The organism is Thalassospira sp. MIT1004, from assembly GCF_001858545.1.
Taxonomy (GTDB): Bacteria; Pseudomonadota; Alphaproteobacteria; order Rhodospirillales; family Thalassospiraceae; genus Thalassospira; species Thalassospira xiamenensis.
Genome location: NZ_MCAO01000022.1, coordinates 115,343 through 173,013 on the forward strand (window position 1 = coordinate 115,343; position 57,671 = coordinate 173,013).

At 55.7% G+C, this 57,671-nt stretch carries 53 protein-coding genes (2 of these 53 running past the window's edge); 44 read left to right on the forward strand and 9 right to left on the reverse strand.

Going from position 1 to position 57,671, the window contains the following annotated elements; genetic code table 11:
• From BC440_RS09110 to BC440_RS09295, 37 genes are all read left to right on the forward strand, one after another.
• On the forward strand, positions 1 to 339 hold the end of the coding sequence (locus tag BC440_RS09110; RefSeq protein WP_007089409.1) for an NADH-quinone oxidoreductase subunit D. 840 nt of this gene lie to the left of the window's left edge; the window shows 339 of its 1,179 coding nt (coding positions 841-1,179); its start codon lies off the left edge, out of view; the stop codon is at positions 337 to 339.
• The gene (gene nuoE / locus BC440_RS09115) at positions 336 to 998 is read left to right on the forward strand and encodes an NADH-quinone oxidoreductase subunit NuoE (protein WP_071239926.1); all 663 of its coding nucleotides are present in this window, start codon (positions 336 to 338) and stop codon (positions 996 to 998) included. The genes BC440_RS09110 and nuoE overlap by 4 nt, the downstream gene beginning before the upstream one ends.
• A gap of 1 nt (position 999) precedes the next feature.
• Positions 1,000 to 2,280: an NADH-quinone oxidoreductase subunit NuoF gene (nuoF, locus tag BC440_RS09120; RefSeq protein WP_037991319.1), complete on the forward strand. Its 1,281-nt coding sequence runs from the start codon at positions 1,000 to 1,002 to the stop codon at positions 2,278 to 2,280.
• Positions 2,281 to 2,307: 27 nt separating this feature from the next.
• Entirely contained in the window at positions 2,308 to 4,368 is a 2,061-nt protein-coding gene (nuoG, locus tag BC440_RS09125) for an NADH-quinone oxidoreductase subunit NuoG (protein ID WP_071239927.1), read from the forward strand.
• Between the two features lie 87 nt (positions 4,369 to 4,455).
• A complete protein-coding gene (nuoH, locus tag BC440_RS09130; protein ID WP_007089413.1) occupies positions 4,456 to 5,469 on the forward strand; it encodes an NADH-quinone oxidoreductase subunit NuoH in 1,014 nt (337 codons plus the stop codon).
• 31 nt (positions 5,470 to 5,500) lie between these two features.
• Complete coding sequence (gene nuoI / locus BC440_RS09135) at positions 5,501 to 5,989, forward strand: NADH-quinone oxidoreductase subunit NuoI (RefSeq protein ID WP_007089414.1); 489 nt, start codon at positions 5,501 to 5,503, stop codon at positions 5,987 to 5,989.
• Between the two features lie 81 nt (positions 5,990 to 6,070).
• The gene (locus tag BC440_RS09140) at positions 6,071 to 6,679 is read left to right on the forward strand and encodes an NADH-quinone oxidoreductase subunit J (RefSeq protein ID WP_071239928.1); all 609 of its coding nucleotides are present in this window, start codon (positions 6,071 to 6,073) and stop codon (positions 6,677 to 6,679) included.
• Positions 6,679 to 6,987 carry an NADH-quinone oxidoreductase subunit NuoK gene (gene nuoK, locus BC440_RS09145; RefSeq protein WP_007089416.1) on the forward strand — a complete coding sequence of 103 codons (309 nt, stop codon included), beginning with the start codon at positions 6,679 to 6,681 and terminating at the stop codon, positions 6,985 to 6,987. The genes BC440_RS09140 and nuoK overlap by 1 nt, the downstream gene beginning before the upstream one ends.
• Positions 6,988 to 6,994: 7 nt before the next feature.
• Positions 6,995 to 8,992, forward strand: coding sequence for an NADH-quinone oxidoreductase subunit L (gene nuoL, locus BC440_RS09150; protein WP_083379332.1), 1,998 nt, complete (start codon positions 6,995 to 6,997; stop codon positions 8,990 to 8,992).
• Positions 8,993 to 8,998: 6 nt separating this feature from the next.
• Positions 8,999 to 10,516 (forward strand): NADH-quinone oxidoreductase subunit M, encoded by a 1,518-nt coding sequence (locus BC440_RS09155; RefSeq protein ID WP_007089418.1) that lies wholly within the window; start codon positions 8,999 to 9,001, stop codon positions 10,514 to 10,516.
• An 11-nt stretch (positions 10,517 to 10,527) separates the two neighbouring features.
• On the forward strand, positions 10,528 to 11,967 hold the full coding sequence (gene nuoN / locus BC440_RS09160; protein ID WP_071239929.1) for an NADH-quinone oxidoreductase subunit NuoN: 1,440 nt from the start codon (positions 10,528 to 10,530) through the stop codon (positions 11,965 to 11,967).
• Positions 11,968 to 11,969: 2 nt separating this feature from the next.
• A complete protein-coding gene (locus BC440_RS09165; protein WP_071239930.1) occupies positions 11,970 to 12,728 on the forward strand; it encodes a biotin--[acetyl-CoA-carboxylase] ligase in 759 nt (252 codons plus the stop codon).
• Between the two features lie 34 nt (positions 12,729 to 12,762).
• Entirely contained in the window at positions 12,763 to 13,545 is a 783-nt protein-coding gene (locus tag BC440_RS09170) for a type III pantothenate kinase (RefSeq protein WP_037991305.1), read from the forward strand.
• 76 nt (positions 13,546 to 13,621) lie between these two features.
• On the forward strand, positions 13,622 to 15,298 hold the full coding sequence (locus BC440_RS09175) for a ribonuclease J (protein ID WP_175484476.1): 1,677 nt from the start codon (positions 13,622 to 13,624) through the stop codon (positions 15,296 to 15,298).
• Positions 15,299 to 15,401: 103 nt separating this feature from the next.
• On the forward strand, positions 15,402 to 15,806 hold the full coding sequence (mce, locus tag BC440_RS09180; RefSeq protein WP_071239931.1) for a methylmalonyl-CoA epimerase: 405 nt from the start codon (positions 15,402 to 15,404) through the stop codon (positions 15,804 to 15,806).
• Positions 15,807 to 15,860: 54 nt separating this feature from the next.
• Positions 15,861 to 16,100, forward strand: coding sequence for a DUF1467 family protein (locus BC440_RS09185; RefSeq protein ID WP_007089424.1), 240 nt, complete (start codon positions 15,861 to 15,863; stop codon positions 16,098 to 16,100).
• 492 nt (positions 16,101 to 16,592) lie between these two features.
• The gene (locus BC440_RS09190; protein WP_247643568.1) at positions 16,593 to 17,087 is read left to right on the forward strand and encodes a hypothetical protein; all 495 of its coding nucleotides are present in this window, start codon (positions 16,593 to 16,595) and stop codon (positions 17,085 to 17,087) included.
• 176 nt (positions 17,088 to 17,263) lie between these two features.
• Positions 17,264 to 18,583, forward strand: a complete 1,320-nt coding sequence (gene proS, locus BC440_RS09195; RefSeq protein WP_007089426.1) for a proline--tRNA ligase — start codon at positions 17,264 to 17,266, stop codon at positions 18,581 to 18,583.
• An 88-nt stretch (positions 18,584 to 18,671) separates the two neighbouring features.
• Entirely contained in the window at positions 18,672 to 19,922 is a 1,251-nt protein-coding gene (locus tag BC440_RS09200; protein ID WP_007089427.1) for a lipoprotein-releasing ABC transporter permease subunit, read from the forward strand.
• Positions 19,915 to 20,649: an ABC transporter ATP-binding protein gene (locus tag BC440_RS09205; RefSeq protein WP_037991295.1), complete on the forward strand. Its 735-nt coding sequence runs from the start codon at positions 19,915 to 19,917 to the stop codon at positions 20,647 to 20,649. The genes BC440_RS09200 and BC440_RS09205 overlap by 8 nt, the downstream gene beginning before the upstream one ends.
• A 99-nt stretch (positions 20,650 to 20,748) precedes the next feature.
• Positions 20,749 to 24,234: a DNA polymerase III subunit alpha gene (gene dnaE / locus BC440_RS09210; protein ID WP_071239933.1), complete on the forward strand. Its 3,486-nt coding sequence runs from the start codon at positions 20,749 to 20,751 to the stop codon at positions 24,232 to 24,234.
• A 235-nt stretch (positions 24,235 to 24,469) separates the two neighbouring features.
• Positions 24,470 to 25,252, forward strand: coding sequence for a 30S ribosomal protein S2 (gene rpsB / locus BC440_RS09220; RefSeq protein ID WP_007089431.1), 783 nt, complete (start codon positions 24,470 to 24,472; stop codon positions 25,250 to 25,252).
• Between the two features lie 85 nt (positions 25,253 to 25,337).
• Positions 25,338 to 26,261: a translation elongation factor Ts gene (tsf, locus tag BC440_RS09225; protein WP_007089432.1), complete on the forward strand. Its 924-nt coding sequence runs from the start codon at positions 25,338 to 25,340 to the stop codon at positions 26,259 to 26,261.
• 166 nt (positions 26,262 to 26,427) lie between these two features.
• On the forward strand, positions 26,428 to 27,159 hold the full coding sequence (gene pyrH / locus BC440_RS09230; RefSeq protein WP_037991293.1) for a UMP kinase: 732 nt from the start codon (positions 26,428 to 26,430) through the stop codon (positions 27,157 to 27,159).
• A gap of 44 nt (positions 27,160 to 27,203) precedes the next feature.
• A complete protein-coding gene (gene frr, locus BC440_RS09235; protein WP_215905855.1) occupies positions 27,204 to 27,725 on the forward strand; it encodes a ribosome recycling factor in 522 nt (173 codons plus the stop codon).
• Positions 27,726 to 27,727: 2 nt separating this feature from the next.
• Complete coding sequence (locus BC440_RS09240; RefSeq protein ID WP_071239934.1) at positions 27,728 to 28,468, forward strand: isoprenyl transferase; 741 nt, start codon at positions 27,728 to 27,730, stop codon at positions 28,466 to 28,468.
• On the forward strand, positions 28,455 to 29,273 hold the full coding sequence (locus BC440_RS09245) for a phosphatidate cytidylyltransferase (protein WP_247643550.1): 819 nt from the start codon (positions 28,455 to 28,457) through the stop codon (positions 29,271 to 29,273). Before BC440_RS09240 ends, BC440_RS09245 begins: the two co-directional genes overlap by 14 nt.
• 42 nt (positions 29,274 to 29,315) lie before the next feature.
• Complete coding sequence (locus BC440_RS09250) at positions 29,316 to 30,479, forward strand: 1-deoxy-D-xylulose-5-phosphate reductoisomerase (RefSeq protein ID WP_037991289.1); 1,164 nt, start codon at positions 29,316 to 29,318, stop codon at positions 30,477 to 30,479.
• Positions 30,480 to 30,522: 43 nt separating this feature from the next.
• On the forward strand, positions 30,523 to 31,626 hold the full coding sequence (rseP, locus tag BC440_RS09255) for an RIP metalloprotease RseP (protein ID WP_071239936.1): 1,104 nt from the start codon (positions 30,523 to 30,525) through the stop codon (positions 31,624 to 31,626).
• 26 nt (positions 31,627 to 31,652) lie between these two features.
• Positions 31,653 to 33,947 carry an outer membrane protein assembly factor BamA gene (bamA, locus tag BC440_RS09260; protein WP_247643551.1) on the forward strand — a complete coding sequence of 765 codons (2,295 nt, stop codon included), beginning with the start codon at positions 31,653 to 31,655 and terminating at the stop codon, positions 33,945 to 33,947.
• A complete protein-coding gene (locus BC440_RS09265) occupies positions 33,947 to 34,522 on the forward strand; it encodes an OmpH family outer membrane protein (protein WP_007089440.1) in 576 nt (191 codons plus the stop codon). Before bamA ends, BC440_RS09265 begins: the two co-directional genes overlap by 1 nt.
• Positions 34,522 to 35,541 (forward strand): UDP-3-O-(3-hydroxymyristoyl)glucosamine N-acyltransferase, encoded by a 1,020-nt coding sequence (lpxD, locus tag BC440_RS09270; RefSeq protein WP_071239938.1) that lies wholly within the window; start codon positions 34,522 to 34,524, stop codon positions 35,539 to 35,541. Before BC440_RS09265 ends, lpxD begins: the two co-directional genes overlap by 1 nt.
• 11 nt (positions 35,542 to 35,552) lie before the next feature.
• On the forward strand, positions 35,553 to 36,002 hold the full coding sequence (gene fabZ, locus BC440_RS09275) for a 3-hydroxyacyl-ACP dehydratase FabZ (RefSeq protein WP_007089442.1): 450 nt from the start codon (positions 35,553 to 35,555) through the stop codon (positions 36,000 to 36,002).
• Positions 36,003 to 36,004: 2 nt separating this feature from the next.
• The gene (gene lpxA, locus BC440_RS09280) at positions 36,005 to 36,808 is read left to right on the forward strand and encodes an acyl-ACP--UDP-N-acetylglucosamine O-acyltransferase (RefSeq protein ID WP_007089443.1); all 804 of its coding nucleotides are present in this window, start codon (positions 36,005 to 36,007) and stop codon (positions 36,806 to 36,808) included.
• Entirely contained in the window at positions 36,789 to 37,646 is an 858-nt protein-coding gene (gene lpxI / locus BC440_RS09285) for a UDP-2,3-diacylglucosamine diphosphatase LpxI (RefSeq protein WP_071239939.1), read from the forward strand. The genes lpxA and lpxI overlap by 20 nt, the downstream gene beginning before the upstream one ends.
• Positions 37,639 to 38,832 (forward strand): lipid-A-disaccharide synthase, encoded by a 1,194-nt coding sequence (gene lpxB / locus BC440_RS09290; protein ID WP_071239940.1) that lies wholly within the window; start codon positions 37,639 to 37,641, stop codon positions 38,830 to 38,832. The genes lpxI and lpxB overlap by 8 nt, the downstream gene beginning before the upstream one ends.
• 46 nt (positions 38,833 to 38,878) lie before the next feature.
• The gene (locus BC440_RS09295) at positions 38,879 to 39,319 is read left to right on the forward strand and encodes a VOC family protein (protein WP_007089446.1); all 441 of its coding nucleotides are present in this window, start codon (positions 38,879 to 38,881) and stop codon (positions 39,317 to 39,319) included.
• A gap of 75 nt (positions 39,320 to 39,394) precedes the next feature.
• Here BC440_RS09295 and BC440_RS09300 read toward each other — a convergent pair whose 3' ends face one another.
• Together BC440_RS09300 and gltX are read right to left on the reverse strand one after the other, a co-directional pair.
• On the reverse strand, positions 39,395 to 40,702 hold the full coding sequence (locus tag BC440_RS09300) for a citrate synthase (protein ID WP_071239941.1): 1,308 nt from the start codon (positions 40,700 to 40,702) through the stop codon (positions 39,395 to 39,397).
• A 110-nt stretch (positions 40,703 to 40,812) separates the two neighbouring features.
• Positions 40,813 to 42,222: a glutamate--tRNA ligase gene (gene gltX / locus BC440_RS09305; protein WP_007089448.1), complete on the reverse strand. Its 1,410-nt coding sequence runs from the start codon at positions 42,220 to 42,222 to the stop codon at positions 40,813 to 40,815.
• A gap of 321 nt (positions 42,223 to 42,543) precedes the next feature.
• Between gltX and BC440_RS09310 the strand changes: the two genes are divergently transcribed.
• Positions 42,544 to 44,481: a ComEC/Rec2 family competence protein gene (locus tag BC440_RS09310; RefSeq protein ID WP_247643552.1), complete on the forward strand. Its 1,938-nt coding sequence runs from the start codon at positions 42,544 to 42,546 to the stop codon at positions 44,479 to 44,481.
• A 73-nt stretch (positions 44,482 to 44,554) separates the two neighbouring features.
• Here the strand turns inward: BC440_RS09310 and lexA are convergent, their stop codons facing one another.
• The 5 genes from lexA to BC440_RS09335 all read right to left on the reverse strand — a co-directional run bounded on the left by lexA (position 44,555) and on the right by BC440_RS09335 (position 48,344).
• A complete protein-coding gene (lexA, locus tag BC440_RS09315) occupies positions 44,555 to 45,262 on the reverse strand; it encodes a transcriptional repressor LexA (protein ID WP_007089450.1) in 708 nt (235 codons plus the stop codon).
• A gap of 147 nt (positions 45,263 to 45,409) precedes the next feature.
• On the reverse strand, positions 45,410 to 45,889 hold the full coding sequence (moaC, locus tag BC440_RS09320) for a cyclic pyranopterin monophosphate synthase MoaC (protein ID WP_071239943.1): 480 nt from the start codon (positions 45,887 to 45,889) through the stop codon (positions 45,410 to 45,412).
• Between the two features lie 20 nt (positions 45,890 to 45,909).
• Positions 45,910 to 46,707, reverse strand: coding sequence for an indole-3-glycerol phosphate synthase TrpC (gene trpC / locus BC440_RS09325; protein ID WP_063091929.1), 798 nt, complete (start codon positions 46,705 to 46,707; stop codon positions 45,910 to 45,912).
• Complete coding sequence (trpD, locus tag BC440_RS09330) at positions 46,704 to 47,738, reverse strand: anthranilate phosphoribosyltransferase (protein ID WP_071239944.1); 1,035 nt, start codon at positions 47,736 to 47,738, stop codon at positions 46,704 to 46,706. The genes trpC and trpD overlap by 4 nt, the downstream gene beginning before the upstream one ends.
• Before the next feature lie 33 nt (positions 47,739 to 47,771).
• On the reverse strand, positions 47,772 to 48,344 hold the full coding sequence (locus BC440_RS09335; protein WP_071239945.1) for an aminodeoxychorismate/anthranilate synthase component II: 573 nt from the start codon (positions 48,342 to 48,344) through the stop codon (positions 47,772 to 47,774).
• A gap of 229 nt (positions 48,345 to 48,573) precedes the next feature.
• Between BC440_RS09335 and BC440_RS09340 the strand changes: the two genes are divergently transcribed.
• Positions 48,574 to 49,749, forward strand: a complete 1,176-nt coding sequence (locus tag BC440_RS09340) for a divergent polysaccharide deacetylase family protein (RefSeq protein WP_071239946.1) — start codon at positions 48,574 to 48,576, stop codon at positions 49,747 to 49,749.
• Between the two features lie 59 nt (positions 49,750 to 49,808).
• Here BC440_RS09340 and trpE read toward each other — a convergent pair whose 3' ends face one another.
• Together trpE and BC440_RS09350 are read right to left on the reverse strand one after the other, a co-directional pair.
• Entirely contained in the window at positions 49,809 to 51,305 is a 1,497-nt protein-coding gene (gene trpE, locus BC440_RS09345) for an anthranilate synthase component I (protein WP_071239947.1), read from the reverse strand.
• Positions 51,306 to 51,408: 103 nt separating this feature from the next.
• Positions 51,409 to 53,301 (reverse strand): SurA N-terminal domain-containing protein, encoded by a 1,893-nt coding sequence (locus tag BC440_RS09350; protein ID WP_071239948.1) that lies wholly within the window; start codon positions 53,299 to 53,301, stop codon positions 51,409 to 51,411.
• Between the two features lie 327 nt (positions 53,302 to 53,628).
• Between BC440_RS09350 and tpiA the strand changes: the two genes are divergently transcribed.
• The 5 genes from tpiA to eno form a co-directional block, all read left to right on the forward strand.
• Entirely contained in the window at positions 53,629 to 54,384 is a 756-nt protein-coding gene (gene tpiA, locus BC440_RS09355; RefSeq protein WP_037991268.1) for a triose-phosphate isomerase, read from the forward strand.
• Positions 54,385 to 54,483: 99 nt separating this feature from the next.
• Positions 54,484 to 54,819: a preprotein translocase subunit SecG gene (gene secG, locus BC440_RS09360; RefSeq protein ID WP_007089463.1), complete on the forward strand. Its 336-nt coding sequence runs from the start codon at positions 54,484 to 54,486 to the stop codon at positions 54,817 to 54,819.
• Positions 54,820 to 54,943: 124 nt separating this feature from the next.
• The gene (locus BC440_RS09365) at positions 54,944 to 56,572 is read left to right on the forward strand and encodes a CTP synthase (RefSeq protein WP_007089464.1); all 1,629 of its coding nucleotides are present in this window, start codon (positions 54,944 to 54,946) and stop codon (positions 56,570 to 56,572) included.
• A gap of 28 nt (positions 56,573 to 56,600) precedes the next feature.
• A complete protein-coding gene (kdsA, locus tag BC440_RS09370) occupies positions 56,601 to 57,458 on the forward strand; it encodes a 3-deoxy-8-phosphooctulonate synthase (protein ID WP_037991591.1) in 858 nt (285 codons plus the stop codon).
• Between the two features lie 104 nt (positions 57,459 to 57,562).
• On the forward strand, positions 57,563 to 57,671 hold the 5' portion of the coding sequence (gene eno, locus BC440_RS09375) for a phosphopyruvate hydratase (RefSeq protein ID WP_007089466.1). The gene runs 1,163 nt beyond the window's last position; the window shows 109 of its 1,272 coding nt (coding positions 1-109); it begins with the start codon at positions 57,563 to 57,565; its stop codon lies off the right edge, out of view.

The window sequence follows — 57,671 nt, forward strand, 5'->3', positions numbered from 1 at the left end:
CCTGATGGTGCTGTTATCGTTGAAAATAACAAAGTGGCGCCGCCGTCGCGTTCAGAAATGAAACGCTCGATGGAAGCCCTGATCCATCACTTCAAACTCTTTACCGAAGGGTTCCACGTTCCGGCTGGCGAATGCTATGCCGCGGTCGAGGCCCCGAAGGGCGAGTTTGGCGTGTATCTCATTTCGGATGGCTCGAACCGTCCGTATCGCTGCAAAATTCGCGCACCCGGGTTCCCGCACCTTCAGGGCATCGACTTCATGTCCAAAGGCCACATGCTGGCCGACGTCGTTGCCAATATCGGGTCGCTTGATATCGTGTTCGGTGAGATTGACCGATGAGCCATTTGAGAAGACCAGCTCCGAGAGAGCTTCAGCCTGTCAGCTTTGCGTTTTCCCCGGAAAACATGGAGCGGGCAAAAAAGATTATCGCCAAGTATCCGGAAGGCCGCCAGCAGAGCGCGGTCATGCCGCTGCTTGATCTGGCACAGCGTCAGACCGAGGGGAACTGGGTTCCGACTGTTGCAATGGATTACATTGCCGACATGCTCGAAATGCCGGCCATTCGCGTCTATGAGGTGGCGACCTTCTATACGATGTATAACCTTGCCCCGGTGGGCAAGAATTTCATCCAGGTCTGCACCACGACGCCGTGCTGGTTGCGCGGTTCGGCCGATGTTGTCGATACCTGCAAGAAGGAACTGGGCATCGGAATCGGTGAAACCACCGAAGACGGCCAGTTTACCCTGATCGAGGTTGAATGCCTTGGCGCGTGCGTTAACGCACCGATGATGCAGATTAACGACGATTATTACGAAGACCTGACTGCCGATAGCACCAAGTCGATCCTTGATGCCCTGAAAAAGGGTGAAAAGCCGAAAGCCGGTCCGCAGATCGGTCGTCGCGGCTGCGAGCCGATTGGTGGACCCAAGGTTCTGAAGACATTCTGTGGCTGCGGCGCTGCCGATCAGTCTGCTGATGCAAGCGAAGGGGAGGCCTGAGATGTTGCAGGATAAGGATCGTATCTTTACCAACCTGTACGGTTTTCAGGACTTCGGTCTTAAGGCGGCACAGGCACGTGGCAACTGGGACGGCACCAAGGCCCTGATTGAAAAAGGGCGCGACTGGATCATCAACGAGATGAAGGCATCCGGTCTGCGTGGTCGCGGGGGCGCTGGCTTCCCGACCGGCCTGAAATGGTCGTTCATGCCCAAGGAATCTGATGGTCGTCCGAGCTATCTTGTGGTCAATGCCGACGAGGGCGAGCCTGGCACCTGCAAAGACCGCGAGATCATGCGCAATGATCCGCATACCCTGATTGAAGGCTGCCTTCTGGCCAGCTTCGCGATGAATGCCCATGCCGGATATATCTATATCCGTGGGGAATTCTATCACGAGGCATCGAACCTTCAGCGTGCAATCGACGAAGCCTATGAAGCCGGGTTGCTTGGCAAGAATGCCTGCGGTTCGGGCTGGGATTACGACCTTTATCTGCATCTTGGTGCAGGGGCGTATATCTGTGGCGAGGAAACCGCGCTGATCGAAAGCCTTGAGGGCAAAAAAGGCCAGCCGCGTCTGAAGCCGCCGTTCCCGGCCAATGCCGGTCTGTATGGCTGCCCGACGACGGTGAACAATGTCGAATCGATTGCCGTGGTGCCGGAAATCCTGCGCCGTGGCGGTTCATGGTTCACCGGTTTTGGCCGTGAAAACAACCACGGCACCAAGCTGTTTGCGATTTCCGGTCACGTCGAAAAGCCCTGCACGGTCGAAGAAGCCATGAGCATCCCGCTGCGTGAGCTGATCGAAAAGCATTGCGGCGGTGTTCGTGGCGGCTGGGACAATCTTCTGGCGGTCATTCCGGGCGGTTCGTCCGTTCCGCTGATGACCAAAGACATTTGCGACGATGTGCTGATGGATTTCGATGCCCTGCGTGAAGTGGGATCGGGCCTTGGTACGGCAGCGGTGATCGTGATGGATAAGTCCACCGACATCGTTTACGCCATCGCGCGTCTGTCGGAATTCTACCAGCATGAAAGCTGTGGCCAGTGCACGCCGTGCCGTGAAGGTACGGGCTGGATGGCGCGCATCATGGCGCGCATGGTCCGGGGACAGGCCACGCTTGATGAAATTGATCTGTTGTGGGATGTGACCAAACAGGTCGAAGGCCACACCATTTGTGCGCTTGGCGATGCAGCTGCATGGCCGATCCAGGGTCTGATCCGTCGCTTCCGTCCCGAAATGGAACGGCGGATCAAGGAATATCGCGCACGGATCGCGGCCTGAGAGGGGCCTGTTGAGAGGGATTGAGACATGCCGAAACTGACAGTTGACGGTATTGAAGTTGAAGTAGAAGCCGGGGCGACAGTCCTTCAGGCCTGTGAAGAGGCCGGGAAGGAGATTCCGCGTTTCTGCTATCACGAGCGCCTGTCAATCGCCGGCAACTGCCGTATGTGTCTGGTTGAAATGGAGCGCGCACCCAAGCCGGTCGCGTCCTGTGCCATGCCTGCGGCAGATGGAATGGTGATCAAGACGGATTCCGATCTGGTCAAGAAAGCCCGCAATGGCGTGATGGAATTCCTGCTGATCAACCATCCGCTGGATTGCCCGATCTGTGACCAGGGCGGTGAATGTGACCTTCAGGATCAGGCGATGGCCTATGGTTTTGACGCGTCGCGTTATGCCGAGAAAAAGCGTGCGGTGAAGGACAAGGAACTGGGTCCGATTGTCAAAACGATCATGACCCGTTGCATTCATTGCACCCGTTGCGTCCGTTTTTCCGAGGAAGTCGCCGGTGTCGGCACCATGGGTGCGGTTTACCGCGGCGAGGATACCGAGGTCGGGCCGTATATCGAAGCATCGATCAATTCCGAACTTTCGGGGAACCTGGTCGATCTTTGCCCGGTTGGTGCACTGACATCCAAACCCTATGCGTTTACCGCGCGTCCGTGGGAATTGAAAAAGACCGACAGCATCGACGTGATGGATGCGGTTGGATCAAACATCCGTATCGATTCCCGCAGTGCCGAAGTCATGCGCGTTCTGCCGCGTACCAATGACGATGTGAACGAAGAATGGATATCGGACAAAACCCGTTATGCGATTGACGGTCTGAAACGCCAGCGTCTGGATCGTCCGTATGTGCGTGTTGATGGCAAGCTGAAAGCGGCCAGCTGGGACGAGGCGTTTGCCGCGATCAAGGCAAAGGTTTCCGGGCTTGATGGCAAGAAGATTGCCGCAATCGCCGGTGATACGGTCGATTGTGAATCGATGACTGCGTTAAAGGATCTGATGGGGACCCTTGGGTCGCCGAACCTTGATTGCCGTCAGGACGGTTCGAAAATTGGCGGTCCGCGTGCGTCCTATATCTTTAACACCACGATTTCGGGCATTGATGATGCCGACGCCTGCCTGATCGTTGGTGCGAATATCCGTGCCGAAGCGCCGATCATCAATTCGCGTCTGCGCAAGCGCTGGCGAGCGACGGCCGGTGATTTCAAGGTTGGCATCATTGGCGAAAGCTGGGACCCGACCTATAAGCACGACTATCTTGGTGCCGGTGCGGAAACGCTTTCTGCGGTGCTGGATGGCAAAAACGATTTCGCCAAGGTGCTGAAAGCCGCCGAAAAGCCGATGATCATCGTTGGCATGGGCGCGCTTAACCGTGAGGACAGCGATGCGGTTCTGGCGACCGTCCGGGCGATTGCCGAAAAATACGGCATGGTTTCGGGCGACTGGAACGGTTTCAACGTTCTGCACACCGCCGCATCGCGCGTCGGTGGCCTTGATCTGGGCTTTGTCCCGGGCGAGGGCGGTCTTGCGACCAATGACATCCTTGATGCCGCGGCAAAAGGCGATGTCGAGGTTGTTTACCTTCTGGGTGCCGATGAAATCGACATGTCGAAACTTGAGAAGGCCTTTGTGGTCTATCAGGGGGCGATGGGCGATGCCGGTGCGCAGGCTGCCGACGTGATCCTGCCCGGTGCTGCCTATACCGAAAAGAACGGTACCTACGTCAATACCGAAGGCCGCGCCCAGCAGGGCTGGCGCGCTGTTTTCCCGGTTGGCGAGGCCAAGGAAGACTGGGCGATTGTCCGTGCGCTTTCAGGCGCACTTGGTCAGGCCCTGCCGTATGACAACATTGATGCCGTGCGTTCGCGCATGGTTGAACTCAGCGCGACTTTCGCCTCGCTGAATGCTGTCACCAAGGCAGAGTGGACCGATTTCGGCAAGGCAGGCGATATGAAGTCTGATGGCTTTATCTCGCCGGTTCGCAATTTCTATATGACCGACCCGATCAGCCGTGCATCGGTGACGATGGCCAAATGTACAGAGGCCTTTGTCAAGGATGCGGCTGCCGAGAAGGTTGCCTGAGTTTGGGGGGCGGCGATGACATCGTCGCCCGTCCCGCAAGGGGGTGTCCCAATTCAGGGACGAAACGCAAAAGATACGGTTTGACCGATGGAACTTCTTTGGGACGGATATATTGAACCGCTGGTCTGGATCGTCGCCAAGATTTTGGCGATTGTTGTCCCGCTGCTGGTTGCTGTCGCCTATCTGACCTATGCCGAGCGCAAGGTCATCGGTGCGATGCAGTTGCGCAAAGGCCCGAACGTTGTGGGGCCGTTTGGTCTTCTGCAACCGCTGGCCGATGGTCTGAAACTGTTTCTGAAAGAAACGATTGTTCCGACCAGTGCCAACAAGGGCGTGTTTATCATTGCCCCGATGCTGACCTTCATTCTGGCGATCATTGCCTGGGCGGTTATCCCGTTCGACGAGGGCATGGTTCTGGCCGATCTGAATGTCGGCATTCTGTACCTGTTCGCGATTTCATCGCTGGGTGTTTACGGCATCGTGATGGCCGGTTGGGCGTCGAACTCGAAATACGCCTTCCTTGGTGCGCTGCGTTCCGGCGCCCAGATGGTGTCCTACGAGATTTCGATTGGCCTGATCATCATTTCGGTTCTGCTGACCACCGGGTCGCTGAACCTTAGCGATATCGTTCGCGGTCAGGTTGGTGGCATCTGGGAATGGAACTTCATCTATCACCTGCCGATGTTTGTGGTCTTCATCGTGTCGATCCTGGCCGAAACGAACCGTGCGCCGTTTGACCTTCCGGAAGCGGAAGCCGAACTGGTGTCGGGTTATAACGTCGATTATTCGGCAATGACCTTTGCGCTGTTCTTCCTGGGTGAATACGCGAACATGATCCTGATGAGCGGTCTTTGCGCCGTTCTGTTCCTGGGCGGCTGGACCGCGCCGCTGCCGGTGCTGGAATTCATCCCCGGCGCGATCTGGTTCATTCTGAAGATCTGCTTCGTCCTGTTCATTTTCCTCTGGGTGCGTGCGACATTCCCGCGTTACCGCTATGACCAGCTGATGCGTCTGGGTTGGAAAGTCTTCCTGCCGCTGTCATTTGCCTGGGTCATGCTGGTCGCCACGTTCCTAGTTGCTTTTGACAAGGTCCCGGCCTGATCGCCGCGCATCGGAGAGAGAGAGGTAAACGATGTCATTTATTGATCGGACGGCCCGGAGCTTCCTGCTGGTGGAACTCGTTTCCGGTATGGCGCTCACCCTGAAATACATGTTCAAGCCGAAGGTGACGCTGAACTATCCGTATGAAAAGGGTCCGCTGAGCCCGCGTTTCCGTGGCGAACATGCGCTGCGCCGTTATCCCAACGGGGAAGAGCGTTGCATTGCGTGCAAACTTTGCGAGGCGATCTGTCCCGCGCAGGCCATCACCATCGAGGTTGAGCCGCGCGACGACGGTTCGCGGCGTACGACGCGCTACGATATCGATATGACGAAATGCATCTATTGCGGTTTCTGCGAGGAAGCCTGTCCGGTGGATGCAATCGTTGAAGGTCCGAACTTCGAGTTCGCAACCGAAAACCGCGAGGAGCTTCTCTATGACAAGGATAAGCTTCTGGCAAATGGCGAGCGTTGGGAAGCCGAGCTTGCTGCACGATTGGAGGCAGACGCACCTTATCGGTAAGTGTCGCGTCTGATCGTATAAAGAGAGTTCATGGGCCGCTTTCTGCTGTTGGGGCAGGGCGGCTCGCCAAGGGGGTACCTTATGGTCGTACAGGCTTTGGCTTTTTACCTGTTTGCTACTGTCGCGGTTCTGTCCGCGACTGCGGTTGTGACCGTTCGCAACCCGGTGCATTCGGTACTGCTGCTGATTTTGACATTTTTTAACGCAGCCGGGCTTTTCGTCCTGCTGGGTGCTGAGTTTCTCGCCATGCTGCTCGTCGTCGTCTATGTCGGCGCGGTCGCGGTTCTGTTCCTGTTCGTCGTCATGATGCTCGACATCAATTTTGTCGAGATGCGCGAAGGTTTCCTCAACTATCTGCCGATCGGGGTTCTGATCGCGCTGGTGCTGTTTGTGGAACTGGCCTTTGTCGGCGCGGGCTGGGCTTTGTCTGATGACAAGATCGCCGTTCTGGCGCATCCGACGCCCGCCGGACTGACCAATGTCGAGGCGCTCGGCCAACTGATCTACACCGATTACACATACATCTTCCAGGCTGCCGGTCTGGTGCTGCTTGTTGCGATGATCGGCGCAATTGTCCTGACGCTGCGTACCCGCGAGGGTGTTCGCCGTCAGAAAATCTCCGAGCAGGTCAAACGCGATCGCGCTGACACGCTTGAAGTCAAAAAAGTTCCGGTCGGTAGGGGGATCTGATGGAAATCGGTCTTGCACATTATTTGACCGTCGCGGCGATCCTTTTCACACTCGGGATCTTTGGCATCTTCATGAACCGCAAGAACGTCATCATCATCATGATGTCGATCGAGCTGATGCTGCTGGCAGTCAATATCAACCTTGTCGCGTTCTCGTCGTTCCTTGGCGACCTCGTCGGACAGGTCTTCACCATCTTCGTCCTGACCGTTGCCGCCGCCGAGGCAGCGATCGGTCTTGCGATCCTGGTGGTCTATTTCCGTAACCGCGGCACGATTGCGGTTGAAGACATCAACATGATGAAGGGGTAAGGCAGATATGTATCCTCTGATTGTATTCCTGCCCCTGATCGCTGCGACGATTGCCGGCATCATTACGCTGGCCGGCGCCATGTCGTCCGCGTCCGGTGCCGAGCATGACAGCAGCCATCATCATGGTGTTTCGACGTCTGATCGCATTTCCCAGCTGATTACGGTGGGCGGTGTCGTTACGGCCTTCATCATTTCGATTTTCGCCTTTGTCGATGTTGCGCTTGGCGGCAACCCGGTGACGGTTCAGCTGTTTACCTGGATTTCTTCGGGTAACTTCACGGCTGAATGGGCGCTTCGTTTTGATACGCTGACCTGCGTCATGCTGATTGTTGTGACCGGTGTGTCGTCGATGGTGCATATCTATTCCATCGGTTACATGTCGCACGATCCCGACAAGCCGCGTTTCATGGCGTATCTGTCGCTGTTTACCTTTGCCATGCTGATGCTGGTGACTGCCGACAACCTGATCCAGCTGTTCTTTGGCTGGGAAGGGGTGGGGCTTGCGTCCTATCTTCTGATCGGTTTCTGGTATTCCAAACCGTCGGCATCGGCCGCCGCGATCAAGGCGTTTGTCGTTAACCGTGTCGGTGACTTTGGCTTCGCGCTGGGTATCTTTGCGGTTTATGTCCTGTTTGACAGCGTTCAGTTCGACGTGATCTTTGGCAATGCCGAGGAAGTTGCCGGAACGACGCTTTTGTTCCTTGGTCATGAATTCTCAGCCCTTGAGATCACCTGTTTCCTTCTGTTCATCGGTGCGATGGGCAAATCGGCACAGCTTGGCCTGCATACGTGGCTGCCTGATGCGATGGAAGGCCCGACGCCGGTTTCCGCCCTTATTCACGCGGCAACCATGGTGACGGCCGGTGTGTTCATGGTTGCGCGCCTGTCGCCGATCTTTGAATATGCCGAAACCACGCTTGCGATCATTACCGTTGTCGGTGCATCGACCGCGTTCTTTGCAGCGACCATTGGTTGCGTTCAGAACGACATCAAGCGCGTGATCGCCTATTCGACCTGTTCGCAGCTTGGTTACATGTTCTTTGCGTGTGGCGTGTCGGCCTATTCGGCGGGCGTGTTCCACCTGATGACGCACGGCTTCTTCAAGGCGCTTTTGTTCCTTGGTGCCGGTTCGGTCATCCATGCGATGTCCGACGAGCAGGACATGCGCAAGATGGGCGGCATCTATAAGATGGTTCCGCTGACCTTTGCGGTGATGATGGTTGGCACGCTTGCGATTACCGGTTTCCCGGGGCTTGCAGGCTTCTATTCCAAGGACCTTGTCATCGAAAGCGCGTTTGCCGCACATACCGCAGTCGGGACCTATGCCTTCTGGGCCGGTATCCTGGCGGCACTGATGACGTCGTTCTATAGCTGGCGTCTGATTTTCATGACCTTCTTTGGCACCCCGCGTGCGGACGAGCGGACCATGGCCCATGTCCATGAAAGCCCGGCTGTCATGACGCTGCCGCTTCTGTTCCTGACCATCGGTGCGATCTTTGCCGGCTGGTTCGCCAAGGACTGGTTCGGTGGTGGTGACTATGAAGAAATGCTGGCGTTCTGGAATGGCGCGATCTTCATGGCCGAAGGTCATCAGGCCCTTGAACATGCACACCATGTTCCGGGCTGGGTCAAGCTGGCACCGTTTGTTGCCATGGTATCGGGCTTTGTCATCGCCCTTGTGATGTACAAGCTGGTGCCGTCGCTGCCGCGTCAGTTGGCGAATACCTTCAACGGTCTGTACCGCTTCGCGCTGAACAAATGGTACTTCGACGAGCTTTACGACAAGATTTTCGTCAAGCCGGCCTTCTATCTTGGCTATGGCTTCTGGAAATCGGGCGATGGCGCGCTGATCGACGGTGTCGGTCCGGACGGTGTCGCCGCAGCATGCCGTAACATTGCACGTCGCGTCAGCGCCCTTCAGAGCGGTTTCGTCTATCACTATGCGTTTGCGATGCTGATCGGTATTGCCGCCTTGGTGTCTTACACAATTTGGAAGATGGGTTAACGGGCGATGAGCGATTATCCAATTCTTTCGATCGTCACCTTTTTACCGCTGATCGGCGCACTGTTCGTGCTGCTGATCCGCGGGGAAGAGGCGAATGTCGCCCGCAACTCCCGATGGGTTGCTTTGTGGACGTCGGGCTTCACCTTCCTGGCATCGTTGATGCTGTGGGTGAATTTCGATAGCACCACGGCCGATTTCCAGTTCGTTGAAAAAGCCGACTGGATGCCGGGCCTGAACATTTCCTATCACATGGGCGTGGATGGCATTTCGATGCTGTTCGTGCTTCTGGCGACCTTCCTGACGCCGATCTGCATTCTGTCGGCATGGGAAGCAATCCAGAAACGTGTCAAGGAATACATGATCGCGTTCCTGATCCTGGAAACGATGATGGTCGGTATGTTCAGCGCGCTTGACGGTCTGCTGTTCTATCTGTTCTTCGAAGGCGTTCTGATCCCGATGTTCATCATCATCGGTGTCTGGGGCGGTCAGCGTCGTGTTTATGCAGCCTTCAAGCTGTTCCTTTACACGCTGCTGGGTTCCGTTCTGATGCTGGTGGCGTTGCTTGCGATGTATTTCGAAGCAGGCACCACCGACATCCCGACACTGATGGCGCACGGGTTCAGCTATAATATGCAGCTTTGGCTGTGGCTGGCGTTCTTTGCGTCGTTCGCGGTCAAGGTGCCGATGTGGCCGGTTCATACTTGGCTTCCCGATGCCCACGTTGAGGCACCGACCGCTGGTTCGGTGATCCTGGCCGGTGTGCTTCTTAAAATGGGTGGTTACGGTTTCCTGCGGTTCTCGTTGCCGATGATGCCGCTGGCGTCTGAAACCTTTGCCCCGCTGGTGTTTACGCTGTCGATTGTGGCGATCATCTATACGTCGCTGGTCGCATTGGCACAGCAGGACATGAAAAAGCTGATTGCCTATTCGTCGGTGGCCCATATGGGGATTGTGACGATTGGTGCCTTCACCTTTAACCAGCATGGTATCGAAGGTTCGATCTTCCAGATGCTGAGCCATGGTGTGGTATCGGGCGCGTTGTTCCTGTGTGTTGGTGTGGTTTATGACCGCATGCATACCCGCGAGATCGATGCGTATGGCGGTCTTGTGCATCGTATGCCTGGTTATGCCGTTATCTTCATGTTCTTTACGATGGCGTCTGTCGGTCTTCCGGGGACGGGTGGTTTCGTTGGCGAAATCCTGGCATTGCTGGGTGCGTTCGAAGCCAATACCTGGGTGGCATTCTTTGCCGCAACCGGTCTGATCCTTGGTGCGGCTTATGCGCTGTATCTCTATCGCCGCATCGTGTTCGGGGCCCTTACCAAGGAAAACCTTAAGTCGATCCTTGATATGAGCCCGCGTGAATGGCTGATCTTTGCACCGCTTGTGATCATCGTTCTGTGGATGGGGGTCTATCCGGTCTCCTTCCTCGACATCATGCATGTTTCGGTTGAACACCTCGTCAACCAGGTCGAAACGGCGCAGGCTGCCGCAGCTCAGGCTGCGCAGCTGGCGGCGAATTGAGGGGAATGAACATGGGAGTTTCTATGCTCAACCTCGGGGCGGCATTGCCCGAAATCTTTATGGCCGTTTCGGCCCTGGCCCTTCTGATGCTTGGCGTGTTTGCCGGTAAGGACAAGGCTTTCCGCACCGTTTCATGGCTTGCGGTTGCAGCCCAGATCATCGCCCTTGTGTTGGTGGTTCTGGGTGACGGCGGGGTGGCGTTCTATGGCCAGTTCACGGCAGATGCCTTTGCCAAATTCACCAAGGTGATGATCCTGATCGGTTCGTCGATTGGTATCGTGATGGCGATGAATTACGCCGAACGCGAAAACATGTCGCGGTTCGAATTCCCGATCCTGATCCTGCTTGCCACACTTGGCATGATGGCGATGGTATCGGCGACCGACATGCTGTCGCTATATCTTGGCCTTGAGCTTCAGTCGCTCGCACTTTACGTGATTGCGGCGATCCGCCGCGACACCGTTCGCGCCACGGAATCGGGCCTGAAATACTTCGTTCTGGGGTCGATTGCATCGGGCATGCTGCTGTATGGCATGTCGATGGTGTATGGCTTTACCGGTTCGACCAACTTTGCCGTTCTGGGCGATGTGATCAGCAATGGCGGCCTTTCGGTCGGGACACTGGTTGGTCTGGCCTTCATGTTTGCCGGTCTGTGCTTCAAGGTTTCCGCAGTTCCGTTCCATATGTGGACCCCGGACGTCTATGAAGGGGCACCGACCCCGGTTACGGCGTTCTTTGCGGTTGCGCCGAAGATTGCCGGTCTGGCGCTGTTTGTTCGCGTTGCGGTTGGCCCGTTTGCCGGTGTTGTCGAAGACTGGCAGCAGATCATTGTTCTGGTGTCGATCCTGTCGATGGCATGGGGTTCGTTCGCAGCGCTTCGTCAGGACAATATCAAACGTCTGATGGCCTATTCATCCATTGGCCATGTCGGTTTCGCGCTGGTCGGTCTTGCGGCCGGTACGGCCGAAGGTGTGCAGGGTATTCTGGTTTATCTTGGGATTTACCTTGTGATGAACCTTGGAACCTTTGCCGTGATCCTGTCGATGCGTCGCAATGACCGCATGGTCGAGGAAATCACCGATCTTGCCGGTCTGGCCAAGACCAAGCCGCTGATGGCGGCGGTGACCGCGATCCTGATGTTCTCTATGGCCGGTATTCCGCCGCTTGCTGGGTTCTTTGGCAAGTTTTACGTGTTCAAGGCAGCGGTTGATGCCGGTCTTGTGACGCTGGCGGTGATCGGTCTGGTGACCTCGGTCGTCAGTGCCTATTACTATCTGCGGATCATCAAGGTGATGTATTTCGACGAGCCGGTCGAAGCGTTCGACAAGAACGGCACCGAGATGAATGTGATCATGGCGGTTGCGACGGTCATTCTTCTGGCTTTCGTTTTCTTCCCGAACCCGTTGATGGATAGTGCCGGCGTTGCCGCGACGGCCTTGCTCGGGCAGTAAGGATGACCAAGCCGACGATCCGGCTTCCTGAAGGTTTTTATCTTCATGAACTGGAAGTGATCGACAGCACCAATGAAGAGGCGAAACGCCTTGCTGATAAGGGCGCCCCAAGTGGCGCCCTTATTTGGGCCCGCCAACAGACATCGGGCAGGGGACGGCGCGGCCGCGCATGGACATCCTCGGTTGGCAATCTTTATTCTTCCCTTTTGCTGCGTCCGGATTGCCCGCTTTTTGAAGCGGCAAAACTGACATTCCTGATTGCGGTTGCCTTGGCCGAGGCGATAGAGCTGGTGACAGGCAATCGGGTCAGACCGGATTGCAAATGGCCCAATGACCTGATGGTCAATGGCCGCAAGATTTCGGGTATTCTTCTGGAAAGTGCATCGAACAACGGTTCGGAAACCGATTATCTGGTGATCGGGGTCGGGGTGAATGTTGCGTTTTATCCCGATGATGCCGAACGTCCGGCGACGTCGCTTTCAGCGCTTGGCGCGCCGGTATCGGTGGGGGAACTGATTTCAGCCTATGTCGGGCGGGTGGCAGACTGGTTGCCCGTATGGGAAGCGCAGGGCTTTGCCCCGGTGCGTGACGCCTGGCTTCGGCGGGCATACGGGATTGGTGCGCCGGTAATTGCGCGCCTGACCGAAAGGACGCTCGAGGGCATGTTTGTCGGGCTTGATGACGACGGATCGCTTGTTTTAAGAGAAGCGGGCGGGATGGAACATCGCATCGGCGCTGGCGAAGTGTTTTTTAAAGCATAAATAACACGGGACGATAACGGGGAGACGAAACATCATGCTGCTGGCGATTGATGCCGGGAATACCAACATCGTTTTCGCGGTGTTTGACGGCGATACGATCAAGGGGCAGTGGCGCTGTTCAACGACGGTTGAACGCACGGCTGATGAACTTGGCGTGTGGCTGCATCATCTGTTTACCCTGTCGGATGTGCCGAAAGATGCGATAACGGGCGCAATCATCGCAACCGTGGTTCCGGCGGCGGAATTCAGCCTTAAAACCCTGTGCCGACGTTATTTCAATGTCGAGCCGATGGTGGTGGGCGACCCGGCGGTTGATCTGGATATGAAGATCATCATGGACCGGCCAAGCGAGGTCGGGGCCGACCGGCTGGTCAATGCGGTTGCAGCCCACAAGCTTTTTGGCGGGCCGCTTGTGGTTCTGGATTTCGGGACGGCGACCACGTTTGACGTGATTGATGAAGAAGGCAATTATCTTGGCGGTGTGATTGCGCCAGGTGTTAACCTTTCGATCAAGGCGCTGCATATGGCAGCAGCGCAGTTACCGATGGTCGCGATCGAGGCACCGCGCAACGTGATCGGCAAGAACACGATCGAGGCGATGCAGTCCGGGGTTTACTGGGGCTATGTTGCGATGATCGAGGGGCTTCTGGCGCGCATTCGCATGCAGCAGGGCGTTGATAACATGAAAGTTGTCGCGACCGGTGGTCTGGCACCGTTATTTACCAAGGCGGTTGACGAGATCGAACATCTGCATGGCGATCTGACCATGCTGGGGCTTTTGATGATTTATCGTCGCAACAGCGCAAAATCGAATTAGACTGTTAAACGACATCGTGACGCGGGTGCGCCCCGTGATCGTATTTCTCACCGCTGAAAGACAAGGGTGATCATCCGTGGATTTGTATTTGCCGAAAGACGAATTGCTGTTTGTGCCGCTGGGGGGATCTGGCGAAATTGGCATGAACCTCAATTTGTACGGATATGACGATCAGTGGCTGATGGTCGATATGGGCGTTTCCTTTGGCGAGGAAGGTTTGCCCGGTGTCGATGTTGTCATGCCCGATCCGACCTTTATCGAGGAACGCAAAGACAAACTTCTTGGCCTTGTCCTGACCCATGCGCATGAGGATCACCTTGGCGCGGTGCCGTATCTTTGGCCACGGTTGAAATGCCCGATCTATGCCACCCCGTTTGCCGCCGAGTTCCTGAAGGCCAAACTGGCGGAAACCGATTTTGCCGATCAGGTGCCGATCCATGTGATCGAGCTTGGCGGGCGGTTCAAAAAGGGGCCGTTTGACATCGAATTCGTCACCATGACCCATTCGATCCTTGAACCCAATGCGCTTGCGATCCGCACCCCCAAGGGGCTTGTGGTGCATACCGGCGACTGGAAATTTGACCCCGAGCCACAGATTGGCGAGGCATCCGACGTCAAGAAGCTTGAGGCGCTTGGCGATGAAGGGGTCATGGCGCTGATTTGTGATTCCACCAACGTCTTTTCCGAAGGCAAAGCCGGATCGGAAGGCGATGTAGCCAAGAACCTGTCAAAACTGTTTGCCGAAACGCCGCAGGGCCGGATTGCGGTTGCGTGCTTTGCGACCAACGTTGCGCGGTTGCAGTCGATTGTTGAAGCGGCACATGAAAACAACCGCTGTGTCGGGTTGGCCGGGCGGTCATTGAACCGTGTGACCGAAGCCGCACGCGCGGTTGGCTACCTGACATCCTATCCGAACCTTCTGACCGATGAAGACGCGATGGAGGTCCCCAAGGATCAGGTATTGCTGATCTGTACCGGGTCGCAGGGCGAGCCGCGTGCGGCAATGTCGCGTATTGCCAAGGGTGATCATCCGACCGTGCAGCTTGATCCGGGCGATACGGTTGTATTTTCCGCACGCGAAATTCCGGGCAATGAAAAATCCATCGGTTATATCCAGAACCTTTTGATTAGGCGGGGTATCCGCGTGATTACGGCGCGTGATGAGCCGATCCATGTTTCAGGTCATCCGGGCAGGCAGGATCTGGCGCGGATGTATCAGCTTACACGTCCGAAAATCCTTGTGCCGGTGCATGGGGAAACCCGCCATCTGTGTGAACAGGCAGCGCTTGGCGCCGAATGCCAGATTCCTGAGCAGGTGATCCCGCATGACGGCACGGTCATTCGCCTGTCGCCGGGCAGCGCGCATGTGATTGGCGTTGCCGAAAGCGGCGTGCTTTGCCTTGATGGCGGGCGGTTGCTGAAACGGGATTCCGAAACCATCCGCAACCGCAATCGCATCGTGTGGAACGGTGTGATGTTTGTGACCGTAGTGCTCAACCAGTTTGGCGAGATGGTCGGCGAGCCGATGATCACGGCACCGAGCCTGTTTGACGAGGTCGGCGATGATGTCCGCCTTGATCATTTTGCAGCCGAGATCGGCAACCGGGTTGATCAGTTGAATGATGACGAGGTGCTTGACGATGCGGCGGTGATCCTTGCGATCCGGCAATCCCTGCGCCGCCCGGTGCGTCAGCGGCTTGGCAAGCGGCCAATGATCGAGGTGCATCTTGTGCGGGTGAACGAGCAGGGCTAGGCAGTTTGGGAAGGCGGCATGCGACCAAATGGGCGGTTGTCTTTGTCGTGATGTGCATCCTAGATTGTCGGTGATCGGGCAGATCACATTGCAGGAGTAGAACATGATTGGACGGCTGAACCATGTGGCGATTGCGGTGCCGGACCTTGCGGAAGGCATCCGGCTTTATCGTGATGTACTGGGGGCGAAGGTTTCCGAACCGCAGGACGAGCCAGATCATGGGGTGACTGTGGTCTTTGTCGAACTGCCCAATACCAAGATCGAATTGCTCTATCCGCTGGGCGAGGGATCGCCGATACAGGGGTTCCTTGATAAAAACACATCGGGCGGCATTCATCATGTCTGCTATGAGGTTGAGGATATCCTGGCGGCGCGCGATCAGCTTCTGAAAAACGGTGCGCGCGTGCTGGGCACGGGGGAGCCGAAGATCGGGGCGCATGGCAAGCCGGTTCTGTTCCTGCATCCCAAGGATTTTAACGGGACGCTTGTTGAGCTTGAACAGGTTTAAGTTTCTTTCCCGCCGTATCGGCCCTTCTTCCCGCAACCAAGAAAAGAGTGCAGCATGAACTGGTTTTCCGCGATCCTTGTTTACATCGTGATCTGGTGGCTGGTGCTGTTCATGGTGTTGCCGTTCGGCGTGAAGCGCGAAGAGAATGTTCAGCCCGGCCATGATAGTGGCGCGCCGCAAAAGCCGCATATGTGGAAGAAGGTTCTGGCAACCAGCCTGATCTCGGCGATTTTGTGGCTGGTGGCGTATTTCGTGATTACCAGTGGCATGATCGAAGTCCGCCCGCCGCAATGATCGGGCGACGGCATTCAGAAACAAACCCCGCACAATTTGTTGCGGGGTTTTTGTTTGGCCGGACTGCACAAAATGTCGGGGAAGGGGGGGCGGAAAAGGCATCAATCGGGAAAAGCCAAAAAAAAAGCAAGATCACAAGGATCTTGCTAAGATGCTATTTTTATAGCTGTTTTCCCGTAATCTTTTTTTGCTTCCTCCTAAGACCTGGGCACTTGGCACAGGTTTTATTTCGACGTCGCGCCTGCTTCTTGTATGCTTATTGGCAACAAAGCCTCCCGCAATTTTATGAGCGGCTGCGATACGTCTTCCGCAACGATCTTGCGCCGTTAGCGGAGGATCAAAAAGCCACATATTTCACTTTTGTGCAAGATGTTTTGACCAAAATTCACAGATGAATCGATGCTGCACCGCACATAAATAGGATGGACCGGCGATATGAAGAGTTTTGTAATGACCCGCCCTATGAAAATCGGGAATTATCCTGTGAATCTCATGGTTTCGATGCTTGTTGCTGGCGTGATCATGACCGGTGCGGGGGGCGTTTTGGCACAAAGCGACTCCCCCTTGCCGGGGCCGGCGGCAGGGGAAAATGCCGCGCCGGATGGGGAAGGTGCTGCGGGTGCTGAGAAGGCGAAGCCCACCATCACGGTCACGCGGTCGGCCTGTCAGCAACTGGTCAGCCATGTGCCCGATGACGATGTGGCCTATAAGCCTGGTGTGGATGTTTATGGGCGCAAGGTCGCCCCGGCCGATCTGGATGGCGGCAGCCCGATCCTGGATGCGCTGCCCAAGGAAATAGAATTTCCGGTGACGATTGATTTCTTTGAATATGCCGGTATTTCCGTGCCGGACGGGATCAGCGGCGAGTCCAATATCGGCAGGATCACCTACCGCAACGGGCGGGTGTATTTCAATGATATCCCGCTTGGCAACGAGGCGGGGCAGGATGAATTGGCCGCGGCGTGCCGGGCGGCAGGGTTCCGTTAAGGTTGTACCTGAAAAAGCCCGTGTGTCTTCGCAAACCTGCCACGATTGGCCGCTAGATCACCCGTTGCCGATATAAAGCAAGTTCCGGCTTGCGTTTCGGGCTGTGCTGTCGCATTTTCCGGGCAAGGTCTTTTGTATACCTGATATTTTTCAGCTTTGATCATCACGAGGCATTGATGCGTCTTTCCCAGTTCTTTCTGCCGACCCTCAAGGAAACGCCGGCAGAAGCACAGATCGCTTCCCATCGACTGATGCTGCGTGCCGGTATGGTGCGCCAGCTTTCAGCAGGGATTTATTCCTGGCTGCCGCTTGGCTATCGCGTGCTTAAAAAGATCGAACAGATCGTGCGCGAAGAGCAGGACGCGATTGGCTTTAACGAATTGCTGATGCCGACCATCCAGCCAGCCGAGCTTTGGCAGGAAAGCGGGCGGTATGAGGATTACGGCCTTGAGATGCTGCGCATTACCGACCGTCATGATCGCAATATGCTGTTCGGGCCGACCAACGAGGAAGCGATCACCGATATCTTCCGCAAGGATGTCCGGTCCTATAAGCAGCTTCCGCAGATGCTCTATCACATTCAGTGGAAATTCCGCGACGAGATCCGCCCGCGCTTTGGCGTGATGCGGGGGCGCGAATTCCTGATGAAGGATGCTTATTCGTTCGATATCGATTACGAAAGTTCGCGGCACGCCTATAACAAGATTTTCCTGGCTTATTGCCGGACCTTTGCGCGCCTTGGTGTCAAGGCGATCCCGATGGTGGCCGATACCGGCCCGATTGGCGGCGACCTTAGCCATGAATTCATCATTCTGGCGGAAACTGGCGAAAGCGAAGTGTTCTGCGACAAGAAGTGGCTGGACAAGGACCTGACGGGCAAGGGTGTTGATCTGAATGATCGTACCGGGCTTGAAAACTGGGTCCAGACGACGCTTGAAGATTATGCCGCGACCGAAGACAAGCATGATCCGGCGAACAGCCCGATTTCCGGTGACGACATGATCGCGACACGCGGGATCGAAGTTGGCCATATCTTCCATTTCGGGACCAAATATTCCGAACCGATGGGCGCGACCGTGCTTGGCCCGGATGGCAAGGAAGTACCGGTACAGATGGGGTCCTACGGCATTGGCGTTTCGCGCCTTGTTGGTGCGCTGATCGAGGCATCGCACGACGAAAACGGCATCATCTGGCCGGAATCGGTTGCACCCTACAAGGTTGGCCTGATCAACCTTCGGACCGGGGATGATGAATGCGATGCGGCGTGCGAAGATGTTTACGCAAAGCTGCATAATGCCGGTATCGAAGTGCTTTATGATGACCGCGACATTCGCGCGGGTGGCAAGTTTGCCGATATGGACCTGATCGGTCTGCCGTGGCAGATCGTGATTGGCCCGAAAGGCATCAAGGCCGGTGTGGTCGAGCTTAAAAACCGCAAATCCGGCGAGCGGACGGAAGTCACGCTTGAGGCGGCACTTAACCAGATCGGCGCCTGACTACGACTTTGCAAACGGGGCAGCCTTGGCTGCCCCGTCCTGATTTCCGGAATTCTTTCCGACACGCTTCCACGAGGATCTTTTGCGCATGTTCAGTCCGTTCGAACGTCTGGTGGCTTTCCGCTACCTGCGTCCCCGTCGGCAAGAGGGCTTTGTTTCCGTCATCGCCATCTTTTCGCTGCTTGGCATCATGCTGGGCGTTGCGACCCTGATTATCGTCATGTCGGTCATGAACGGGTTCCGGGCCGAATTGCTTGGACGTATTCTGGGGCTGAACGGACATATATCGGTTTACGCGCAAAGTCCCGATGGCCTGCCCAATTATGATGCGATTGAAAAGAAGATCGCTGAAACCGGCAATGTGACCCTTGTGACCCCGGTGGTCGAGGGGCAGGTGCTGGCATCGAATAACGGCCGGTCAACCGGGGCCATCGTGCGCGGGGTCCGTGCCGAAGACATCGCCAAGCGCAAGACGATTGCCGATAACATCGTTTTCGGATCGCTTGATGATTTCAAGGGTGACGATAGCGTGATCATGGGCGCGCGTCTTGCCATGAAACTTGGCGTCGGGGTGGGGGATAATGTCAATCTGATCTCGCCCAAGGGCAATGTGACGGCGTTCGGGTCCGTGCCGCGCGTGCGGGCCTATAAGGTGGTCGGGCTGTTTGATATCGGCATGTATGAATATGACAGCGGCTTTATCTTCATGCCGCTTCAGGCCGCACAGATTTATTTCCGCCTGCCGGAAAAAATCAGCCATTTTGAAGTGATGCTTGAAGACCCGTCACGCCTGTCATCAAGCATGAACGACCTGTTGTCGAACCTGTCGGGCGAGCAGCTTCGGCTGGTCAATTGGCAGCAGTCAAATTCCGGGTTTTTCAATGCACTACAGGTCGAACGTAATGTGATGTTCCTGATCCTGACACTGATTATTCTGGTGGCGGCATTCAACATCATTTCGGGCATGGTGATGCTGGTGAAGGACAAGGGACGCGATATCGCGATCCTGCGGACCATGGGGGCGACACGGTCATCGGTGATGCGCATCTTCTTCTTGGCCGGGGCATCCATCGGGGTGCTTGGCACGTTAAGCGGCCTGATCCTTGGCGTTTTGTTCTGCCTGAATATCGAAAATATTCGCCAGTTCATCCAGACCCTGACGGGGACCGATCTGTTTAATGCGGAAATCTATTTCCTGTCGCAGCTTCCGGCCGACATGGATATTAGCGAAGTGGTGCTGGTTTGTGTGATGTCGCTTAGCCTGTCGTTCCTGGCGACGGTTTATCCGGCATGGCGTGCATCGCGCCTCGATCCGGTGGAGGCCCTTCGTTATGAGTGACATGATCAAGACAACCGCCAAGGAGCGGGCGCAGAAAGTCGTGTTGCGGCTTGAAAAGATTGATCGGGTGTTCAATCAGGGCCCCGATCAGCTTGAAATCCTGAAATCCGTCGATCTGGAAATCCATCAGGGCGAGATCGTCGCCCTTGTCGGGCCGTCGGGGGCGGGTAAATCAACCCTGCTTCAGATTGCGGGGCTGCTTGAAAAGCCCGATGGCGGCATGGTTTCGATTGGCGGAAAACGCAGCACGGATCTTTCCGATCTGGCGCGCACCGAAATGCGCCGCAAGCATATCGGGTTCGTGTATCAGTATCATCATCTGCTGCCGGAATTTTCGGCGATTGAAAACGTCGTCATTCCGCAGATGATCAATGGCCTGAAACGGGCGGATGCGACCGAACGCGGGCTTGAGCTCCTGCGCTGTCTTGGGCTGGAAAAACGGGCCGAACATCGCCCGGCACGGCTTTCGGGCGGGGAACAGCAGCGCGTGGCGATTGCGCGCGCGCTTGCCAATGTGCCCGATGTACTGTTTGCCGACGAGCCGACCGGCAACCTTGATCCGCATACGGCGGAAACGGTGTTTGGGATGTTGATGACGCTGGTGCGCGAAACCGGTCTGGCGTCGCTGATTGCGACCCATAACCCGGAACTGGCGCGCCAGATGGACCGGGTTGTGACCCTGCGTGACGGGCATCTGGTCGAACTTGATCCCGATACTCTTTCGTAATCCGTCGAAATTCTTTAAGTTGGCAGAGCACCGCGCCCCGGAGTGATCCGGGGTGGCCGGTTTCCTGCCTTTGCCATTTATCGTCCGGGATTTTCTGCAATGGAAAACGGTTTCGTCCATCTTCGTGTTCACACCAACTATTCGCTTGCCGAAGGTGCCATCACGACGAAGGAACTGGCAAAGCTGTGCGAGGCGGATGGCCAGCCCGCGGTTGCGATGACCGATACGAACAACATGTTCGGCGCGCTCGATTTTTCAGGGGTGATGAGCGGGTCGGGTATCCAGCCGATCCTTGGCGTGCAGATCGGGGTGGAACGGTTTGGCGATCAGCCGGTGATCGGCAAGATTTCACGCGAACCGGACCCGGACAATCTGGTACTGATTGCGAAGAATGACCGGGGGTATTTCAACCTTCTGAAGATCGTTTCGCGCGCGCATATGACCAGTGAAGCGGGAAGTGAGCCCAAGGCGCTTTATGATCATATCGAAAAATACAGTTCCGACATCATCTGCCTGACCGGCGGGCCGACCGGGCCGTTGGCACGATTGATTGCCGAGGAGCAGCATGAGGCGGCGAGCGAATGCCTGAACAAGCTTTCGGGGATATTTGGCAACCGGCTTTATATCGAATTGCAGCGCCACGGGGAACCAGTCGAGGAAAAGGTCGAGCCGGGGCTGATCCGGCTGGCCTATGAGCATAATATCCCGATGGTCGCGACCAATGACTGCTTTTTCCCCAAGGCGGAAATGTATGAAGCCCATGATGTGTTCATCTGCATCGGGCAGGGCGCGGTTGTGGGGCAGGAAGACCGGTGGCGTTTAACGCCCGAGCACCGGTTTAAAACCGCCGCCGAGATGCGCGATCTTTTCGCCGACATTCCCGAGGCCTGCGACAATACGCTGGCGATTGCCAAGCGGTGTTCGTGGCATGTCGAAAAGATCGACCCGATCCTGCCGCCATTTGATTGCGGCGAAGGCCGCACCGAGGTCGATGAGCTGCGCCATATGTCCAAGGAGGGCCTTAAAGGCCGCCTTGCGAAATATGTCTTCACCGAGGACATGACGGACGCGCAGAAGGAAGAAATCGCCAAACCCTATTGGGAGCGCCTTGAATACGAGCTTGGCATCATCAATCAGATGGGGTTTCCCGGTTACTTCCTGATCGTTGCGGACTTTATCCAGTGGGCGAAGGACCATGAAATCCCGGTGGGGCCGGGGCGTGGTTCGGGTGCAGGGTCGCTTGTTGCCTATGCGCTTCTGATTACTGATCTTGATCCGTTGCATTTCTCGTTGCTGTTTGAACGCTTCCTGAACCCGGAACGCGTATCCATGCCTGACTTTGACGTCGATTTCTGTCAGGACCGGCGCGGCGAGGTGATTGAATATGTGCAGCAGAAATACGGCCATGACCGTGTGGCGCAGATCATCACATTCGGTAAATTGCAGGCCAAGGCTGCGGTGCGTGACGTTGGCCGTGTTCTGAGCATCCCGTATGGCTATGTCGACAAAATCTGCAAGATGATTCCGGGGGACCCGGCCAAACCGATCCCGCTTAAGGAAGCCATCGACATGGAGCCGGACCTGCGCCGGATTGCGCGCGAAGACCCGGATATTGACCGGCTGCTGTCCATCGCAATGCAGATCGAAGGACTTTATCGCAACTCGTCCACCCACGCCGCAGGGGTGGTGATTGGCGACCGCGACCTTGATGAACTGGTGCCGCTTTATCGTGATCCGCGGTCCGATATGCCGGTGACCCAGTTCAACATGAAATATGTTGAAAATGCCGGTCTGGTGAAGTTCGACTTCCTTGGTCTTAAGACTTTGACGGTGATTATCGAGGCCGTCAATCTGATGCGACTTCGTAAAGACGTCCCGCAAGGCTTTGATATCAGTGCCATTCCCCTTGATGATCGGGTGGCGTTCAAGTTGCTTTCGGCGGCCGAGACGGTCGGTGTGTTCCAGCTTGAATCCCAGGGCATGCAGGATGTTCTGCGCGGGCTTAAGCCCGATACGATTGAAGATATTATCGCTGTGGTGGCGCTGTATCGTCCGGGGCCGATGGACAATATCCCGCATTACATCGCACGTAAGCATGGCACCGAAGAGCCGGATTACATGCACCCGATGTTGCAGCCGATCCTTGAAGAAACCTATGGCATCATGATCTATCAGGAACAGGTCATGCAGCTTGCCCAGACGATGTCGGGCTATTCGCTTGGCGGTGCAGACCTTTTGCGTCGTGCGATGGGTAAAAAGATCGCCGAGGAAATGGAATTACAGCGCTCGCTGTTTGTTGACGGGGCGGAAAAGAACGGGGTGCCGCGCGGACAGGCGTCCGACATCTTTGATCAGGTCGCCAAGTTCGCATCCTATGGCTTTAACAAATCGCACGCGGCGGCCTATGCGCTGGTGGCGTATCAGACGGCGTATCTCAAGGCGAATTATCCGGTCGAATTCATGGCCGCGCTGATGACGCTTGATATGCACAACACCGAAAAACTTGCGATTTTCAAGCAGGAGGTCGAACGCCTTGGCATCGAAATCCTGCCGCCCTGCATCAATAATTCGCAAGTGGCGTTTTCGGTCGAAAATCATGATGGGGTGCGCAAAATCCGTTATGCACTGGCGGCCGTGCGCAACGTTGGTGATGCGGCAATGGAAAGCCTTGTGGCGGAGCGCGAGGCCAATGGCCCGTTCCGGGACCTGACCGATTTTGCATCGCGCATCGATAGCCGTGCGGTCAATAAACGGTTGCTTGAAAACCTTGTGCGGGCAGGCGCGCTTGATTGCCTGACGACAAACCGCAAGGTCATGTTCGAGCATGTCGACCGGGTGATGGCGGTTGCCCAGCGCGAAATGCAGGCGCGCAACAATGACCAGATTTCGATGTTTGGCGAGGATACCGGATTTGGCAAGGATGCCATCCGGTTGCCCGATGAACGCGACTGGGTGCCGATGGAAAAACTGACCGAGGAATTTTCGGCGATTGGTTTTTACCTGTCGGCGCATCCGCTTGATACCTTTGGCAAAAGTCTTCAGCGGATCGGTATTGCGCCGATCAAGGAGCTTCCAGCCCGTATGCGCGCCCAGAACAAGGGATCGATCAAGCTTGCCGGGACGCTGATCAATGCGCGTGAAATGATTTCGAAAAAGAACGGATCGAAATTCGCCTTCGTGATGTTTTCCGACCCGACCGGCAGCTTTGAAGTCGCCTTCTGGGCCGAGGCATGGGCGGCCTATAAGGAAATCATCAATGCCGGGCGGCCAGTATTGCTTGTGGTGGCGGCCGAAATGCGCGAAGGGCAGCTTCGCATTCAGGGGCAGAAGGTCGAAGACCTTGAGCATGCCGTTTCCGGGGCAGCCGAGGGCATTCGCATTCGCCTGAACCGTCCTGATCCGGTGGTGGAAATCCGAGAACTGCTTGAAAAAGCGGGGAAAGGGCGCGGTTTGGTCAGTCTTTCGACTGTCTGTGCCGATGGCCGTATTGCCGAGGTCGAGCTTGAAGATACCTATAAGGTCGGACCGTCGCTTATCGGGGCGGTCGGGGCCATTCCGGGTGTCGAACTGGCCGAGGAAATCTGATTGGTGCGTGTGCTGTGAAATTGTGATCGTGCTTCGGGTTCACTTTCACGCGGTTTGAGCGTACTTTAAGGCTTGCATTCTTTGCAGGAGGGGGCTAAAACCCGCCCCGAACATCGCACGCGGGAGCGTGGCGAATAATGCGTTATGCAGAAATTCGTCCATCCGGTGTTTCACGCAAGACGGCGTGAAATTCCCTTCCGCGGAGGTATTAACCGGAAAAAGGTAGGAATTTATCATGGCTTTGCCAACCTTTACCATGCGTCAGCTGATGGAAGCTGGCGTCCACTTTGGTCACCACACCCGCCGTTGGAACCCGAAGATGAAGCAGTTCATCTTTGGTGCACGCAACGACATTCACATCCTGAACCTTCAGGAAACCGTTCCGATGCTGCATCGTGCGATGCAGGCGGTTCGTGACGTCACCGCTGGTGGTGGTCGCGTTCTGTTCGTCGGTACCAAGCGTCAGGCTTCGCCGGTCATCGCAGAAGCTGCAAAGCGTTGCGGTCAGTACTATGTGAACCATCGCTGGCTCGGCGGTATGCTGACCAACTGGAACACCGTTTCCAACTCGATCAAACGCCTGAAAGAACAGGAAGAAATCCTGTCTGCCGGTGCAGAAGGTCTGACCAAAAAAGAAATCCTGAACCTGACCCGTTCGCGCGACAAGCTTGAACGCGCGCTTGGCGGGATCAAGGATATGGGTGGTCTTCCCGACATCATCGTCGTGGTCGACACCAACAAGGAAGCGCTTGCTGTTCACGAAGCCAAGAACCTGAACATTCCGGTTGTTGCTATTCTGGACACCAACTCGGATCCGGCAAACGTTGCATACCCGATCCCGGGTAACGACGATGCGATCCGTGCGATCCAGCTGTATTGCGACCTGTTCGTTGGCGCAGTTCTGGACGGTATCCAGCAGGAAATGACTGCTTCTGGCGCGGACCTCGGTGAATCCGAAGAAGTCCCGGCTGAAGCCGCTGCTGTTGAAGAAGCCGCACAGGAAGCAGCTTCCGCATAAGTTTCACTTTGTACCTGATGAAACGGCGGCTAGCATGCCGCCGTTTCTTTAGGTGTTCACTGATCGCGTAATAGGGGCTTTAAAAATGGCTATTACCGCTGCTCTGGTTAAAGAGCTTCGCGAAACCACCGGCGCTGGCATGATGGATTGCAAAAAGGCGCTGTCCGAAACCGAAGGTAATCTTGAAGCTGCTGTTGACTGGCTTCGTACCAAAGGTCTTGCTGCTGCTGCCAAGAAAGCAGGCCGTGTTGCTGCTGAAGGTCTGGTGGGTGTTGCTGTTAACGGTACTTCCGGTGCCGTTGTCGAACTCAACTCCGAAACCGACTTCGTTTCGCGTAACGAAGATTTCCAGAAATTCGTCGCAGAAATCGCAAACCAGGCCGTTTCGGCCAATGGTGATATCGATGCGCTGAAAGCAACCCCGTTCCCGGGTACGTCGCGCAACGTCGAAGAACAGGTTACCCACATGATCGCCACCATCGGCGAAAACATGAACCTGCGTCGTTCGGCTGGTATCTCTGTCGAGAAGGGCGCTGTTGCGTCCTATATCCATTCCGCGATTGCACCGAACCTCGGCAAAATCGGCGTTCTGGTTGCGCTTGAATCCGAAGCGGATGCGAGCGTTCTTGAAGGCCTTGGCAAACAGATCGCAATGCATATTGCTGCAACCAACCCGGCTTCGGCCACGGTTGACGATCTGGATCCGGAACTGGTCGAGCGCGAGAAATCCGTTCTGACCGAACAGGCCAAAGAATCGGGCCGCCCGATTGAAATCATCGAAAAGATGATCGAAGGTCGTATCCGTAAATATTACGAGCAGGTCGTTCTGGTTGAACAGACCTTCGTGATTGACGGCGAAAGCAAAGTCAAAGACGTGATTGCAAATGCTGCTAAAGACGCTGGCAAGCCGATCACCCTTAAGGGCTTTGTGCGCTTCGAACTTGGTGAAGGCATCGAGCGCGAAGAAAAAGACTTTGCTGCAGAAGTTGCTGAGCAGCTTAAGAAATAAACATCTGATCGAAATGGTGCGTCGCGTGCCATTTCGTGTATGATCCCAGACCGGCGAGGTCGGCAGCGCATAATCGCCCTGTTACTCGCCGGTCTTTTTATATCTGAATTTTGCTGAACCGGGTTTCGGGACAGTTTGAAATATCGGCAGTAAGAGGCAATCCAACATGGCAGAAAACGGCCAACTGAAATTTCGTCGTGTCCTTCTGAAACTTTCGGGTGAGGGGCTTCTGGGAAAACAGCAATACGGGATTGATCCCGAGACGGTTGACCGGATCGCAAGCGAAATCAAAGCCGTTCATGACATGGGTGCCGAGGTTTGCATGGTGATTGGCGGGGGGAACATCTTCCGCGGGGTCAAGGGTGCCTCCCAGGGCATGGAACGTGCCACGGCCGACTATATGGGCATGTTGGCCACCATCATGAACGCACTGGCCGTTCAGAACGCGCTTGAGCGGCACGGGGTCCAGACCCGTGTGCAGTCGGCCATTCCGATGTCATCGGTCTGTGAGCCCTATATCCGCCGTCGTGCGGTGCGCCACATGGAAAAGGGCCGGGTGGTGATTTTTGCGGCCGGGACCGGCAACCCGTTCTTTACCACCGATACGGCAGCAGCACTTCGCGCGGTTGAAATGGGCTGTGACGCGTTGCTTAAGGGGACGCAGGTTGACGGCGTTTACACCGCCGATCCGAAGATCGACCCGACCGCGGAACGCTATGATTCCCTGACTTATATGGACGTTCTTGCCAAAGATTTACGTGTCATGGATGCATCGGCTATTTCATTGGCACGCGAAAATGATATTCCGGTTATTGTATTTTCTTTGCATAATCCCGGCGCCTTTGCCGATGTGGTTTGTGCAAAAGGTAAGTTTACGATTATTTCGAATGGAGACTAAAGGTGTCTGACGTTGCTGGCCTAAAAAAGGACCTTGCCCGCCGTATGGAAGGGGCTGTTGAAGTTTTGCACAAGGAATTTACCGGACTTCGGACCGGGCGTGCCAGTGCAAGCCTTCTAGAACCGGTCATGGTTGAAGCCTACGGCGTGCCGACCCCGCTTAACCAGGTTGCGTCTGTCAGTGTTCCGGAATCGCGGATGCTTTCGGTACAGGTCTGGGACAAGAGCATGGTTAAATCGGTCGAAAAAGCGATCCGTGACTCGGGCCTTGGCCTGAACCCGGCGGCCGACGGGACGCTTGTTCGGGTGCCGATCCCGGCATTGAACGAGGAACGTCGTGCGGAGCTGTCCAAGGTTGCCGGCAAATATGCCGAGCAGGCCAAGATTTCGGTTCGTAACGTCCGCCGTGACGGTATTGACCAGATCAAAAAATGGGAAAAAGACAGCGTGATCTCGAAAGATGACCTCCATAACGAGGAAAAAGAGATCCAGAAGCTGACCGACAAGGTTATCAGCGAGATCGACGAAGTGCTTGCCCATAAAGAACAGGAAATCATGCAAGTCTGATCATGACGGTGCTGGCATCTCAACCCAACCCTTCAGATCTGCGAGCTGTGCCGCGTCATGTTGCCATCATTATGGATGGCAACGGGCGCTGGGCAAAGTTGCGCGGAAAGCCCCGTACGATGGGTCATCGGGCGGGGGTAGAGGCCGTGCGTCGCACCGTCGAAGCCGCAGCCGAAATCGGTATCGAGTATCTGACACTTTACGGATTTTCGACCGAGAACTGGAAACGGCCGGAAAGTGAAGTCAGCGACCTGATGGGGTTGCTTCGCCTGTTCATCAAGCGTGAACTGGCGACCCTGCACAAAAACGGGGTCCGTATCCGTATCATCGGTGACCGGACCCGTTTTGACGATGATATTCGCGTGCTTCTGGCCAATGCCGAGGAACGCACGCAGGGCAATACCCGTTTGAACCTGACCATTGCGCTAAGCTATGGTGCGCGGGCCGAGATTGCCGATGCCATGCGCCAGATCGCGCAAAAAGTCGCCGCTGGAGAAATTCAGCCCGATGCCATCGATGAAAGCGTGGTTGAAGCGCATTTGATGACGTTCGGGATGCCCGATCCGGATCTGCTGATCCGGACCAGTGGCGAGCAGCGCATCAGCAATTTCCTGCTTTGGCAGTCGGCCTATACCGAGTTTGTGTTCGATGACGTCCTTTGGCCGGATTTCGGACGCGAACATCTTGAAAAAGCGATAGAAAACTTTGCCGGACGGGAGCGGCGTTTTGGTGCAGTCATCTGAAGCCCGACGCCAGGAAGATACAAATTCAGGATTGAAGCCACGGGTTGTTTCCGCGCTGGTGATGACACCGGTCGCGGTTGCGGCGGTATGGTTTGGGTCCCCGTATTTCGAGATTCTCGTTTTTCTGTTTTCGGTTGGCATGATGTGGGAATGGACGCGGATGTGCGTTCCGGGGCATGTCAATTCGGTTTCGGTTGTTGCTGCGGTATCCCTTGCCGTTTCGATGCTGTTTATGACGACCGGGGAATATCTTCTTATCATTCCGGCGGTGTTGGTCGGGGCGGCAACCGCGGCATTGCGGCCGGGCAAGGATCGGTTTCTCGCGGCATTTGGCATTATCTATATCTCGCTTGCGGCACTGGCGGCGCACTGGCTGCGCAGCATGCATGGGGATGGTCTGCTGTTGATCATGTGGCTGTTCTTTCTTGTGTGGGCGACCGATACGGGGGCCTATGCCTTTGGCAAGGCGATTGGCGGCCCGAAACTGGCGCCGCGTTTCAGCCCCAAGAAAACCTGGGCGGGGCTTATTGGCGGCATGTTGTGTGCGATGCTGATCGGCGGGCTGATCACCTATTTCAGCGGCAATGCCATTCAGGTTTCCATCGTGCTGGCAAGCGGGGTTCTGGCGATTGTGGCGCAGATCGGGGATCTTGGAGAATCAGCGCTTAAGCGCCATTTCAAGGTCAAGGACAGCAGCCACCTGATCCCGGGGCATGGTGGGGTGCTTGACCGTGCTGATGGGATGTTGTCGGTTTTTCCTGTCGCGTTTGTTATTGTGTATTTCATTGGATTGTCGTTGCGCTAGGGCAGGGCCCCTGGTTGCAGAAATCCGCTAAGCTGGTGTTTGATGACAATTAAGAAATCAGTCTGCGTGCTTGGCGTGACCGGATCGGTCGGCAGCAGCACCGTAGACATCCTGAAAGCACATTCAGACAAATATGCCGTGGATGCCGTTACGGCCCATCGAAATGTTCAAGGGTTGGCCAAGGCCGCCATTGAACTTGGTGCTGCGATGGCGGTTATCGCCGATGAAAGCCTTTATGAAGACTTGAAATCCGCCCTGTCTGGCACGGACATTCTGGTTGCGGCCGGTGATGAAGCATTGGTCGAGGCGGCATCGCGCCCGTCTGATATCGTCATTGCCGCGATCATTGGTGCAGCAGGCCTTAAGGCGACGCTGGCGGCCATTCGCCGTGGGGCGCGGGTTGGCCTTGCCAACAAGGAAACGCTGGTTTGTGCCGGTGATCTGATGATGGCGGAAGTCGCGAAATACAAGGCGACGCTGATCCCGGTTGATTCCGAACATAGTGCGATTTTCCAGGTGCTTGAACAGAAGTCGGTCGACAAGGTTGACCGTATTCTTCTGACGGCATCTGGCGGGCCATTCCGGGAATGGTCGCTTGACGATATGAAATCGGTGTCTCCAAAGCAGGCGCTGGCCCATCCCAACTGGGATATGGGGGCCAAGATTTCCATTGATTCGGCAACCATGATGAACAAGGGCCTTGAATTGATCGAGGCCTGTCGTCTGTTTCCGGTGCCTGAAGAACGCATCGAGGTTGTCGTGCATCCGCAATCTGTCGTGCATAGCATGGTGGAATATTCCGACGGATCGGTACTGGCGCAATTGGGATCGCCCGATATGCGGACCCCGATTGCCTATGCGCTTTCATGGCCGGAAAGAATACGTGTCGATGTAGCGCGTCTTGATTTTGCCACTATCGGACAGTTGAACTTTACCGCGCCGGATATGAAACGGTTCCCGGCTCTTCGTCTGGCGCGCGAAGCGCTGCGTGCGGGCGGGACGGTGCCGACGGTATTGAATGCAGCAAACGAGATTGCCGTGGGGGCGTTTCTGGGCGGAAAGCTTACCTTCCTGCAAATTGCCGAAACGGTCGAGCGCATGATGAACAGGATTGCGGCATCACCGTTACGAGATCTCGACCAGATGTTTGATCTTGATGATATGATCCGTCGTGAAACGCTGGGCCTGATCAAAACCGGTCTTTGAATACCAAAAATGCGGGGTTCGCCCCGAAAAAGGAACGTCTTTCATGGAAACCCTTCTTGCTTTTCTGTTTGTTCTTTCGGTCCTGGTGTTTGTTCATGAATATGGGCATTACTGGGTTGCGATCCGCAATGGTGTAAAGGTTGAAGCGTTTTCAATCGGATTCGGTCCGGAGCTTTTTGGCTGGTACGACAAAAAGGGCACGCGCTGGAAAGTCAGCCTTTTGCCGCTTGGCGGGTATGTCAAAATGTTTGGCGACATGAACCCGGCAAGTGCGGGGCAGCGGGACGACCTTAATGAAGAAGAACGCCAGCATGCGTTTCATCACAAAGGCCTGATGGCGCGTGCGGCCATCGTTTTTGCCGGTCCGTTGGCCAATTTCCTGTTTGCGATTGTGGTTTTCACCGTTCTGTTTGCCGCCGTTGGCCAGCAGCGCGCCCTGCCGGTGGTGGGCGAGGCGGTTGACGGCAGCCCGGCGGCGGTTGCCGGATTGCAGCCCCAGGACCGGATCAATGCGATCAATGGGCAGCCGATTGCTTGGTTCAGCGAGCTTTCGGACGTGATCCGGGGCAATGCCGGTGCGCCGGTTTCGCTTTCGGTGATGCGTGACGGGCAGGAAATCGACATTCAGGTGACGCCGGAAGCCGTAACGACCGGTGAAGGTGACGACGTTCAGACATTCGGTCGTCTGGGCGTGACCGCCGGTGCGTTTGAAACCCAGCGCGATGGAATTATCGATGCGACCGGCAAGGCGTTTTCATCGACCTGGAACCTGATTTCGCAGACATTGTCGGCATTGGGTGAGATGATATCGGGCGAACGTGACAGTTCCGAACTTGGCGGTCCGATCCGTATCGCGCAGATGTCGGGCGAGGTTGCCGAGGGGGGGATTGGACCGCTTCTGTTCTTTATGGCGTATCTTTCGATCAGCCTTGGGTTGATTAACCTGATGCCTGTTCCGGTTCTGGATGGTGGTCATCTGGTGTTTTATGCGATTGAGGCCATTCGCGGTAAGCCCTTGGGCGCAAAAGCACAAGAATATGGTTTCCGTCTTGGGGCAGGTTTGGTATTCAGCTTAATCATCTTTGCAACTTGGAACGACCTGACGCAGTTGGGCGTCTGGAATTTCTTCAAAGGCCTGGTAGGCTGATGATATACGGCATCAGGGGGTTGAATTTGCTGCGTAATGTAAAAGCGGCTGCGTTAGCAGCAGTCTTGCTTGGTGGAACCGCGCCAACCATAATTCCGATGGTGGCCTACGCGCAGGGATCAAGCGTTATTCGCGAGATCCGTGTTGACGGCAATAACCGTATCGAAAGCGAGACGGTTAACGCATACCTGTCGGTAAAAGAGGGCGATCCCTACGATCCGCAGAAAATCAACGAATCGCTGAAGTCGCTGTTCTCAACCGGCCTGTTTGCCGACGTGTCGATCGGATTTGATCAGGGCGTTCTGAAAATCAATGTGGTTGAAAACCCGATCATCAACCGGATCGCCTTTGAGGGCAACACGCGCCTGAAGGACGACGTGCTTGGTACGGAACTTCAGTTGCGCCCGCGTGTCGTTTACACCCGCACCAAGGTTCAGGCTGATGTGCAGCGTATTCTTGAGCTGTACCGTCGCTCCGGCCGGTTTGCCGCGACCGTTGAGCCCAAAGTCATTCAGCTTGAACAGAATCGTGTCGACCTTGTCTTTGAAATTGACGAGGGAGAGGCGACCGGCGTTCGCAAGATCAACTTCGTTGGCAACAAAGCATTTGATGACGGCGAGCTGTCAGAAGTTATCCGGACAACCGAGAGTGCCTGGTGGAAGATTCTGACTTCTGACGATAACTATGACCCGGATCGCGTCACGTTCGACCGCGAACTGCTGCGTCGGTATTATCTTTCGGCCGGTTATGCCGATTTCCAGGTTCTGTCTTCCGTGGCCGAACTGACGCCTGATCGGTCTGATTTCTTTATCACTTATACTGTCAGCGAAGGTCAGCGCTACCAGTTCGGTGATATCAATATCGTATCACAGATCGACAAGATTGATCCGGCGACATTGGCGCCCCTGGTCGAGATCGAAAAGGGCGACTGGTATAATGCCGACCTTGTTGATGATGCGATTGATGCCTTGACCACCAGCATCGGTGACCAAGGTTATGCGTTCATTGATATTCGTCCGAATATCCAGCGTGACCGCGAAACCGGTGTTATCAACATCACCTTCACCATCGCCGAAGGTCCGAAGGTTTATGTCGAACGCATCGACGTGGTTGGCAACGTCCGCACGCTTGACGAAGTTGTCCGTCGTGAATTCCGCCTTGTCGAAGGTGACGCCTTTAGCAGTTCGAAACTCAAACGTTCGCGCCAGCGTGTTGAAAACCTGAACTTCTTTAAATCGGTTGACGTCAAGACCCTGCCGGGCAGTTCGCCCGACCAGACGGTTCTTGAGGTTGATGTCGAAGAAAAGTCGACCGGCGAGTTTTCGATTGGTGCCGGGTACGGCACGGACGACGGTGCATTCGGTCAGGCAGGTATCCGCGAACGCAACCTGCTTGGTAAAGGGCAGGACCTGCGTCTTGGCTTTACGATTGGGTCATCCAGCCAGCAGGTCGATCTGTCCTTTACCGAGCCATACTTCCTTGATCGGGATGTCAGTGCGGGCTTTGATATCTATCGCCGCGAAGAAGACAATCAGGACGAAAGTTCATATGACGAAAAGCAGACCGGTATCGGTTTGCGGTCCGGTTTCCGTTATTCCGAAGCATTGTCGCAGTCGGTTCGGTACGGGTTCGAAGTTAACGAATATTCCGACATCGATAGCGATGCATCGCGTCTGCTGCGTGAAGAAGACCCCGAGTTTTCCGAGTCAACGATTGGTCAGACGCTTACCTATGATCAGCGCGACAGCACGATTTCGCCCAAAGAGGGCTATTTCGTTCAGGTTTCCAACGATTTCGCGGGAGTTGGCGGTTCGGAAACCTATCTTCGTACACGTGTGAATGGCGGGTACTACTATCCTCTTGATCGCGAAAAAACGTGGGTGCTGTCGACCAAGGCGTCGACCGGTTACATCTTTGGTATTGGTGACGATACGCGTATTTCGCAGCGCTTCTTTACCGGTGGTGCAAACCTTCGTGGTTTTGAATCGGCCGGTGTCGGGCCTCGCGATATTGCAACGAAAGATGCGGTTGGCGGCAAATTCTTCTATACCGGTACCGTACAGATGGACTTCCCGTTAGGGTTGCCGTCCGAATTTGCACTTACCGGTCGTGTGTTCAGTGATTTCGGTGCTTCCGAGGGGGTTGATGGCGCACGGCCTGGTGAAATCTATGACGAAGGTTCACTCAGGGCGTCTGTTGGTTTTGGGGTAGGCTGGGAATCTCCGTTTGGCCCGATTGGTGTTGACCTTTCGCAGGCTGTTCTCAAAGAAGACTTCGACAAAGAGGAAGTGTTCCGGCTGAGTTTCGGAACCAGATTCTGATGAAAATGATGAAATCTATCCAGACCGCCTTACTTGCGATTGTTCTGGCATTCGCATCAGTAACAATGGCGTCGGCTCAGGAAAATGCTGCCGGAAATACAGAGGCCGTTGTGATGATTGTCGATTTTGAAGGCATTATGCGTGAAGCATCTGCCATGCAGGATATGACAAAGCAGATCAAAACGCGTCAGGAAGCCTATCAGCAGGAAATCGAAAAGCGCCAGCAGGGTCTGCGGAAGGAAGAGCAGGAAATCGCCCAGCAGCGAACTCTTCTGTCTGCCGATGTCATTCAGCAGAAACAGAAAGAATTTCAGCAGAAAGTTGCTGATTTTCAGAAGTTCGCACAGGGGCGTAACCGTATTCTGGATCAGGCGCTTAATGAATCGCGCGTGAAATTCCAGAAAACGCTGATTGAAGTGATTGCCGATGTTGCCGAGCAGCGCAAGGCAACGCTGGTACTGCACAAAAGTCAGGTGATCCTGCATGCCAATGCCATGGATGCGTCCAAGGAAGTATTTGACCTTGTGAACAAGGCCATGCCGACCCTTACCGTCGAGTTCAAGGAAGCTTCCTGATGGCTGATTCTCGGTTTTTCAACCGCAAGGGACCTTTCAGCGTTCAGGAAATCGCCGAGCTGACCGGTGCGGAACTGGTGAATGCACCCGATCCGTCACGCCGCTTTGATGATGTGTCACCGCTTCAGAATGCGGATGCATCGATCTTGAGCTTCTTTGACAATCGCAAATATCTTGATGCCTTTGTCAGCAGTTCTGCCGGCGGGTGTTTTGTCCGGCCAGAGTTCGTTGATCGTGCCCCTGCCGATATGGTGCTGTTCACGACCAGCGATCCGTACCGGGCATATGCCAAGGCGGCAACGGCATATTATCCGTTTGACGCCGCCAATGGTGTTGTTTCACCGCACGCGATTGTCGCCGATACCGCCATGATCGGCAAAGGTGTTCAGATCGACGCCGGGGCCGTGATTGGCGAGAATTGCGAAATTGGCGATGGCGTCATCATTTCCAGTAATGCGGTGATCGGTGAAGGTGTCGTGATCGGGGCCGGAAGCAGGATCGGTGCCGGGGCGACAATCAGCCATTGCCTGATTGGCAATCTGTGCCTGATTTATCCGGGTGCTCGCATCGGGCAGGATGGTTTCGGATTTGCCATGGGCGCACAGGGGCACCTTAAAGTGCCGCAGCTTGGCCGTGTCGTGATTGGCAATGATGTCGAAGTCGGGGCCAATTCGACAATCGACCGGGGGGCGGGGCCTGATACGGTGATTGGCAATGGTTGCCGTATCGACAACCTTGTTCAGATCGGCCATAACGTCGAACTTGGCATGGGATGTGTTATCGTTTCCCAGGTCGGGATTTCAGGATCGACCAAACTTGGCAATTTTGTTGTTGCCGCGGGTCAGGCCGGGATTACCGGACATCTTGAAATTGGTGATGGCGCGAAAATTGCCGCGCAATCCGGTGTCATGAAAAATATCGGCGCGGGCGAAACCGTTGGCGGCAGCCCCGCTGTGCCGGTAATGGAATATCATAAACAGACCGTGGCCTTATCGCGGCTGATACGGAAAAAGAAGTAAGGGCAATACCTATGACCGAATTGGTAAGTGTTGATATTCAGCGCATTCTGGAAATGATTCCGCATCGTTATCCGTTCCTGCTGATCGACAAGGTTGTTGATATTGCTGTCGACGATTCCGCCGTTGGCATCAAAAACGTGACGATGAACGAGCCGCAATTTACCGGCCATTTCCCGGAACAGCCGATCATGCCTGGCGTTCTGATCATCGAAAGCATGGCGCAGACGGCGGCCATTCTTGTGGTTCAGACCCTTGGTGAGGATGCCGAAGGCAAGCTGGTTTATTTCATGAGTATTGATAACGCACGGTTCCGCAAGCCGGTTGTGCCGGGTGACGTCATGCATATTCATGTGAAGAAAAAACAGAGCCGTGGCCCGGTCTGGAAGTTTGAAAGTGAAGTCCGCGTTAACGATCAGGTCGTTGCAGAAGCCACCATCGCCGCGATGATCCGGGGCAACTGATAATGTCAAAAGTGCATCCAACCGCCATTGTCGAAGACGGCGCCCAGATTGGCCAGGATGTAGAAATCGGTCCGTACTGTGTTGTCGGACCGCAGGCGGTTCTGGGTGATCGCGTCAAGCTGCACAGCCATGTCGTGGTCGCCGGAATTACGTCAATCGGTGAAGACAGTACGATCTTTCCGTTTGCGTCAGTTGGTCATGCGCCGCAGGATTTGAAATTCAAGAACGAGCCATCGCGTCTGATCATTGGCAAACGCAACAAGATCCGCGAAGGGGCGACCCTTAATCCCGGCACAGAAGGCGGCGGGATGGAGACCACGATTGGTGATGACTGCCTGTTTATGGCAGGCGCGCATGTCGGGCATGACTGCCATATTGGCAATCATTGCATTCTGGTCAATAACGGGACCCTTGCTGGCCATGTCATGGTCGACGATTTTGCAATTGTCGGCGGCCTTTCAGCGGTGCATCAGTTTGTCCGCATTGGCAAACATGCGATGATCGGCGGCATGACCGGTGTTGAAAGCGATATCATTCCTTATGGTTCGGTGATTGGTAACCGTGCTTATCTTTCGGGGCTTAACCTTGTCGGGTTGAAGCGCCGCGGATTTGATCGCGAGACCATACATGCGCTTCGCAAGGCGTATCGTCTTTTGTTTGCGCAGGAAGGTACGCTTGCCGAGCGGGTTGAGGAAGTCTCGAAAGATTTCGAGGATGTCGGGCCGGTCATGGAAATCATCACCTTCCTGAAAGCGGAAAGCATGCGTTCCGTATGTACGCCGAAATATGACAGCTCCGCAGGATAACCCCGCAGCAAAGCTTGGTATCATTGCCGGAGGGGGGGCGCTTCCCGCCCGTTTGGCGGCTGCGGCGACGGCTGCCGGGCGGGATGTTTTTATCGTGAAGCTTGATGCCCATGCCGATGATCCGGCATTGGATGCATATCCCCATACGTCGCTTCGCATCGGGGCGGCGGCCAAAGTCCTTGATCGTCTGAAATCCGAAGAATGCCGTGATGTTGTCCTTGCGGGCAAGGTTGCACGTCCGTCATTTGCATCGATCCGGCCCGATTGGCGGGCGGCGAAATTGCTGATGAAAGTCGGGATGAAGTCGCTTGGCGATGATGGTTTGCTGCGTCTGGTGGCGGGTGAACTTGAACGTGACGGTTTCCGTCTGGTCGGCGCACACGAGATTTTGGGCGACCTCGCGGTTGAGGAAGGTGTTCTGGGCAAGGTGAAGCCCGATGCACAGGCGATGGCCGATGCACAGCACGGTCTGAAGGTTGCCCGGATTTTGGGTGCCGCCGATGTCGGACAGGGCTGTGTCGTGCAGCAGGGGCTTGTTCTGGCACTTGAAGCCATCGAGGGCACGGATGAAATGATCCGGCGGTCTGCCGACTATCGCCGCGAAGGTGTTGGCGGTGTTCTGGTGAAGTCGGCAAAGCCGCAGCAGGACAGGCGTCTTGACCTTCCGGCGATTGGTGTTTCGACCGTGGAAAATGCGCATGATGCCGGATTGCGCGGCATTGCGTTGCTTGCGGGTGGCACGATGATCATTGATCGTGAGAAAACCGTCAAACGTGCAGATGAACTTGGATTGTTCATTGTCGGGATTTCGGTGCAGGAATCGGCACAGGATGAATAAACCAAAAATCCAGACCGCGAAAATCATGCTGGTGGCCGGCGAGGCATCCGGGGATCAGTTGGGGGGGCGGTTGATGGCGGCCATAAAGGCGCGTCATCCCGAAATCCGTTTCATCGGTGTTGGTGGCCCGCGCATGACGGGTGAGGGGCTTGAGAGCCTGTTTCCGATGGACGAGATGTCGGTTATGGGCCTTGCCGAGGTCCTGCCGCATATCCCGCATTTGTTAAAACGTATCCGTCAGACGGCGGAATATGCGATTGAACAGCAACCCGATGTGGTGATCACCATTGATGCCCCGGATTTCAGTTTTCGCGTTGGCAAGAAGCTGAAAGGCAGGGGTATTCCGCTGGTGCATTATGTTGCGCCGTCGGTCTGGGCATGGCGGCCGGGGCGGGCAAAGAAGATTGCGGGTTTTCTCGATCATTTGTTGGCGTTGCTGCCGTTCGAGCCGCCCTATTTCGAGCGGGTCGGGCTTCCGACCAGCTTTATCGGGCATTCCGCGGTCGAGGAACGGCATGGCGGCGATGCGGACCGATTCCGTGAACAGCACGGTATCGCACCAGACTGCAAAATCCTGACGGTTCTGCCCGGCAGTCGCAATTCGGAAGTCACCCGTCTGTTGCCGGTTTTCCGTGACGTGTGCGAACGGTTGGCTGGGGATTTCCCCGATGCAAGAATTGTTGTGCCGACGGTGAGCAAGGTTGCACAGGTCGTCGGTGATGCGGTTGCCGACTGGCCGCTGCGCCCGATTGTCGTGACCGGGGATCAGGACAGGCGCGATGCGTTTGCCGCGTCCCATGCGGCCCTTGCGGCATCCGGGACCGTGTCGCTTGAACTGGCGATAACGGGGGTGCCGCATGTGATCGGCTATAAATTAAGCCCGATTACGGCATGGATTGCGCGGCGATTGTTGCGGATTGATACGGTGACCATCGTCAATCTGGTGCTTGGCAAAAAGCTTGTGCCGGAATTCCTGCAACAGGATTGCACGCCGAACCGTATCGTGCCGGTTCTGAAATCGCTTATGGCCGACGGCGAAGGTCGGGCGGCGCAACTGGACGGGTTCGACGCGGCCACAACCATGCTTGGCTTTGGCGACCGGCCGCCGAGCGAGAAGGCCGCGGACGTCATCCTTGAAATCATAGAGAAAAATTCATCTGCCAAGACTGGCATTAGCGGGCAATAACGCATAGTTTGGCGTCATTGACCAATCAATGACGGAGGCATTTCCAATGCGTTATTTGCACACCATGGTGCGTGTCGAGGATGTGGATGCATCCATGCGTTTCTACTGCGAACTGCTTGGCATGAAAGAAACCCGGCGCATTGAAAGCGAGAAGGGGCGTTTCACCCTGATTTATCTTGCGCCGCCTGCCGATGAAGCCAGTGCCAAGGCCAACAAGGCCCCGGAACTTGAACTGACTTATAACTGGGACCCGGAAAGCTATTCCGGCGGGCGCAATTTCGGCCATCTTGCCTATGAGGTCGACGATATTTATGCGCTTTGCCAGAAGCTGATGGATGCGGGTGTCACCATTAACCGCCCGCCGCGCGATGGCCATATGGCGTTTGTTCGTTCGCCGGACGGGATTTCGATTGAATTCCTGCAAAAGGGCGAAAGCCTTGCCCCGGCCGAGCCATGGGCCAGCATGGAAAATACCGGTTCCTGGTAACGCAGCACCCAATTGATCAAAACGCAAAAAGGCCCGGAATGATCCGGGCCTTTTCTGTATCAATCGTGGCGCAGATTAACGCTTGTTGACCGGAACGAACGGACGTTCGGAAACACCGGTGAACAACTGGCGCGGACGGCCGATTTTCTGCGACGGATCTTCGATCATTTCTTTCCACTGGGCGATCCAGCCGACGGTACGGGCAACTGCGAACAGCACGGTGAACATGCTTTCCGGGATGCCCATCGCCTTGAAGATGATGCCCGAATAGAAATCGACGTTCGGATAGAGTTTCTTCTCGATGAAGTACTCGTCTTCGCGTGCAATGCGTTCGAGTTCCTGTGCAACGTCAAGCAGCGGGTCCTGTACGTTGAGTTCCTTGAGAACTTCGTGGCAGGTTTCCTGCATGACCTTGGCGCGCGGGTCGTAGTTTTTGTAAACCCGGTGACCAAAGCCCATCAGACGGAACGGATCGTTCTTGTCTTTTGCCTTGTTGACGAATTCCGGAATGTTTTTCACATCGCCGATTTCGTTGAGCATTTTCAGAACGGCTTCGTTCGCACCGCCATGTGCCGGACCCCAGAGGGAGGCAATACCGGCAGCGATACATGCAAAGGGATTTGCCCCCGAAGAACCGGCCAGACGGACCGTCGAGGTCGATGCGTTCTGTTCGTGGTCGGCATGAAGGATCAGGATACGATCCATTGCGCGCGCAAGGACCGGGTTGACTTCATAGTCTTCGCACGGGTTGCCGAACATCATCTGCAGGAAGTTTTCTGCATAGCCGAGTTTGTTGTTCGGATAACGGAACGGCTGACCGATCGAGTATTTATACGCCATCGCCGCGATGGTCGGCATTTTCGCGATCAGGCGATAGGCCGAAATCAGACGCTGGTTCGGGTCGTTGATGTCGGTGCTGTCATGATAGAAAGCAGACATCGCGCCAACCACACCGCACATAATGGCCATCGGGTGGGCGTCGCGGCGGAAACCGTTATAGAAATTGCGCATCTGTTCGTGCACCATGGTGTGCATGGTGATGTCATTTTCAAATTGCGCCTTGTCTTTTGCATTCGGCAGATCGCCGTAAATCAGCAAATAGCAAACTTCGAGGAAATCGGATTGTTCGGCAAGCACATCAATGGCATAGCCGCGGTGACGCAGGATGCCAACGTCACCATCAATATAGGTCAGCTCGGACTGGCAGGAGCCGGTCGAGGTGAAGCCCGGGTCATAGGTGAAATATCCGGTTTCGGAGTAGAGTTTCCGAATGTCGATTACAGACGGACCAACGCTACCCTCGATCACCGGCAATTCGATCGACTTGCCAGTGGCATTGTCGGTCAGTGTCACGGTGTGGGAAGTCTTGGAATTCTGAGCCATGACTATTTTTCCTTCCCTGTTTGAACGAACACGGTTTTCAAGTTGTGTGCAGCATAGTGCTGCGGCGCACAAAGCGCAAATTCAGTGTTTAAGTTTTTTATTTTACGCTGTTATTGGGCATCGAATTTGCGGATGCGTTTCAGCGTTTGGGATTTGCCAAGCACGATCATTACTTCGAAGATGCCAGGCGATGAGTTGGAACCGGTGAGCACGGCCCGCAAGGGCTGCGCGACTTTGCCGAGCTTCTGATCGAGTTTTTCGGCAATGTTGCGAACGCTTGCGTCAACGTTCTCTTCGGTCCAGCTTTCAAGCGCGTCGAGTTCCTTTGCCAGTTCGGCAAACAGGCCTTCGGGGGCGCTATCAATCAGGGACTGAGCTTTCTCGTTAAACGACATGACGCCGTCCGTAACGTAGAAGGCCGAAGAGTCGGCGAGCTCGATGAGTGTCTTGGCTCTTTCTTTAAGCCCTGACATGCCTTTGATCAAGATTTCTTTTTGCGCTGCGTCAATTGCATCGACGCCAATCTGTTTTGCGATCAGCGGTGCAATGTCGTTTGCAAGGCGGGTATCGTCTGCCTGACGCAGATAAACGCCATTCAGGTTGGTCAGTTTGGCAAAGTCGAAACGTGCCGCACCCTTGCCAACATCTTTGATGTCAAACCATTCAATGGCCTGTTCCTGGGAAATGATTTCCTCGTCCCCGTGACCCCAGCCAAGACGCAGCAGGTAGTTGTTCACGGCTTCGGGCAAGAAACCCATTTCATCGCGATAGGCATCAACACCCAGCGCACCATGGCGTTTGGACAGCTTTGCGCCGTCCGGGCCGTGGATCAGCGGAATATGGGCAAAGGTCGGGACATCCCACCCCATCGCATCATAAAGGGCCTTCTGGCGGAAGGCATTGGTCAAATGGTCATCGCCACGGATCACGTGAGTAATGCCCATATCGTGGTCATCCACCACGACAGACAGCATATAGGTCGGGGTGCCATCGCCACGCAGAATGACGTAATCGTCAAGCTGTTCATTGGCAACGCGGACATCGCCCTGTACCTGATCGGAAATCACGGCATCGCCGTCCTGCGGTGCCTTCAGACGCACGACAGGCTTGACGCCAGCCGGGGCGTCGGATGCATCGCGGTCGCGCCAGGTGCCGTCATATTTCATCGGGCGGCCTTCGGCGCGGGCCTTTTCGCGCATTTCCTGAAGTTCTTGCTGCGAGCAATAGCAATAATAGGCTTTGCCAGCCTTGATCAGTTCATGGGCGACTTCGGCGTGGCGGTCGCGACGGGCGAACTGGAAGGTCGGTTCTTCGTCTGCGGTCAGGCCAAGCCAGCTTAGCCCATCGAAAATGGCTTCGACGGCTTCGGGGGTTGAACGTTCCCGGTCGGTGTCTTCGATGCGCAGCAGGAATTTGCCGCCGGTGTGTTTGGCATAAAGCCAGTTATAAAGGGCGGTGCGTGCGCCGCCGATATGCAGAAACCCGGTCGGAGACGGGGCAAAACGGGTAACAACCGTCATTCACTCTATCCGTTGGCTGGATGTTGTTGCTTGTCGTAATGACTTTTGGCGTGCACGCTATAACACATATGCGGCGGTGTTGCACCACAGCCGATGATAGATAGAAACTGTGCGCCGGGCAGGCTATTGTACATTCGTCGAATAAGTCGTGATGGAATTAATAAAAATCAATATGTTGCGAGAATATTTTCGCAAACAGGATTGTTGTTGGCCGCGCGCAGAAATTCCTGGATTCTGTGCACGGTTATATTCTTCGGGTTGGGATGTGCGGCGTATTTTTCTCTCCCTGCGCGCCTGACGGTACAGCAAAGCGGCCTAGCGGTGATTCTTTTGCTGTCCGGATTGTGGATTTCGCGACGCTGGGTTTTGCCATTCTTTGGCATTCTGCTGCTGGCGGGTTTTTGTGTCGGGTTGCTGATTGCATCCATCCATCTTGAAAGGGCACCATCCGGGCTTCTCACCAAGACGCTTTACATGACAGAGATCGAGGGCGACATCACGCTTCTGGAACCACGGGGCGGGCGGATGCGTATGACCGTGGCACCAATGCGGATCGCGGGGCTTGAGGATACGGTATTTGACTGGAAGGTGCGATTGAGCCTTCCAGGTGGGGATGAGCTTTCCGTTGGGGATCATATCGTGGCAACGGCACGGCTGTTTCCGTTGCGCGCGGCGTCCGTGCCGGGCGACCCGGATTTTTCACGCGGATTATATCTGGACGGGATCGGGGCGACCGGGTTTGTTTTCGGCCATAAATATAGTGTGACCAAGAAGGCCGAAACAGGAATGATGCAGCCGGTTTCGGACCGGATCGAAAGTCTGCGCCTGACGATCATGACGGCAATCGATCAGAGCCTTACCGGCGCAGGGGCCGGGATTGCCAAGGCACTGATTGTCGGCGAACGCGGCGATGTCAGTGCGGAAATTGCCGATGATCTTCGCAAATCGGGATTGGCGCATCTTCTGGCGATTTCCGGGCTGCATATGGGGCTTTTAAGCGGGACGGTTTTCTTTTTCCTGCGGTTTGGCATGGCGGCCATTCCTGCCCTTGCGCTGCGGTTTCCGATCAAGAAATGGGCGGCTATCGGGGCGATGGGCGCAGCCGTGATCTATCTTGGCCTGTCAGGGGCCAGTGTGCCGACGCAGCGTGCCTTTGTGACGTTGACGATTGTCTGGATTGCGTTGCTGCTGGATCGGCGGGCGATATCGTTGCGGCTGGTGGCGTTTGCGGCGCTGGTTGTTCTGATCCTGCGGCCCGATGCGGTATTGGGGCCAAGCTTTCAGCTTTCCTTTGCGGCGGTAACGGTGCTGGTGGCGTTTTATGATGGTCCGGGCAGACGATGGTTTGACAAGTCGGTGGATCGGTCATGGCTATTCCGGCTTTGGCTGTTTTTTGCCGGGCTGGTGATGACCGGGTTGCTGGTTACGGCGGTGACCGCGCCGATCATCGGGTTTCATTTCGGGCGGATTTCGATGATCGGGATCGTGTCCAACCTGATTGCCATTCCGGTGATGGCGTTCTGGGTGATGCCGATGATTGTGGCGACGCTTGTTCTGATGCCGTTCGGAGCCGGGGGACTGGCATTGTGGTTGATGAAGCCGGGACTGACATTGTTGATTGAAACCGCAAGCCTTGCCGCCGATCAGGCCTGGGGGCTTTGGCATGTCGAGCAGTTTAGTGCCGTATTTGCCATCGGCATCATGATGGCGATGGCCTGGTGGCTGGTCTGGCGGGGGAACGCGATTGCCCGGTTTGCTGTCATTCCGCTATGCGTGGCGATTGCGGCGCAAATCCTGTATCGCCCGGCGGATATTCTGGTTTCGGGGGATCAGGAAAGCTGGGCAATTCGCGACAGGGTGCGCGACAAACTTGTCCTGCCCGAAGGCATTTCGGATTTTCAGCAGTCGGTCTGGATGGCGCGATTTGGTATCGCCGATCATGATGCCGGCAATGTCATCGAAAAATGCGACGCAACGGTTTGTTCCGTCAGGATCGCCGGACGGCAGGTGATCATTGCCAATGATCTTGCCAATCCGTTCTATGCATGCCGCCATGGCGATATGATCATCAGCCTGAAACGCGATATGCCGCGTGATATCTGTGCGCCGGATGTGACTGTCATCGATGATGACCTGTTGTGGTGGCAGGGGGGCGTCTCGGTTGCGTTGCGGCCCGATGCCGCCCCGGTGATCGAAACCGTGCGTGAAACGTCCGGCATCTGGCCGTGGATTATCATCGGGGGCAGGGTGGTCAAATAAAAAACGCCGCCGGGCAAGGCCGACGGCGTTTCTTTCGGTTTCTTTCGGTTTGTTCGGTTTATTCGGTATTCTATCAGTATTGGCGGAGCAAACCGATCAGACGTCCCTGAATGCGGACACGATCAGGCGACAGCGCGCGCGTTTCATAACGCGCATTGGCCGGTTCCAGCAGAACTTCGCCACGGCCACGTTTCAGGCGTTTCAGAGTGGCTTCGGCGTCGTCGACCAGTGCGACAACGATGGAGCCATCATTGGCCTGTTCGCAACGCTGGATCAGGACGGTGTCGCCATCGAGAATACCGGCATCGATCATCGAATCACCGGAAACTTCAAGCGCATAGTGATCGCCGGTTCCCAGAAGCGCTGCCGGGACCTGCACCATTGTGGTCTGATCGCGAAGGGCCTCGATCGGGGTACCCGCCGCAATCCGGCCAAACAGCGGCAGGGAAACGGATTCACCCGATTCCGAAAAGGCCGAAGGCACGGTTGCCGGCCGATGCGCAGCCTTTCGCGCGGAGGCGATAGAGGTAACATTGTTGGGCGTTTCCGCCGCGTCGTCATCATTATTATCCGGAAGACGCAGGACTTCGAGCGCGCGGGCCCGATGGGCGAGACGGCGAATAAAACCGCGTTCCTCAAGCCCGGTGATCAGTCGATGAATGCCGGATTTGGATTTCAGGCTCAGGGCTTCTTTCATCTCGTCAAAAGAGGGTGAGATACCATGATCGCGAAGGTAATTATCGATATAGACCAGCAATTCGTATTGCTTGCGCGTCAGCATGATTTTTCCCGAACCTGTAATAAGAACAAACCGAATACATGAATGTTCTACTTTGGTTCTGCTTGTTCGTCAAGCACCACAACCCGAAAAATCACCGTTTAAGGGCATTCTTTCGGTCAAGAAACGAAATTTGGGTATTTCCAGGGATCAGTCGGCGGTGAAAGTACCCGACTTTCCGCCTTCCTTGTGGGCAACGCGAATATCGGTAATCCGCATGGCTTTATCGACCGCCTTGCACATATCGAACACGGTGAGTGCGGTAACGGAAACGGCGGTCAGGGCTTCCATTTCCACCCCGGTTTTGCCGGTGGTTTTGCAGGTCGCGACAATATCTACCGCATCGGTGGCAGTTGCGAGTTCCAGCGTGACTTCGACCGAGGTCAGGGGCAGGGGGTGGCAAAGCGGGATCAGGTCAGCGGTTTTCTTGGCGCCCATAATCCCGGCAAGCTGGGCGATGCCAAGAACATCGCCCTTTTTATGGCCGCGTTCGGCAATCAGCCGGGCCGTTTCCGCCGACATCAGGACACGGCCCTTTGCGATGGCGACGCGCGCGGTATCGGTCTTGGCCGAAATATCGACCATGACGGCGTTACCAGCGGCGTCGATATGCGAAAGTTTGTCTGCCATGCCTGTGTCTTGTTCCGTTATCAGGCCGCGAGGCCAAGAATATTGCGGGTGGCGGCGGTGACGTCGTCCTGACGCATAAGACTTTCGCCGATCAGGAAGCATTGCGCGCCGACCTTTGCCATGCGGGCGAGGTCATCGTGCGTGAACAGGCCGCTTTCGGCGACCAGCATCCGGCTGTCATCAACCATGCCAGCGAGTTCTTCGGTCGTGGTCAGGGAGACTTCGAGCGTTTTCAGATTGCGGTTGTTAACGCCAAGCAGCTTTGATTTCAGTTTCAGGGCGCGTTCGAGTTCCGGGGCGTTGTGCACCTCGATCAGGACATCCATGCCAAGGCTGTTTGCGGCGTCTTCAAGCTCGGCGGCCTGGGCGTCTTCGAGGGCTGCCATGATCAGAAGGATGCAATCGGCACCAAGGGCCCGGGCTTCGGTCACCTGATAGGGATCAAGCATGAAATCCTTGCGCAGGACCGGCAGATCAACCGCGGCACGTGCCGCGATCAGATAGCTGTCATCGCCCTGGAAATAGGGGATGTCGGTCAGGACCGACAGGCAACTTGCCCCACCGGCCTTATAGGCCTGTGCCAGAACGGGCGGATTGAAATCCGGGCGGATCAGGCCCTTGGACGGGGATGCCTTTTTAATCTCGGCAATCAGGCCGTAACGACCATCCGCAACCGATGTTTCAAGCGCCCTGATGAAGCCGCGCGGTGCGGATTGTGATCTGGCTGCGGTTTCGAGGTCGGCAAGTGACTTTCGCGCCTTGCAGGCGGCGATGTGGTCGCGTTTGTCGTTACAGATACGTTCGAGTACGTCGCTCACGCTGCGGTCCCCTGATTGGAAATGCGGACTAGTGCCTGCAGGGTTTCTGCGGCTTTGCCAGAATCGATTGCGGTGCGGGCCTTTGCGATGCCATCGGCAAGATCGGTTGCGATGTCGGTCACCACAAGGGCGGCTGCGGCATTCAGCAGAACGATATCGCGATAGGCGCTTTTTTTACCGGCAAGAAGATCGAGAATGGCCTGCGCGTTTGTCTGGGCGTCGCCGCCTTTAAGCGCATCAAGGGTGACGATTTCAAGGCCGTAATCTTCGGGGTTGATTTCAAAGGTCGTGACTGCGCCGTTTTTGACTTCGGCGACAAAGGTCGGGCCGGTTGTTGAAATTTCATCAAGGCCGCTATGACCATAGACAACCCACGCATGTTCCGAACCCAGGCGGTTCAGCACATGGGCAATCGGTTCGACCCATTCACGGGCAAAAACGCCCATGACCTGGCGTTTGGTTTTGGCCGGGTTGGCCAGCGGTCCCAGAAGGTTAAAGATCGTGCGCGTACCCATTTCAACGCGGGTCGGCATCACGTGACGCACCGCCGAGTGATGGCGCGTTGCCATCATGAAGCACAGATTGATTTCCTTTAGCGCCTTTTCGAGAAGCGCCATATCGGCATCAAGATTGACGCCAAGCGCCAGTAGGACATCAGCCGATCCCGATTTTGACGACGCCGCGCGGTTGCCGTGCTTGGCAACGATGGCGCCGCAGGCCGCCGCAACGATTGCCGCCCCGGTCGAGATATTGAAGGTGCCGCTGCCATCGCCACCGGTACCACAGGTATCAACCGCATTGGGCGGGGCTATAATGCCGGTCGCCTTGGAGCGCATGACACGCGCCGCCCCGGTGATTTCATCGACCGTTTCGCCGCGCAGGCGTAGCGCCATCAGGAAAGCCCCCATCTGCGACGGCGTTGCCTGACCGGACATCAGAACGTCGAAGGCCTGCTCGGCCTGTTCTTCGTTCAGTTTTTCGCCATTTGCGACTTTGGCCAGGATCGGCTTCAGGTCATATTCAGTCGACATGCGGGTTTCCTCGGTTAGCGGTCCGGTGCGGTTTCATGCGCCGGGGAAGTCTATAAAATTCTTCAAAAGGGCATGGCCATGTTCGGATGCGATGCTTTCGGGATGGAACTGGACACCATGAATCTGATGCTGTTTGTGACGCAGCCCCATGATCAGACCATCCCCGTTTTCCGCCGTGATTTCAAGGCAATCGGGCAGGGTTGCGCGATCAACAACCAATGAATGGTAACGGGTCGCTTCAAACGGGCTGGGCAGGCCGTTAAACACGCTTTTGCCTTCGTGCACCATCGCATCGGTTTTGCCATGCATGCATTCGGGCGCGCGCACGACATTGCCGCCAAAGGCCTGACCGATGCCCTGATGACCAAGGCAGACGCCAAGCAGCTTGACCTTTCCCGCCGATGCCCTGATCAGATCAAGACAGATACCCGCGCGATCCGGATCGCAGGGACCGGGCGAGATCACGACGCCTTCGGGCTTTAAAGCCAGCGCATCATCAACCGAGATTTCATCATTGCGGCGGACGTCGACCTCGGGACCGAGTTCGCGCAGATAGTGCCACAGATTGAATGTGAAGCTGTCGTAATTATCGATGAGGAGATACATCGTGGCGCCGGGCTGTGAATATCAGATCGGGCAGAGAATAAACGGCATTGCCGCTACGTCAAGCGATTGCAAAAACCATTTTCCTGCCATTGTTCGCGGTCTTTGTTTGCGGCTTTAACAGGGTGCTAACCTGATCGGGTTTAAAAGCTTCCAAACACAAGCCGGGATAATTGGCGTATAATCACCATATGGGTAACACGACCCAGCAAACGAGACTGGAGACCAGAGCGTGGCACGCCGGGCACAACCCGCCAAAAAGAAAAAAGCGGCACCGCGAAAAACAGGCCGTAGCAAGGCTGCACCGAAAAGAAAATCGGGCGGCATTGGCCGCTTCATGCTGGGCGGTGCGATTGTTGCGGGGACCATTTCGGCATTCATTGCAGCAGGCAGTATGCTTGAGCTGGATCGCGCATCGCGTGATCTTGGCGAACGGGCCGCTTCCGAACCGGAATATACGCCGACACCGGCCCAGGTACCGGAAAGCCGCAATTATGATTTCAGCGAAAGCAACGGCAATCGCGACCGGACCGGATATATGGTCGGTGAACGTGTGCCGGGTGAAAAAACTGCGCCCGAAACCAGACAACCGCAGAAGGCACCGGTCACAAAGTCGCCTGAACCTGCCGTGTCGCCCGATACCGGCGGGATCAGCGGGGGCGCGCATAGTGATGGTCCGCCGCCATGGCAGAAATTCACAGCCCTTACCCCCGATACGGGAACCGCACCGGTTATCGCGATTGTGATTGATGATGCGGGCCTTGATCAGCCGCGCACGGCGCGCACTATAGGGCTGCCCGGGCCGGTGACGATTTCCTATCTGCCCTATGCGCGCGACCTTCAGCGTCAGGTGAATGATGCGCGCGGGCGGGGGCATGAAGTGATGCTTCATATGCCGATGGAGCCGTCGTCGGCATTGGTCGATCCAGGTCCGCATGCGTTGCGCACCGGATTTGACCGCGACAAGATATTGGGCGAGATGACCTGGATGCTGGACCGGTTTGATGGCTATGTCGGTGTGAATAATCACATGGGCAGCAAATTCACATCCGATCCGGAACGCATGCAGGTGGTGATGGAGGTGATGAAATCACGCGGGCTTCTGTTCCTTGATTCCAAAACCAGTGCCAAGTCGGTCGGATTTTCGATGGCACGCCAATATGATGTCCCGGCGCTTGAGCGCGACGTGTTCATTGATGACGCCGATGATGCCACCAAAATTGCCGAAATGCTGGCCCGGACTGAAAAAGTTGCCACCAATCAGGGATTTGCGATTGCGATTGGCCATCCGCGCGACCTTACGCTGGAAGCCCTGCAAAAATGGATTCCCGCCATTCAGGCCAAGGGATTTGTTCTGGTGCCGGTGACCGACATCCTGCGACGAACAAGTCCGAGTGCGACAGGTTGATAAAGAACAAGGCCCGCAAATGAAGCGGGCCTTGTTCTTTCAATCCGAAATGCAGGAAATCAGGCAAACCGATGGGCTTCGCGGGCGGCGGCCATCAATGCGCCTGCCTTGTTCTGGCATTCCTTGTGTTCGAGTTCCGGTTTGCTGTCTACGACGATCCCGGCACCGGCCTGAATATGGATCTGTTCGTCCTTGATGACAGCGGTCCGAAGCGCGATGCAGGTATCCATGGAGCCATCGGCGGAGATATAGCCGATACAACCTGCATAAATGCCGCGCCGGACCGATTCCAGTTCATCGATGATTTCCATGGCGCGGACCTTTGGCGCGCCCGATACCGTTCCAGCAGGGAAACCGGCCTTGAGCGCATCCATCGCATCATATTTGTCGTCGATCTGACCGACGACGTTCGAGACGATATGCATGACATGGGAATAGTATTCGATCTGTTCGCGGTCGGTGACGCGCACCGTACCGGGCTTGGACACACGGCCGACATCATTGCGCCCAAGGTCAAGCAGCATCAGATGTTCCGAACGTTCCTTGGGATCATCAAGCAGGTCCTGGGCCATGACCTTGTCGTCATCGGGTGTCTTGCCGCGCCGACGCGTTCCGGCAATCGGGCGAATGGTGACTTCGCCGTCGCGCAGGCGGACAAGGATTTCCGGGCTGGCGCCGACAACCTGAAACCCGCCGATATCAAGATAAAACATAAAAGGTGACGGATTGATCCGGCGAAGGGCGCGGTAAAAGGCGAAGGGCGGCAATTGATAGGGCAGCGTGTAGCGTTGCGAGAGCACGACCTGAAAGATATCGCCCGCGCGGATATATTCCTTGGCCTGATCGACCATTTTATGAAAACCGGCCTCGTCGACGCTGACCTTTGGGTCGGGCAGGGTGTCGGGGGCGGATTTGGACCGGCGATCAAGGAACAGGTTGCGCTGGAACTGCTGCACGACATCATTGAGGCGCGCACAGGCCAGATCATAGGCCGCATCGGCATCTATTCCGCTTTCGGGGCGGACCGGGGTTACGACGGTGACGGTATCGGCGATGGTATCGAAGCTTGCGGTGACCGTCGGGCGGATAAAGATGCCGTCAGGGACGCCGAGTTCATCCGGGTTGCTATCGGGCAGCTTTTCCATAAGGCGCACGGTGTCATAACCCATATAGCCGACAAGACCGGCGCTCATGGGTGGCAGATTGTCGGGCAGGGCGATGTGGCTTTCGGCGATCAGCTTTTTGAGGCTTTCAAGCGGTGCATCGGGTTCATCTTCGAACGCATCGGCATCGGCAAGGGCGCGACGGTTCAGTTCTGCCTTTTGGCCAAAGCAGCGCCATATCAGATCGGGGCGCAGGCCAAGGAATGAATAGCGTCCGCGCACGGCACCGCCTTCGACAGATTCAAGCAGATAGGTGTTGGGCATGCCTTCGGCGATCTTGAGAAACGCCGAGACGGGCGTATCAAGATCAGCGGTCAGCGAGGTCCAGAGAACCTGTGAAATGCCGTTATTGTAGTTCTGCTTGAAACTGTTGAAATCCGGTTTGATTTCCATGGTCTGTCCAATTTTGGTCGATTAGGGGTGGGCGGTATGAGGCAGCGCGGAGTTTAACGAAAAAGGGCGGCCCGATGAAAGGCCGCCCCATTTCTGATCGGGATCAGTTGGCCGCGGTTTGCGGATAAAGACCGTTGATCACGCTGTTATTGACGCTGACCGAAATCTCGTCCTGCAGGTAATCAAGATATTCTGCAAGGATGTCTTCGTTCAGGCCCTGTTTGAGTTCGGTCACGACCGGGTCGGCAGCGCCTTCGGCAATGGTGCCAGCTTTGATCTGATCAAGTTTCAGAACCAGAACATTGTCGCCGGACTGAACAGCCTTTGCCTTGCCTTCTTCAAGGGTGAAGAGGGCTGCGGCAACCGCCGGGCTGACATTGCCTTGGAGGCCCTGACCGGTACGTTTGGTCAGGCCGCTTTGTTCGAGTTCGGCATTGTCGCTGTTAGCGAGCGTTGCGATATCGGCATTCTGGTCATTGATCGACGCGGCAAGCTGATCGGCTTTTTCAAGCATCAGACGGTTGTGTTCATCGGTTTTCCATGCGGTAACAACGTCATCACGCACGTCTTCAAACGGACGCAGTGCCGACGGGGTGACGTCATCAACGCGTGCGACATAACGAACACCGGTCGAGGTTTCTTCGAGGAAGCTTTCCTCGCCCTTGCCGAGTTCGAAAATCTTGGCATTGATCTCACCGCTGTCGGTGATTTCAGTACCCAGACCTTCGCCACGCACAACGTCGTTCAGTTTATAGGTTTTTGCGCCAACCGCGTTTGCGGCTTCTTCAAGCGGGGTCCCGGCACCAAGTTCATCATCAAGCTTGGCGGCAAGATCATAGATCGCGTCTTCGGCCTTGAACTGCCGGACACCGGCTTCGACATCGTCGCGAACCTGATCAAGGGTTTCGGTCTGTTCCGGCGTAATGCGGGTCACGCGAATGATATGCCAGCCAAGGGCTGTTTCGACCGGTTCGGAAAACGCGCCTTCTTCAAGGCCAAACGTCGCATCACGCAGATCGGGAAGGATGTTGTCGGCGGTGAATTCACCAAGTTTGACAATCGACGGATCCATACCGGCATCGTCGGTTGCGACCTGCATGAAATCGGCCCCCCCCTGAAGCGCCTTATAGGCCTCCTGGGCACTTTCCTTTTCATTGGGGGCAAACAGGATCTGTTCGACAACGCGTTTTTCCGGAGTCTGGAATTCCGGCAGGCGATGGTTATATGCCTCGAGAATTTCTTCTTCGGTGACATCCATATTTGCTGCCAGATCCTTCGCCGAAAGGGTGACCAGGGTCACATTGCGGCTTTCGGGGGCGGTGAATTGCGGTGCGTTGTCTTCGTGATATTTACGAAGGGTCGCGTCATCGGGCGTTTCGATCGTGTCGAATTCCGAAGCATTCAGGGCAAAGAAGCTGCCGCTGCGCTGTTCGTTGCGGTAGGCGGCAATCTGTTGTGCCATGACGTCAGGGACGCTGACGGCACCGGCGAGGCTGCCAACAACCTGCTGGCCCATCATGTCGCCACGAACACCTTCGATGAATTCCGGTTCGGTATATCCGCTGGAATACAGCGCCTGAAGGAAACGTTCGCGGTCGAACTGGCCGGTGGTTTCATTCTGGAAGCCCGGAGAGGCGAAAATCGTCTCGCGCACTTTTTCGTTGCTGATGCCGATGCCCATTTCCTTGGCGTTTTCACGCAGGATTTTCTGGGAAACCAGATTTTGAACCGTATTGTTCAAAAGGCCCATCTGGATGGCTTGCTGACGGTCGAAATTCGGACCGAAAACGCTGCGCATATTCTGGATTCTGCGCTGGAAGGCGCGATCCAGTTCGGCGGGGCTGATATTTTGGCTGCCGATTTCAGCAACCTGACGCGATGTTCCAAGATCGAGCATCGACGCATTCAGGCCCCATCCGACGAAGCTGATTGCAATCACGCCGAGGATGATCTTGGCAAAGATTGATTTCGAAAAAGAGCGAATGCCAGCAAGCATATGATAAGCCTAACAATTCGTGGTTGGTGCCGATGACAATGCAGATGACAATGTACCGGCAGCGTTTCTTTTATCTGCCGGAACATAACGAAAATCCCGGCGCAATTGCCGCGCATCTTAATGGCGAGAGGTAAGGGCGGCAACATCCGATTGCATTGACCGTGCCCGAAGTTCGGTTGACAGTGTTTTCCGGGGCTTGGCCGGGGCCTGAGCGCGTGCTAAAACCCGCATCGAACCGTGTTTGTAACAATACTTGTCGGATCGGTTCCCGCATGGCCCAGCCATTGCCTGATCCAAAACCTGTCGCAGCAAGAGGTAGATATACATATGTCACAGCGCCGTCCCCTGATCGCCGGAAACTGGAAAATGAATTGCCTGCGCACCGACGGGCTTGCACTTGCGCGCGGACTATCTGACCGCGCAAAGGCAAAAGGTGATCTGGCATGTGATATTCTGGTCTGTCCGCCGGCAACCCTGATTTCCGATGTTGCCGGTGTTACGGCCAAGAGTGCCGTCAAGGTTGGCGGTCAGGATTGTCATGTTGCCGTTTCGGGTGCGCATACCGGGGATATTGCGGCCCCGATGCTGGCCGATATCGGCGCGACCCATGTTCTTGTCGGGCATTCCGAACGTCGGGCGGACCACGGTGAAAGTTCGACCGTTATTCGCCAGAAAACAATGGCAGCCCATGATGCCGGTCTGATTGCGGTGGTCTGTGTTGGCGAGACCGAGCAGGAACGCGATCTTGGTGCGACGCTTGCGGTGGTTAATGGCCAGATTGCGGTTTCGGTTCCTGATGAGGCGACGGCGGAAAATACCGTCATTGCCTATGAGCCGGTCTGGGCGATTGGCACGGGGCGCACGGCAAGCGTTGATGAAGTTGCCGAAGTTCATGCTGCAATTCGTGCAGGGCTGACGGCACGATTTGATGATGGTGACAAATTCAGAATTCTGTATGGTGGTTCGGTAAAGCCGTCCAATGCGGCTGAATTGCTGTCTGTGCCCGATGTTGACGGTGCACTGGTTGGCGGGGCGAGCCTCAAGGTTGACGATTTTTGGAAAATTATTGAAAGTTGCGCCTAGCCAACTGTCATAAAACACGTTAAATACGCATCAAATTTTTGCCCGATCCGGCCATAATAATGTTCGGATCGGAAGTTTTAGGACAAGAGTTTCGAGACCATGCAAACTGTTATTCTGGTAATTCACCTTCTTCTTGCGCTTGGCATGATTGCCGTCATTCTCGTACAGCGCAGCGAGGGCGGTGGGCTTGGTATCGGCGGAAGCGGCGGCGGTGGCGGCGGCGGTAATTTCGGCGTCATGAGCTCGCGCAGCGCAGCAAACCTTCTGACACGTACGACCGCTATTCTTGCCGGGGCATTCATGATTACAAGCCTTGCCCTGGCATTGTTGTCCAACACTCATACCCAGCCGACATCCATACTGGATCAGGCTCCGGCCCCGGCAGCTGAACAACAGCCCGCCGAGGACACCGGACCGGCGGCTCCGACCCGCTAAAAAACAAACCGACGACCAGAGGCGGCAAAATTGCCGCCTCAATTTTTGATTGTTGTATTCCCCGGTTCGTGATGCACTGAGCGGCATCGAACTGCGGCGTTTTGCTTTGAGATGAGGCAAAGACATGACCCGTTATATCTTTATCACCGGTGGCGTTGTTTCTTCGCTGGGCAAGGGCCTGGCATCTGCTGCTTTGGGGGCCTCGCTTCAGGCACGTGGTTTCACTGTTCGCCTGCGCAAGCTTGATCCGTATATCAACGTTGATCCGGGCACCATGAGCCCGTATCAGCATGGCGAATGTTATGTGACCGAAGACGGGGCGGAGACCGACCTTGATCTTGGTCACTATGAACGTTTCACCGGTGTTTCGTCGCGTCGTTCCGACAACGTGACCACCGGTCGCATCTATTCCAACGTGATTGCGCGCGAACGTCGCGGCGATTATCTGGGCGGGACCGTTCAGGTGATCCCGCATATTACCGATGCGATCAAGGAATTCGTTCAGTCCGATGCGACCGAGGATTTTGTCCTTGTCGAGATCGGCGGTACGGTTGGCGATATCGAAAGTCTGCCGTTCCTTGAAGCGATCCGCCAGATGGGCAACGAGCTTGGCGATGGCCGCACGCTGTTCATGCATCTGACGCTGGTGCCTTATATTTCGTCGGCGGGCGAGCTTAAAACCAAACCGACACAGCATTCCGTCAAGGAACTGCAAAGCGTTGGTATTCAGCCCGATATCCTGCTGTGCCGTTGTGACCGTGAAATCCCGGTCAATGAGCGCCGCAAGATCGCACGTTTCTGTAACGTGCGCGAAGCCGCTGTTATTCCGGCCTATGACGTCGACAATATCTATCAGGTGCCGATCAGCTATCACCAGTATGGTCTTGATAACGAAGTGCTTCATCACTTTGGCCTGCAGGCACAGGACCCGGATCTGGGACCGTGGGAAGAAATCTGCAACATCATCCGTAATCCGGAAGGTGAGGTTACTATCGGGATCGTTGGCAAATATATTCAGTTGCCCGATGCCTATAAGTCGCTCACCGAAGCACTGACCCATGGCGGCATCGCCAACAAGGTCCGTGTCAAACTGGAATGGATTGCGTCTGACGCGCTTGAAAAGGAAGGCGATGTTAGCGAAATCCTGTCCAAACTGGACGCGATCATGGTGCCGGGCGGATTTGGCGAGCGTGGGACAGAGGGCAAGATTGCCGCTGCGCGCTATGCCCGTGAAAACAAGGTGCCGTATTTCGGTATCTGCTTTGGCATGCAGATGGCGGTTCTTGAAGCGGCCCGCAATCTTGCGGGCCTTAAGGATGCGTCTTCATCGGAATTCGGTCCGACGAAAACCCCGCTTGTGGGCCTGATGACCGAATGGGCCAAAGATGGTGGCTCGGTTGAGCGTCGTAGCGGCGAAGATGACCTTGGTGGCACCATGCGCCTTGGCAACTACGAGTGCAAACTGGTCGACGGTACGCGTGCGCGTGATATCTATGGCAGTGAGACCGTTCTTGAGCGCCATCGCCATCGTTACGAAGTTAACGTAAACTTCATGGCGCAGCTTGAGGAAAAAGGGCTTAAATTCTCGGGTCTGTCGCCGGACGGGCGTTTGCCGGAAATCGTCGAATACCCGGATCACCCGTGGTTCATCGGCGTTCAGTTCCACCCGGAACTGCGTTCGCGTCCGCTTGATCCGCATCCGCTGTTTGTGTCCTATATCAAGGCCGCCAAAGAGCGCAGCCGTCTGGTTTGATCAAACAGCCTGAATGAAAGACTTCGAAATGACGGAAATCAAAACTGTCAAAGTCGGCAATATCGAATTCGCCAATGACAGGCCCTTTGCGCTTCTGGCGGGGCCATGCGCGATCGAAAGCCGTCAGCACGCACTGGAAATGTCCGCAGCGCTTAAGGAATTGTCCGAGGGGCTCGGGATCGGGCTTGTTTACAAAAGCTCGTTTGACAAGGCAAACCGCACCAGCAGCACGTCGAGGCGCGGGGTTGGACTGGTCGAGGGTCTCGACATTCTGGCAGAGGTCAAGGAAAAGACCGGCCTTCCGATTGTCACCGACGTTCATCTGCCAGATCAGTGTGCGTCGGTCGCCGAAGTTGCCGATATTCTGCAAATTCCGGCGTTCCTGTGCCGTCAGGCCGATCTTTTGCAGGCCGCGGGTAAAACCGGGCGCGCGGTGAATGTCAAAAAGGGCCAGTTCCTGGCACCCTGGGACATGGCGAATGTTGCGAACAACATTGCGTCAACCGGCAACGAAAACATCATGCTTTGTGATCGCGGGACCAGCTTTGGCTATAACACGCTGGTAACCGATTTCCGTGGACTTCCCACCATGGCCCGTCAGGGCTATCCGGTCGTATTTGATGCGACCCATTCTGTTCAGCAGCCGGGTGGGCAGGGGACAACGTCAGGTGGACAGCGCGAATTTGCGCCGGTTTTGGCGCGTGCGGCTGTATCTGTCGGCATTGCCGCCCTGTTTATCGAAACCCACGATAACCCGGATGCGGCCATCAGCGATGGCCCGAACCAGATTCCCTTGAACAAGCTTCCGGAAGTTTTGTCGGTTCTGATGGAACTGGACAAAGTGGCAAAAGCCAATCCGGTTCGTCTGGACATGTTCAAGGATTGATATGCAAATGCCGCCATCAGACATGATGGCGGCATTTCTTTTATGCTGTAACCAAAGCACCCGATTGGGGTGCAGATAATCTCAGTGAGGAGAATGTTTCCGTCATGACCGCTATTATCGATATCCGCGGCCGCGAAATCCTCGATAGCCGTGGCAACCCGACTGTCGAAGTTGATGTAACTCTGGAAAGTGGCGCCTTTGGTCGTGCAGCCG

Coding starts and splice junctions, on each gene's coding strand:
- nuoE (WP_071239926.1), top strand. CDS start 336: ATGAGCCATTTGAGAAGACCAGCTCCGAGAGAGCTTCAGCCTGTCAGC.
- nuoF (WP_037991319.1), top strand. CDS start 1,000: ATGTTGCAGGATAAGGATCGTATCTTTACCAACCTGTACGGTTTTCAG.
- nuoG (WP_071239927.1), top strand. CDS start 2,308: ATGCCGAAACTGACAGTTGACGGTATTGAAGTTGAAGTAGAAGCCGGG.
- nuoH (WP_007089413.1), top strand. CDS start 4,456: ATGGAACTTCTTTGGGACGGATATATTGAACCGCTGGTCTGGATCGTC.
- nuoI (WP_007089414.1), top strand. CDS start 5,501: ATGTCATTTATTGATCGGACGGCCCGGAGCTTCCTGCTGGTGGAACTC.
- BC440_RS09140 (WP_071239928.1), top strand. CDS start 6,071: ATGGTCGTACAGGCTTTGGCTTTTTACCTGTTTGCTACTGTCGCGGTT.
- nuoK (WP_007089416.1), top strand. CDS start 6,679: ATGGAAATCGGTCTTGCACATTATTTGACCGTCGCGGCGATCCTTTTC.
- nuoL (WP_083379332.1), top strand. CDS start 6,995: ATGTATCCTCTGATTGTATTCCTGCCCCTGATCGCTGCGACGATTGCC.
- BC440_RS09155 (WP_007089418.1), top strand. CDS start 8,999: ATGAGCGATTATCCAATTCTTTCGATCGTCACCTTTTTACCGCTGATC.
- nuoN (WP_071239929.1), top strand. CDS start 10,528: ATGGGAGTTTCTATGCTCAACCTCGGGGCGGCATTGCCCGAAATCTTT.
- BC440_RS09165 (WP_071239930.1), top strand. CDS start 11,970: ATGACCAAGCCGACGATCCGGCTTCCTGAAGGTTTTTATCTTCATGAA.
- BC440_RS09170 (WP_037991305.1), top strand. CDS start 12,763: ATGCTGCTGGCGATTGATGCCGGGAATACCAACATCGTTTTCGCGGTG.
- mce (WP_071239931.1), top strand. CDS start 15,402: ATGATTGGACGGCTGAACCATGTGGCGATTGCGGTGCCGGACCTTGCG.
- BC440_RS09185 (WP_007089424.1), top strand. CDS start 15,861: ATGAACTGGTTTTCCGCGATCCTTGTTTACATCGTGATCTGGTGGCTG.
- BC440_RS09190 (WP_247643568.1), top strand. CDS start 16,593: ATGGTTTCGATGCTTGTTGCTGGCGTGATCATGACCGGTGCGGGGGGC.
- proS (WP_007089426.1), top strand. CDS start 17,264: ATGCGTCTTTCCCAGTTCTTTCTGCCGACCCTCAAGGAAACGCCGGCA.
- BC440_RS09200 (WP_007089427.1), top strand. CDS start 18,672: ATGTTCAGTCCGTTCGAACGTCTGGTGGCTTTCCGCTACCTGCGTCCC.
- BC440_RS09205 (WP_037991295.1), top strand. CDS start 19,915: ATGAGTGACATGATCAAGACAACCGCCAAGGAGCGGGCGCAGAAAGTC.
- dnaE (WP_071239933.1), top strand. CDS start 20,749: ATGGAAAACGGTTTCGTCCATCTTCGTGTTCACACCAACTATTCGCTT.
- rpsB (WP_007089431.1), top strand. CDS start 24,470: ATGGCTTTGCCAACCTTTACCATGCGTCAGCTGATGGAAGCTGGCGTC.
- tsf (WP_007089432.1), top strand. CDS start 25,338: ATGGCTATTACCGCTGCTCTGGTTAAAGAGCTTCGCGAAACCACCGGC.
- pyrH (WP_037991293.1), top strand. CDS start 26,428: ATGGCAGAAAACGGCCAACTGAAATTTCGTCGTGTCCTTCTGAAACTT.
- frr (WP_215905855.1), top strand. CDS start 27,204: ATGGAAGGGGCTGTTGAAGTTTTGCACAAGGAATTTACCGGACTTCGG.
- BC440_RS09240 (WP_071239934.1), top strand. CDS start 27,728: ATGACGGTGCTGGCATCTCAACCCAACCCTTCAGATCTGCGAGCTGTG.
- BC440_RS09250 (WP_037991289.1), top strand. CDS start 29,316: ATGACAATTAAGAAATCAGTCTGCGTGCTTGGCGTGACCGGATCGGTC.
- rseP (WP_071239936.1), top strand. CDS start 30,523: ATGGAAACCCTTCTTGCTTTTCTGTTTGTTCTTTCGGTCCTGGTGTTT.
- BC440_RS09265 (WP_007089440.1), top strand. CDS start 33,947: ATGAAAATGATGAAATCTATCCAGACCGCCTTACTTGCGATTGTTCTG.
- lpxD (WP_071239938.1), top strand. CDS start 34,522: ATGGCTGATTCTCGGTTTTTCAACCGCAAGGGACCTTTCAGCGTTCAG.
- fabZ (WP_007089442.1), top strand. CDS start 35,553: ATGACCGAATTGGTAAGTGTTGATATTCAGCGCATTCTGGAAATGATT.
- lpxA (WP_007089443.1), top strand. CDS start 36,005: ATGTCAAAAGTGCATCCAACCGCCATTGTCGAAGACGGCGCCCAGATT.
- lpxI (WP_071239939.1), top strand. CDS start 36,789: ATGACAGCTCCGCAGGATAACCCCGCAGCAAAGCTTGGTATCATTGCC.
- lpxB (WP_071239940.1), top strand. CDS start 37,639: ATGAATAAACCAAAAATCCAGACCGCGAAAATCATGCTGGTGGCCGGC.
- BC440_RS09295 (WP_007089446.1), top strand. CDS start 38,879: ATGCGTTATTTGCACACCATGGTGCGTGTCGAGGATGTGGATGCATCC.
- BC440_RS09300 (WP_071239941.1), bottom strand. CDS start 40,702: ATGGCTCAGAATTCCAAGACTTCCCACACCGTGACACTGACCGACAAT.
- gltX (WP_007089448.1), bottom strand. CDS start 42,222: ATGACGGTTGTTACCCGTTTTGCCCCGTCTCCGACCGGGTTTCTGCAT.
- lexA (WP_007089450.1), bottom strand. CDS start 45,262: ATGCTGACGCGCAAGCAATACGAATTGCTGGTCTATATCGATAATTAC.
- moaC (WP_071239943.1), bottom strand. CDS start 45,889: ATGGCAGACAAACTTTCGCATATCGACGCCGCTGGTAACGCCGTCATG.
- trpD (WP_071239944.1), bottom strand. CDS start 47,738: ATGTCGACTGAATATGACCTGAAGCCGATCCTGGCCAAAGTCGCAAAT.
- BC440_RS09335 (WP_071239945.1), bottom strand. CDS start 48,344: ATGTATCTCCTCATCGATAATTACGACAGCTTCACATTCAATCTGTGG.
- trpE (WP_071239947.1), bottom strand. CDS start 51,305: ATGGAAATCAAACCGGATTTCAACAGTTTCAAGCAGAACTACAATAAC.
- BC440_RS09350 (WP_071239948.1), bottom strand. CDS start 53,301: ATGCTTGCTGGCATTCGCTCTTTTTCGAAATCAATCTTTGCCAAGATC.
- tpiA (WP_037991268.1), top strand. CDS start 53,629: ATGTCACAGCGCCGTCCCCTGATCGCCGGAAACTGGAAAATGAATTGC.
- secG (WP_007089463.1), top strand. CDS start 54,484: ATGCAAACTGTTATTCTGGTAATTCACCTTCTTCTTGCGCTTGGCATG.
- BC440_RS09365 (WP_007089464.1), top strand. CDS start 54,944: ATGACCCGTTATATCTTTATCACCGGTGGCGTTGTTTCTTCGCTGGGC.
- kdsA (WP_037991591.1), top strand. CDS start 56,601: ATGACGGAAATCAAAACTGTCAAAGTCGGCAATATCGAATTCGCCAAT.